The sequence below is a fragment of the Corynebacterium sp. UMB9976 genome, assembly GCF_030212265.1.
GTDB lineage: Bacteria > Actinomycetota > Actinomycetes > Mycobacteriales > Mycobacteriaceae > Corynebacterium.
This window is the reverse complement of sequence record NZ_JASODY010000005.1, coordinates 57,539-114,473: the sequence shown is the minus strand read 5'-3', so window position 1 is coordinate 114,473 and position 56,935 is coordinate 57,539. Positions and strand designations below refer to the sequence as shown.

The 56,935-nt window shown below is 64.4% G+C and carries 43 protein-coding genes, 4 tRNA genes and 1 pseudogene (1 of these 48 only partly in view); 14 read left to right on the top strand and 34 right to left on the bottom strand.

The features are described from left to right. Nucleotides 1–196: 196 nt before the first annotated feature. From tuf to QP140_RS04400, 5 genes are all read right to left on the bottom strand, one after another. A complete protein-coding gene (tuf, locus tag QP140_RS04420) occupies nucleotides 197–1,387 on the bottom strand; it encodes an elongation factor Tu (protein WP_284758413.1) in 1,191 nt (396 codons plus the stop codon). 430 nt (nucleotides 1,388–1,817) lie between these two features. Next, the gene (gene fusA / locus QP140_RS04415) at nucleotides 1,818–3,926 is read right to left on the bottom strand and encodes an elongation factor G (RefSeq protein WP_070761044.1); all 2,109 of its coding nucleotides are present in this window, start codon (nucleotides 3,924–3,926) and stop codon (nucleotides 1,818–1,820) included. 198 nt (nucleotides 3,927–4,124) lie between these two features. Then, nucleotides 4,125–4,595: a 30S ribosomal protein S7 gene (gene rpsG / locus QP140_RS04410; RefSeq protein ID WP_070758475.1), complete on the bottom strand. Its 471-nt coding sequence runs from the start codon at nucleotides 4,593–4,595 to the stop codon at nucleotides 4,125–4,127. 3 nt (nucleotides 4,596–4,598) lie between these two features. Further along, nucleotides 4,599–4,970 (bottom strand): 30S ribosomal protein S12, encoded by a 372-nt coding sequence (gene rpsL, locus QP140_RS04405; protein WP_070758476.1) that lies wholly within the window; start codon nucleotides 4,968–4,970, stop codon nucleotides 4,599–4,601. A 413-nt stretch (nucleotides 4,971–5,383) separates the two neighbouring features. Further along, nucleotides 5,384–7,249, bottom strand: a complete 1,866-nt coding sequence (locus QP140_RS04400; protein ID WP_284758411.1) for an acyltransferase family protein — start codon at nucleotides 7,247–7,249, stop codon at nucleotides 5,384–5,386. A 396-nt stretch (nucleotides 7,250–7,645) separates the two neighbouring features. Here QP140_RS04400 and QP140_RS04395 point away from each other — a divergent pair, with 396 nt between their 5' ends. Continuing rightward, nucleotides 7,646–9,598, top strand: a complete 1,953-nt coding sequence (locus QP140_RS04395) for a ribonucleoside triphosphate reductase (protein WP_284758410.1) — start codon at nucleotides 7,646–7,648, stop codon at nucleotides 9,596–9,598. Continuing rightward, on the top strand, nucleotides 9,591–10,322 hold the full coding sequence (locus QP140_RS04390; RefSeq protein ID WP_015381225.1) for a radical SAM protein: 732 nt from the start codon (nucleotides 9,591–9,593) through the stop codon (nucleotides 10,320–10,322). The genes QP140_RS04395 and QP140_RS04390 overlap by 8 nt, the downstream gene beginning before the upstream one ends. On the opposite strand, the gene QP140_RS04385 is transcribed toward QP140_RS04390, so the two are convergent. Next, complete coding sequence (locus tag QP140_RS04385) at nucleotides 10,319–10,516, bottom strand: DUF4236 domain-containing protein (RefSeq protein WP_070758480.1); 198 nt, start codon at nucleotides 10,514–10,516, stop codon at nucleotides 10,319–10,321. The two genes, QP140_RS04390 and QP140_RS04385, sit on opposite strands and share 4 nt — an antisense overlap. Nucleotides 10,517–11,078: 562 nt before the next feature. Between QP140_RS04385 and QP140_RS04380 the strand changes: the two genes are divergently transcribed. Further along, nucleotides 11,079–11,315: a hypothetical protein gene (locus QP140_RS04380; RefSeq protein ID WP_284758407.1), complete on the top strand. Its 237-nt coding sequence runs from the start codon at nucleotides 11,079–11,081 to the stop codon at nucleotides 11,313–11,315. 148 nt (nucleotides 11,316–11,463) lie between these two features. Continuing rightward, on the top strand, nucleotides 11,464–12,201 hold the full coding sequence (locus QP140_RS04375; RefSeq protein ID WP_284758405.1) for a DUF1707 SHOCT-like domain-containing protein: 738 nt from the start codon (nucleotides 11,464–11,466) through the stop codon (nucleotides 12,199–12,201). A 171-nt stretch (nucleotides 12,202–12,372) separates the two neighbouring features. Here QP140_RS04375 and QP140_RS04370 read toward each other — a convergent pair whose 3' ends face one another. The 6 genes from QP140_RS04370 to QP140_RS04345 form a co-directional block, all read right to left on the bottom strand. Next, the gene (locus tag QP140_RS04370; protein WP_284758402.1) at nucleotides 12,373–16,344 is read right to left on the bottom strand and encodes a DNA-directed RNA polymerase subunit beta'; all 3,972 of its coding nucleotides are present in this window, start codon (nucleotides 16,342–16,344) and stop codon (nucleotides 12,373–12,375) included. 86 nt (nucleotides 16,345–16,430) lie between these two features. Continuing rightward, complete coding sequence (gene rpoB / locus QP140_RS04365; RefSeq protein ID WP_148811618.1) at nucleotides 16,431–19,943, bottom strand: DNA-directed RNA polymerase subunit beta; 3,513 nt, start codon at nucleotides 19,941–19,943, stop codon at nucleotides 16,431–16,433. Between the two features lie 343 nt (nucleotides 19,944–20,286). Continuing rightward, the gene (locus tag QP140_RS04360; RefSeq protein WP_284758400.1) at nucleotides 20,287–21,261 is read right to left on the bottom strand and encodes a DUF3068 domain-containing protein; all 975 of its coding nucleotides are present in this window, start codon (nucleotides 21,259–21,261) and stop codon (nucleotides 20,287–20,289) included. A gap of 147 nt (nucleotides 21,262–21,408) precedes the next feature. Continuing rightward, on the bottom strand, nucleotides 21,409–21,795 hold the full coding sequence (gene rplL, locus QP140_RS04355; protein WP_070759791.1) for a 50S ribosomal protein L7/L12: 387 nt from the start codon (nucleotides 21,793–21,795) through the stop codon (nucleotides 21,409–21,411). A 136-nt stretch (nucleotides 21,796–21,931) separates the two neighbouring features. Then, nucleotides 21,932–22,444 (bottom strand): 50S ribosomal protein L10, encoded by a 513-nt coding sequence (gene rplJ, locus QP140_RS04350; protein ID WP_070759792.1) that lies wholly within the window; start codon nucleotides 22,442–22,444, stop codon nucleotides 21,932–21,934. 361 nt (nucleotides 22,445–22,805) lie between these two features. Next, complete coding sequence (locus QP140_RS04345) at nucleotides 22,806–23,960, bottom strand: hypothetical protein (protein WP_070761060.1); 1,155 nt, start codon at nucleotides 23,958–23,960, stop codon at nucleotides 22,806–22,808. 162 nt (nucleotides 23,961–24,122) lie between these two features. Here QP140_RS04345 and QP140_RS04340 point away from each other — a divergent pair, with 162 nt between their 5' ends. Then, nucleotides 24,123–24,842 carry a DedA family protein gene (locus QP140_RS04340; protein WP_284758398.1) on the top strand — a complete coding sequence of 240 codons (720 nt, stop codon included), beginning with the start codon at nucleotides 24,123–24,125 and terminating at the stop codon, nucleotides 24,840–24,842. 105 nt (nucleotides 24,843–24,947) lie between these two features. On the opposite strand, the gene QP140_RS04335 is transcribed toward QP140_RS04340, so the two are convergent. The 8 genes from QP140_RS04335 to QP140_RS04300 form a co-directional block, all read right to left on the bottom strand. Then, nucleotides 24,948–26,384: a hypothetical protein gene (locus QP140_RS04335; protein WP_284758396.1), complete on the bottom strand. Its 1,437-nt coding sequence runs from the start codon at nucleotides 26,382–26,384 to the stop codon at nucleotides 24,948–24,950. Between the two features lie 197 nt (nucleotides 26,385–26,581). Next, a complete protein-coding gene (rplA, locus tag QP140_RS04330) occupies nucleotides 26,582–27,298 on the bottom strand; it encodes a 50S ribosomal protein L1 (protein WP_284758394.1) in 717 nt (238 codons plus the stop codon). Between the two features lie 106 nt (nucleotides 27,299–27,404). Then, a complete protein-coding gene (gene rplK, locus QP140_RS04325) occupies nucleotides 27,405–27,845 on the bottom strand; it encodes a 50S ribosomal protein L11 (RefSeq protein ID WP_070759796.1) in 441 nt (146 codons plus the stop codon). 143 nt (nucleotides 27,846–27,988) lie between these two features. Next, on the bottom strand, nucleotides 27,989–28,873 hold the full coding sequence (gene nusG, locus QP140_RS04320; protein WP_070761064.1) for a transcription termination/antitermination protein NusG: 885 nt from the start codon (nucleotides 28,871–28,873) through the stop codon (nucleotides 27,989–27,991). A 225-nt stretch (nucleotides 28,874–29,098) separates the two neighbouring features. Further along, nucleotides 29,099–29,443 (bottom strand): preprotein translocase subunit SecE, encoded by a 345-nt coding sequence (gene secE / locus QP140_RS04315; RefSeq protein WP_284758392.1) that lies wholly within the window; start codon nucleotides 29,441–29,443, stop codon nucleotides 29,099–29,101. 42 nt (nucleotides 29,444–29,485) lie between these two features. Then, nucleotides 29,486–29,558: transfer RNA gene (locus QP140_RS04310), tRNA-Trp, on the bottom strand. A gap of 351 nt (nucleotides 29,559–29,909) precedes the next feature. After that, nucleotides 29,910–29,983 (bottom strand) — tRNA-Met (locus tag QP140_RS04305). A gap of 67 nt (nucleotides 29,984–30,050) precedes the next feature. After that, a tRNA-Thr gene (locus QP140_RS04300) sits at nucleotides 30,051–30,123 on the bottom strand. A gap of 505 nt (nucleotides 30,124–30,628) precedes the next feature. Between QP140_RS04300 and QP140_RS04295 the strand changes: the two genes are divergently transcribed. Continuing rightward, nucleotides 30,629–31,405 (top strand): SPFH domain-containing protein, encoded by a 777-nt coding sequence (locus tag QP140_RS04295; protein WP_284758391.1) that lies wholly within the window; start codon nucleotides 30,629–30,631, stop codon nucleotides 31,403–31,405. A 118-nt stretch (nucleotides 31,406–31,523) separates the two neighbouring features. Here QP140_RS04295 and QP140_RS04290 read toward each other — a convergent pair whose 3' ends face one another. From QP140_RS04290 to QP140_RS04280, 3 genes are all read right to left on the bottom strand, one after another. Next, a complete protein-coding gene (locus tag QP140_RS04290; protein WP_284758388.1) occupies nucleotides 31,524–32,057 on the bottom strand; it encodes a type 1 glutamine amidotransferase domain-containing protein in 534 nt (177 codons plus the stop codon). 152 nt (nucleotides 32,058–32,209) lie between these two features. Further along, nucleotides 32,210–32,292 (bottom strand) — tRNA-Tyr (locus QP140_RS04285). 140 nt (nucleotides 32,293–32,432) lie between these two features. After that, nucleotides 32,433–33,443 carry a polyprenyl synthetase family protein gene (locus tag QP140_RS04280; RefSeq protein ID WP_070759802.1) on the bottom strand — a complete coding sequence of 337 codons (1,011 nt, stop codon included), beginning with the start codon at nucleotides 33,441–33,443 and terminating at the stop codon, nucleotides 32,433–32,435. A gap of 211 nt (nucleotides 33,444–33,654) precedes the next feature. Here QP140_RS04280 and QP140_RS04275 point away from each other — a divergent pair, with 211 nt between their 5' ends. After that, nucleotides 33,655–35,091, top strand: a complete 1,437-nt coding sequence (locus QP140_RS04275) for a geranylgeranyl reductase family protein (RefSeq protein WP_284758386.1) — start codon at nucleotides 33,655–33,657, stop codon at nucleotides 35,089–35,091. Between the two features lie 134 nt (nucleotides 35,092–35,225). Here the strand turns inward: QP140_RS04275 and QP140_RS04270 are convergent, their stop codons facing one another. The 6 genes from QP140_RS04270 to QP140_RS10410 all read right to left on the bottom strand — a co-directional run bounded on the left by QP140_RS04270 (nucleotide 35,226) and on the right by QP140_RS10410 (nucleotide 41,256). Beyond that, a complete protein-coding gene (locus QP140_RS04270) occupies nucleotides 35,226–35,918 on the bottom strand; it encodes a demethylmenaquinone methyltransferase (protein WP_012359529.1) in 693 nt (230 codons plus the stop codon). A gap of 36 nt (nucleotides 35,919–35,954) precedes the next feature. Next, entirely contained in the window at nucleotides 35,955–37,160 is a 1,206-nt protein-coding gene (locus tag QP140_RS04265) for a glycosyltransferase family 4 protein (RefSeq protein ID WP_284758384.1), read from the bottom strand. Next, on the bottom strand, nucleotides 37,157–37,741 hold the full coding sequence (locus QP140_RS04260) for a hypothetical protein (RefSeq protein WP_284758382.1): 585 nt from the start codon (nucleotides 37,739–37,741) through the stop codon (nucleotides 37,157–37,159). Before QP140_RS04260 ends, QP140_RS04265 begins: the two co-directional genes overlap by 4 nt. Further along, nucleotides 37,734–39,713, bottom strand: coding sequence for a 2-succinyl-5-enolpyruvyl-6-hydroxy-3-cyclohexene-1-carboxylate synthase (menD, locus tag QP140_RS04255; protein WP_284758381.1), 1,980 nt, complete (start codon nucleotides 39,711–39,713; stop codon nucleotides 37,734–37,736). The genes QP140_RS04260 and menD overlap by 8 nt, the downstream gene beginning before the upstream one ends. Nucleotides 39,714–39,875: 162 nt before the next feature. Further along, entirely contained in the window at nucleotides 39,876–40,424 is a 549-nt protein-coding gene (locus QP140_RS04250; RefSeq protein ID WP_284758379.1) for a hypothetical protein, read from the bottom strand. Between the two features lie 19 nt (nucleotides 40,425–40,443). Beyond that, nucleotides 40,444–41,256, bottom strand: coding sequence for a type IV toxin-antitoxin system AbiEi family antitoxin (locus QP140_RS10410; RefSeq protein WP_442874999.1), 813 nt, complete (start codon nucleotides 41,254–41,256; stop codon nucleotides 40,444–40,446). A 545-nt stretch (nucleotides 41,257–41,801) separates the two neighbouring features. Between QP140_RS10410 and QP140_RS04245 the strand changes: the two are divergent. Continuing rightward, a pseudogene (locus QP140_RS04245) lies at nucleotides 41,802–42,265 on the top strand (NAD(P)/FAD-dependent oxidoreductase); the annotation flags it as partial. Nucleotides 42,266–42,504: 239 nt separating this feature from the next. Here QP140_RS04245 and QP140_RS04240 read toward each other — a convergent pair. Together QP140_RS04240 and QP140_RS04235 are read right to left on the bottom strand one after the other, a co-directional pair. Next, entirely contained in the window at nucleotides 42,505–44,259 is a 1,755-nt protein-coding gene (locus QP140_RS04240) for an ATP-binding protein (RefSeq protein WP_284758377.1), read from the bottom strand. A gap of 206 nt (nucleotides 44,260–44,465) precedes the next feature. After that, on the bottom strand, nucleotides 44,466–45,638 hold the full coding sequence (locus QP140_RS04235; RefSeq protein WP_284758375.1) for an o-succinylbenzoate synthase: 1,173 nt from the start codon (nucleotides 45,636–45,638) through the stop codon (nucleotides 44,466–44,468). A gap of 45 nt (nucleotides 45,639–45,683) precedes the next feature. Here QP140_RS04235 and QP140_RS04230 point away from each other — a divergent pair, with 45 nt between their 5' ends. Beyond that, nucleotides 45,684–46,640, top strand: coding sequence for a 1,4-dihydroxy-2-naphthoyl-CoA synthase (locus QP140_RS04230; RefSeq protein WP_148811600.1), 957 nt, complete (start codon nucleotides 45,684–45,686; stop codon nucleotides 46,638–46,640). Nucleotides 46,641–46,659: 19 nt separating this feature from the next. Here QP140_RS04230 and QP140_RS04225 read toward each other — a convergent pair whose 3' ends face one another. Together QP140_RS04225 and QP140_RS04220 are read right to left on the bottom strand one after the other, a co-directional pair. Continuing rightward, on the bottom strand, nucleotides 46,660–47,601 hold the full coding sequence (locus tag QP140_RS04225; protein WP_284758373.1) for an RluA family pseudouridine synthase: 942 nt from the start codon (nucleotides 47,599–47,601) through the stop codon (nucleotides 46,660–46,662). Between the two features lie 86 nt (nucleotides 47,602–47,687). Next, the gene (locus QP140_RS04220) at nucleotides 47,688–49,052 is read right to left on the bottom strand and encodes a cutinase family protein (protein ID WP_284758372.1); all 1,365 of its coding nucleotides are present in this window, start codon (nucleotides 49,050–49,052) and stop codon (nucleotides 47,688–47,690) included. Between the two features lie 126 nt (nucleotides 49,053–49,178). Here QP140_RS04220 and QP140_RS04215 point away from each other — a divergent pair, with 126 nt between their 5' ends. Beyond that, entirely contained in the window at nucleotides 49,179–50,525 is a 1,347-nt protein-coding gene (locus QP140_RS04215) for an AMP-binding protein (RefSeq protein WP_284758371.1), read from the top strand. Here the strand turns inward: QP140_RS04215 and QP140_RS04210 are convergent. Beyond that, nucleotides 50,522–52,678 (bottom strand): FAD/NAD(P)-binding protein, encoded by a 2,157-nt coding sequence (locus QP140_RS04210; RefSeq protein ID WP_284758369.1) that lies wholly within the window; start codon nucleotides 52,676–52,678, stop codon nucleotides 50,522–50,524. The two genes, QP140_RS04215 and QP140_RS04210, sit on opposite strands and share 4 nt — an antisense overlap. Before the next feature lie 113 nt (nucleotides 52,679–52,791). Between QP140_RS04210 and QP140_RS04205 the strand changes: the two genes are divergently transcribed. The 4 genes in view from QP140_RS04205 to QP140_RS04190 are tightly spaced (at most 3 nt apart) and all read left to right on the top strand, a layout consistent with a single transcriptional unit that may run on beyond the window. Beyond that, nucleotides 52,792–54,486: a TIGR04028 family ABC transporter substrate-binding protein gene (locus QP140_RS04205; protein ID WP_284758368.1), complete on the top strand. Its 1,695-nt coding sequence runs from the start codon at nucleotides 52,792–52,794 to the stop codon at nucleotides 54,484–54,486. Beyond that, nucleotides 54,483–55,460, top strand: a complete 978-nt coding sequence (locus tag QP140_RS04200; RefSeq protein ID WP_284758367.1) for an ABC transporter permease — start codon at nucleotides 54,483–54,485, stop codon at nucleotides 55,458–55,460. The genes QP140_RS04205 and QP140_RS04200 overlap by 4 nt, the downstream gene beginning before the upstream one ends. Nucleotides 55,461–55,463: 3 nt before the next feature. Beyond that, nucleotides 55,464–56,363, top strand: a complete 900-nt coding sequence (locus tag QP140_RS04195) for an ABC transporter permease (protein WP_284758366.1) — start codon at nucleotides 55,464–55,466, stop codon at nucleotides 56,361–56,363. After that, nucleotides 56,360–56,935, top strand: partial view of a dipeptide ABC transporter ATP-binding protein gene (locus tag QP140_RS04190; RefSeq protein WP_284758364.1) — the beginning only. 1,206 nt of this gene lie beyond the right edge of the window; only the first 576 of its 1,782 coding nucleotides appear in the window; it begins with the start codon at nucleotides 56,360–56,362; its stop codon lies beyond the right edge, outside the window. Before QP140_RS04195 ends, QP140_RS04190 begins: the two co-directional genes overlap by 4 nt.

The window sequence follows — 56,935 nt, the reverse complement described above, 5'->3', positions numbered from 1 at the left end:
GGTGGATCCCACCGTGACACCGTCATCACCAACACCAACCCTTCAGATCAGTGTTGCAACGACCACTAGAACTTAAGCCGCCCCCTATAGACGCAACAAACCCCCGGTAGCTCGCTGAGAAGCGAAGCTCCGGGGGTTCAAGCTTTCCGCCGGCCCCTAGGGGCTAGCGGCAAGCCAACCGCTTAAAGAAGCAGTATTACTTGTTGATCTTGGTCACACGACCAGCACCAACGGTGCGGCCACCCTCACGGATAGCGAAGCGCAGGCCCTCGTCCATTGCGACCGGCTGGATCAGCTTGACGCTCATCTCAACGTTGTCGCCCGGCATGACCATGTCGGTGCCCTCTGGCAGGGAAACGACACCGGTGACGTCGGTGGTACGGAAGTAGAACTGCGGACGGTAGTTGTCGAAGAACGGGGTGTGACGGCCGCCCTCGTCCTTGGACAGGACGTAGACGGAGCCCTCGAACTCGCTGTGCGGGGTGTAAGCGCCCGGCTTAGCGATGACCTGGCCACGCTCGACGTCCTCACGCTTCAGACCACGCAGCAGCAGTGCAGCGTTGTCGCCAGCCTCTGCGGTGTCCAGCAGCTTGTTGAACATCTCGATGGAGGTGACGGTGGTCTTGGTGGACTTCTCGCGGATGCCCAGGATCTCGACCTCGTCGTTCAGGTTCAGGACGCCACGCTCAACACGGCCGGTAACGACGGTACCGCGACCGGTAATGGTGAAGATGTCCTCAACCGGCATCAGGAACGGCTTGTCGGTCTCGCGCTCCGGGTCCGGGATGGACTCGTCGCAAGCCTTCATCAGCTCGAGGATGGAGTCGACCCACTTCTGCTCGCCCTCCAGGGCGCCCAGTGCGGAGATCGGGACGACCGGAGCCTCCTCGTCGAAGCCCTGCTCGCCCAGCAGCTCGCGGACCTCCATCTCGACGAGCTCGAGGAGCTCCTCATCGTCAACCATGTCGCACTTGTTCAGTGCAACGAGGATGTACGGAACGCCGACCTGGCGAGCCAGCAGAACGTGCTCACGGGTCTGCGGCATCGGGCCATCGGTTGCAGCAACAACCAGGATGGCGCCGTCCATCTGAGCAGCACCGGTGATCATGTTCTTGACGTAGTCAGCGTGACCCGGGGCATCGACGTGTGCGTAGTGACGCTTCTCAGTCTCGTACTCGACGTGAGAAATGTTAATCGTGATGCCGCGCTCCTTCTCCTCCGGCGCCTTGTCGATGGCGTCGTAGGCGAAGGCCTTGTTCTGCTCTGGGTAGGTCTCGTGCAGAACCTTGGTGATCGCAGCAGTCGTGGTGGTCTTACCGTGGTCAACGTGACCGATGGTACCGATGTTTACGTGCGGCTTTGTGCGCTCGAACTTTGCCTTCGCCACTTAGTGTCCTCCTGGACTTCTCGGTGGCTACGACTCTCGCAGCCACATTGATTTACTTCTCCGGTTCACCATTTTACCTCTTAACGGCAGGTAGCTGACAAACCGAAATTTATTATGCCGATTACATACTGTCCTGAAATCAGCAACCAGACGCGCTGGCGCTTGATCTCAGCCACCCTGAAGAACTCTTAAGGCTCTCCAAGTGGGTAACGGCCAGCACACCGCATCATACTCAAATGTGAAGTACTTTAAAAACTTCGATGGTGCGACGTGCAAGCCCCTACCCCACCCCGCAGGTGCGGGGTTGGTGTTTGCCCAGGTTTCGCGCGGTTCCACTCGCGTGATCCGCACCCGGGCGGGCTTAAAGGTGTAGAACCTCGACGTCGGGAGGCTAGCTAGCACTAGCAGCTAGCCCACCCCGCATCGGGAACTACTTGCCGGTGCGCTCGGCGATGATCTCCTCGGCCACGTTCTGAGGAACCTCAGCGTAGGAGTCGAAGATCATGGAGTAGTTGGCGCGGCCCTGGGTCTTGGAACGCAGGTCGCCAACGTAGCCGAACATCTGGGACAGCGGGACGCGGGCCTTAACGACCTTCGCACCGGAGCGGTCCTCCATGGAGGACACGGAGCCACGGCGGGAGTTGACGTCGCCGATGACCTCACCCATGTACTCCTCAGGGGTGATGATCTCCACGGCCATCATCGGCTCCAGCAGAACCGGCTTAGCCTTCGCCACGGCCTCCTTGAGAGCCATGGAACCAGCCAGCTTGAAGGCCATCTCGGAGGAGTCAACCTCGTGGTAAGCACCGTCCAGCAGGGTGGCCTTGATGTTCACCAGCGGGAAGCCAGCGAGGTAACCGTACTGCATGGCGTCCTGGATACCCTGGTCGACCGACGGGATGTACTCCTTCGGAATACGGCCACCGGTGACCTCGTCGATGAACTCGTAGGTCTCCTCGGAGCCCTCCTCCGGCTCCAGCGGCTCCAGAGCGATGATGACGCGAGCGAACTGACCGGAACCGCCGGTCTGCTTCTTGTGCGTGTACTCGAGCTTCTCGACCGGCTTCTTGATGGTCTCGCGGTAAGCAACCTGCGGAGCACCAACGTTTGCCTCGACCTTGAACTCGCGCTTCATGCGGTCCACCAGCACGTCGAGGTGCAGCTCGCCCATACCGCCGATGACGGTCTGGCCGGTCTCCTCGTCCAGCTTCACGGTGAAGGTCGGGTCCTCCTCCGCCAGCTTCTGGATAGCGGTGCCCAGCTTCTCCTGGTCGGACTTGGTCTTCGGCTCGATAGCCACCTCGATGACCGGGTCCGGGAAGTCCATGTCCTCGAGAACGACCGGGTTAGCGGCGTCGGACAGGGTGTCACCGGTGGAGGTGTCCTTCAGGCCGATGAAGGCGTAGATGTGACCAGCGGATGCGCGGTCAACCGGCTGCTCCTTGTTGGAGTGCATCTGGAACAGCTTGCCGACGCGCTCCGGCTTTTCCTTGGTGGAGTTGACGATCTTGTCGCCGGTCTCCACGGAGCCGGAGTAGACGCGGACGTAGGTCAGCTTGCCGAAGAACGGGTGAACAGCGACCTTGAACGCCAGCGCGGAGAATGGCTCGTCGCGGGACGGCTTGCGGTTGCGCTCAACCTCGCGGTCCTTCGGGTCGAAGCCCTTGATCGAGCCGACGTCCATCGGGTTCGGCAGGTAGTCGATGATGGCGTCCAGGATCGGCTGGATGCCCTTGTTCTTGTAGGCGGTACCACAGAAGACCGGGTATGCCTCGCCGTTGATGGTGAGCTGACGGATCTGCTTCTTGATCTCGTCGACGGTGATCTCCTCGCCGGCGAAGTAGCGCTCCATGAGCTCTTCGTCGGACTCCGCGACAGCCTCGATCAGCTTCTCGCGGTACTCCTCAGCCTTCTCCTGCAGGTCGGCCGGGATCTCCTCGATGGTCGGCTCGGTACCTGCGGCAACGACGCCTGGCCACATCAGGGCCTTCATCTGCAGCAGGTCGACAACACCCTCGAAGTTGTCCTCAGCGCCGATCGGCAGCTCCATGACCAGCGGCTTCGCGCCGAGGCGGTCGATGATGGTCTGCACGGTGTGGTAGAAGTCCGCACCCAGCTTGTCCATCTTGTTGACGAAGCAGATGCGCGGGACGTCGTACTTATCAGCCTGGCGCCAGACCTGCTCAGACTGCGGCTCAACGCCTTCCTTCGCGTCGAAGACAGCAACAGCGCCGTCCAGGACACGCAGGGAACGCTCGACCTCAACGGTGAAGTCGACGTGACCCGGGGTATCGATCAGGTTGATCTGGTTGTCGTTCCAGAAGCAGGTCGTCGCGGCGGACGTAATCGTGATGCCGCGCTCCTTCTCCTGGTCCATCCAGTCCATCGTGGATGCACCGTCGTGGGTCTCGCCCACCTTACGGTTGATACCGGTGTAGAAGAGGATGCGTTCGGTGGTGGTGGTCTTACCGGCATCGATGTGGGCCATGATGCCGATGTTGCGGACCTTCTTCAGGTCGGTCAGTGCTTCGAGTGCCACTGGTTAAAAACTCCGCTCAATCGTTGTCGAGCGGCCCGGACCTTAAGGTTGTTGGTCGCATAAGGCCTAGCGAGCCGCATTGGTCTGTTCAGGTTCTATTTTGCCATTTTTATGGCCGTCTGGAGTAGGGGAAGTTTTCCCTCCCCCACTACTCCCGCCTGGGCTAGCCGCAGCGACCGCGGCCAGCCGGTCAAGCGACTACCAGCGGTAGTGAGCGAAGGCGCGGTTAGCCTCAGCCATCTTGTGGATGTCCTCGCGACGCTTCACGGAAGCGCCCAGGCCGTTGGAGGCATCGAGGATCTCGTTGGCGAGACGCTCAACCATGGAGTTCTCGCGACGCTGGCGGCTGAAGGTGACGAGCCAACGCAGCGCCAGGGTGGTGGAACGGCCCGGACGGACGTCGACCGGGACCTGGTAGGTTGCGCCACCGACGCGGCGGGAACGAACCTCGAGGGCCGGCTTGACGTTGTCGAGTGCCTTCTTCAGGGTCAGGACCGGGTCGGTGCCGGTCTTCTCGCGGCACTGCTCGAGGGCACCGTAGACGATGCGCTCAGCGGTGGACTTCTTGCCGTCGATCAGGATCTTGTTGACCAGCTGGGAGACGAGGACGTCGCCGTACACCGGGTCCTTGACGAGTGGGCGCTGTGCTACTGGACCTTTACGTGGCATGGCTTACTTCTCCTTCTTGACGCCGTAGCGGGAACGTGCCTGCTTACGGTCCTTGACACCCTGGGTATCCAGAGCGCCACGGACGATCTTGTAGCGAACACCCGGGAGGTCCTTCACACGACCACCGCGGACGAGCACCATGGAGTGCTCCTGGAGGTTGTGGCCCTCACCTGGGATGTAAGCGGAGACCTCGATGCCGGAGGTCAGGCGGACACGGGCGACCTTACGCAGAGCCGAGTTCGGCTTCTTCGGGGTGGTGGTGTACACGCGGGTGCACACGCCACGACGCTGCGGGGAGCCCTTCAGGCCGGCGGTCGCAACCTTGCCCGGCTTATCGTGGCGACCCTTGCGGATCAGCTGCTGAATAGTTGGCATAGATAGACTTTCTTCTTTGGGTTTTAAACTTGCAGAAGCCTCGGTATGTCGTGAACCCCCTGGCGGGGCACCCACTTGCCGAACTGAGCGAAAACACCCTTGAACAGCAAAAAATGGGGGCTCTTTCCGGGGCCACTACCGTTTTGTATCACTCCGCGCACTCGGCACGAAGATCCCTGTATTAAGCACCCTCTGCCGTTTACCATTCGGTACGCGCCATCGGAGCAATACAATCTACGCGGGTCAGATTACTCCAGTGGCTACCGAAAACCAAATGCACCCGGAGGTACTTTCGGGCGTAACTCCAGACGCACGTACCGGCAGGCGGCCGCGAGTGGCCCTAGCTGGCGCTAACAGTCCCCAGCCCAGCCTCACTCCCCCGCCGTGTTGCCGCCTTTCCCCCTAACCGTGAGCTAGTTACTGCAGCTCTGTGGAATATCCTTCTTGCCGCTCTTCCACTGCTTGAGCGCATCCTTCACCGCGCCGGCGTAGAGCTTCGCACCCTTTTCGCCCGGGTGGATGCCATCGACGAAGTCGTCGTTCTCCTTCGCTGCCTCGCACCAGTTCGCGAGGTAAACGTTCGGGGTCTTCTTCGCCTCCGCGATGAGCTCCTCGTTGGCGTGCGCCATCCAGTCACGGTCACCGTAGGGCATCACGTAGATAATGACGCGATCCTTGCCCACGGCCTCCCGGATCTTCTTCAGCATCTCCGGGTCCCCCGCGCCGTCGGAGGGGCCATTGGTGCCCAGGCCGAGCACCACGAACTCGCGCAGCGTTCCGGCGTCCGCCATCTGCTGCAGGATCGGCAGGGCTGCGATGTAGTGCCTGCTCTGTGCTGCGTCCACGGTCGTGCCAGGGAACTTCTCCTGCAGCGCATCCACGGAGGCCAGCATCACGGAGTCACCGACCATGCTGATCTTGTTGCCGGAAGGCATCTTGCGATCCTCGACCGGGATCTTGCTGCCATCCTTCGGGACGGGCGGGGTGGTCTTAGCTGCTTCCTCGTTGGCCTTCTGCAGGCGCTCGGACTTTTCCTTCAGGTCCTTTTCCAGGCTCGACTCCGAAGGAGCGGTGGCCAGCCCGCAGGCGGTCAGCGCCCCCACGAGGACGACGGCGAATCCGACACTCAGTTTGCGCATCACTCCACCACTAAACCAGCCCTTGATCGTCTTGCGGTAACCGTGGCGCCGGAACGGCGTTTCGATGTGATTAAAGCTCCACTCGGAGATCAGGGCGGTAAGAATCACAGCCACGAGGCCGATGAGCCACTCGGGGGCCTTGGGCATCAGAACCGGCAGAATCATCACGATCGGCCAGTGCCACAGGTAGATGGAGAAGGAGCGGTGCCCCAGCCAGCGGAGCACGCGGATGTTCATCCACTCGTCGATGGCGTTATCTCCGCGCGCCAGCCCCATCACGACCAGAGAAGTCAACAGGCTGGAGATGACCAGCCCGCCACGGTAGGTGAACGCACTTTCCGCGTGCACGGTCATCATCATCGCCACGAGCCCCACGAAGGCCAGGGCAGGGACCCAGTCCGCGAGCAGCTGATGCTTGAACCAGTTGAGGCGGCGCGGATGCGAGTCCGCGACCCGGGAACGCACCGGGGAGGTCAGCAGGAGCGCGACCAGCGAACCGAGCAGCAGACCAAAAGCGTGAGTATCCGTGCCGTAGTAGACCCGCGACGGGTCCTGCTGCGGATCGAAGATCACCGCCATCGCGACCATGGAGGCGACGGCCAACACCGCCGTCAGCACCGCCATGCGCGGGCGGAAGCGGATCGCGTTGCGCCGCACGGCGAGCAGCACCAGCCAAACCAGAATCGGCCAGATCAGGTAGTACTGCTCCTCGATCGCCAGCGACCAATAGTGTGCAGTGACCTGGATATCCGACTTCGCGAAATAGGACTCAGCGTTCGCGATCTGCACCCAGTTATTAACGAAGAACGCGGTACCGAAAAACTGGGCGCGCAGCTTCACCGCAAGATCGCCGCCGATCGTCCCCACCACGGCCGTCGTCATGATGAGAACGAACAGGGCCAACGGGGCGATGCGCCGCAGGCGTCGCCTCCAGAAGACCCGGAAGCTCACGCCCTGAGTGAGGGCAACTTCGCGCAGCAGAATCGACGTGATGAGGAAGCCGGAGAGCACGAAGAAGACGTCCACGCCCATGAACCCGCCGGGCAGAAGGTCGCCGAAGAAGTGGTACAGCACCACAGCTGCCACCGCGACCCCTCGCAGCCCGTCGAGACCCGCGATCTGACGAATTCGGACGTGCACTTCTACTCCCTCCGGCTCGAATTGCCACCACGTGAGATTAGCACCACAGGCGGGCAACATTGCAGCCGAAGAGGGGGCTTTAGGGCCATGCTCAGTTAACGCCCAGCTCACCTTCCCGTCGCAGGCAGGCGAGAGGGGTGGCGAGCCATGACGGGAGCACTGCGGAACCACTTCGACACCCCAATGAGGCCAAGATCACGCTCTCACTACACGTGCGCATCAAACACACCACACGCACAAGTAGGCACTACATATGGGCATTATAGACGCGTCACCATCTATATATTGCGCTTCCATTGCTTGCGGGGCCCGGAATTCCACGTATGTTATTTGGCACCAGCCGGGGTGGAACCCCACCCGCCACGGCTCATCCCCACCCCGACGAGAGGAGCCTCCATGTCCGCACCCAGCATTCGATCCTCAGCCCACCGCACAGACCACACCCGCAACGCGCAGCGGCGAGTCGCCGTCGACCCCACCGAAACAGTCGAGGAGTACCTGCACCGCCAAGACTGGCGCATCAACGCCAACGCAAACCAGGACTACTCAATCGGCGGGCTCATCCTCAACGCCTCCGGCAAGGTCGCCGCAAACTACTGGCTGGACGAGATCTTCGCCCCCGAGGCTGGCGCCGCCCACCGCTCCGGCGATATCCACATCCACGACCTCGACAGCCTCACCGGCTACTGCGCCGGCTGGTCCCTGCGCCAACTCCTCGAAGAAGGCTTCGGCGGCGTCCCGGGCGCGATCTCTTCCCATCCGCCCCGCCACCTCTCCAGCGCCTGCGGCCAGGCAGTCAACTTCCTCGGCACCCTACAAAACGAGTGGGCCGGCGCCCAGGCGTTCTCCAGCTTCGACACCTACATGGCCCCCTTCGTCCGCCTGGATAGCCTCAGCTTCGAGGAAGTCAAGCAGTGCCTGCAGGAATTCATCTATAACCTCAACGTGCCCTCCCGCTGGGGCACCCAAACCCCCTTCACCAACCTCACCTTCGACTGGACCTGCCCCGCCGACCTCGCAGAACAGAACCCACTCATCGGGGGCGAGCCCGTGGACTTCACCTACGGCGAACTCCAAGCAGAGATGGACATAATTAACCGGGCCTTCCTGGAGGTCATGAGCGCCGGGGATGCCGATGGCCGCCCGTTCACCTTTCCCATCCCCACCTACAACATCACCCCGGACTTCGACTGGTACAGCACCAACGCCGCGTTGCTTTTCGACATGACCGCCAAGTACGGACTGCCGTACTTCCAGAACTTCCTCAACTCGGACCTCGACCCGGGCATGGTTCGCTCCATGTGCTGCCGCCTGCAGCTGGATCTCCGCGAGCTTATGAAGCGTGGCAATGGCCTTTTCGGCTCTTCCGAGCTGACCGGCTCGATTGGCGTCGTCACGATCAACTGCGCGCGGCTCGGCTACCTGCACCGCGGCGACGAAGCAGCACTCTTCGCGGCAGTCGACGAACTCGTGGACCTCGCGGTCGACACGCTGGAGCGGCGACGGCAGTTCGTCGCCGAGAACATGGAACGGGGACTCTACCCCTACACCAGCCGCTGGCTGCCCAGCCTGAACAACCACTTCTCGACCATCGGCGTGAACGGCTGCAACGAGATGGTTCGCAACTTCACCGGCGGGGCCCGCGACATCACCGACCACGAGGGCCACGCGCTCGTCGCCCGGCTACTCGACCACCTCAACGAGCGGCTCCTCGAAGCACAGGAAGCTACCGGCAACCTCTACAACCTGGAAGCCACCCCGGCTGAAGGTGCGACCTACCGCTTCGCCCGCGAGGACCGCGCACGCTACCCGGAAATCCTGCAGGCCGGCACCGCAGAGCAGCCGTACTACACCAATTCCTCGCAGCTGCCCGTGGCGCACACCCCGGACCCCTTCGAGGCACTGGTCGAGCAGGAGGAACTGCAGAAGAAGTACACCGGCGGCACCGTGCTGCACCTCTACATGGGAGCCGCGATGAGCTCCGGGGAGGCCTGCGCGACCTTGGTACGCCGGGCGCTGGAGAGCTTCGAGCTGCCGTACCTGACGGTCACCCCGACGTTCTCGGTATGCCCACAGCATGGCTACCTTGCCGGCGAACACCCGCAGTGTCCCAACTGCGGCACCGATACCGAGGTGTGGACGCGCGTGATGGGCTACTTCCGGCCGACGAGCAGCTTCAACACCGGCAAGCGCGGCGAGTTCAGCGAGCGGGAGTACTTCCGCGAGGCTGAGGCCGGGCTGGGCGGTGCTGAGATTGACGGTGCGGGGTCGCAGAATACTGGACTAGTCAGCACTGGGCAGGTTGGCGAGTTCTCGCCGTCCGCGGTCGGGGCTCGACCAGATGCGTAATTCCGCTGTTTTTGAGGACGCCAACAGCTTGGCCTTGGCAGGGCTCATCCCCTTTTCTGCCACTGACTGGCCGGGAAAATTGACAGCGACGGTGTTCACCCAGGGCTGCCCGCTGCGCTGCGTGTACTGCCACAATGCACAGCTGCAGGATTTCCCAGTGATAGCTGGTAGCGAGCCAGCCTCCGGTGTGGAGGGGGCCACCAGAGGCGTAGGATCTGCCACAGCTGAAGGCCGACCGCTCTTCTCGGATGCTCTGGAGCTCATGGAGCGGCGCCGGGGGATGCTTGACGGTTTGGTGATCTCTGGTGGGGAGCCACTAGCGGCCGCCGGGCTACCCGCAGCGATTGCGGACACGAAGGCTGCTGGCTTCCCGGTGGGATTGCACACCAGCGGGTACGCGCCGGCGCGGTTGCGCGCCTTGCTGTCCAAGGAGGCCACGCGACCCGACTGGATCGGGCTGGATGTTAAGGCACTCCCCCGTCATGCTGCTGCAGTCACGGGGCTGGCGCCGCGGGCCGCGGAGCGAATGTGGGATTCACTACGCGTAGCCGCCGCCGCGGCGGAACAGTACGGCGTGGAACTGCAGATGCGCACCACGCTCTGGCCGGGCTCGGTGATCGAGCAGCACCTTGAGGAGCTCCAGGGCGAGGTCGCAAAGCTCGGGCACGAGCTACACCTGCAGTGGGCCCGGAACGTCGATGGCGCCGGGCGCTATGTGGCTTAGCGGCGCTTCTTGCCGAAGGTCTTGGTGAAGTTCAGGCCCGGGATGCCGGTCTGGATGCGGATCATCTGCTGCCCATTGGCCTTTTGGGTGATGCGGGCCGGACCCAGCTTGTAGGAGCCACCCACCCCGCCGCTGGAGACGTTGATGCGACCGTTGCGGCCGACCTTCTTGGACTCACGAAAAAAGATTCCCATGGGGCAAGATTCTAGCGTCTACATCTTCGTCCGACTCAACGGTGAATAATCTACGGCCCCCTCACCTTCCTGTGAGGGAAAACCGGCACCCGTGTCCGCACTGCGCGCTACAGTCTCCCCCATGATGACCACAACCCGTATTGGAAACGCCCAGCCAACCTCAGGACGCACAACTTTGCACCGTTCGCCGCGTGCCGTCGCGATCGTCGCACCGTTGCTCGCAGCCGGCCTACTCTCCGGCTGCAGTTCCGAGGACACCCCCAACGCCTCACAGCCCTCGACTCCAACCAGCACCACTGCATCCGAATCCTCGACCACGGCAAACACCGCTCCCGAAACCTCGAGTAGCTCGAGGAAGCCACAGCCGACCGACGCCGAAAAACCTCCCGTTCAGGACAGAAGCACTGCTTCGGCACGACCTCAGAGCGCGGGAGAATCGGAGGGTGAGGCGTCCCCGGTAGCAGGAAAGCCGACCCCGAACGCCGCACCCGCGGATACGCAGCCTGGGGATTATTGCGGGCAGGTAAAAACTCGTGATTTCTCGCAGCCCAGCGAGCCGGTGGTGAACCAGAAGGTATACGCAGTCACCGCCGGCACGGATTGCCCTGCGGGGTTGGAAGCAATGCAGGGGTACGCGAACGGCATGCCTTATGACGCTTATAACCACGGCAACGCCCAGATCGTGAAGATTCCCGGTGGCAATTGCTCAGCTCCGACGGCTGCGAGAGCTCAAGAAACTAATACGTCGATGAGCTGCGCGGGCGACTTCGGTGAGGTGAAGGTGCCACAGCACGGTTAGGGATCGGACAAGGCTTGCAGCCACGCCCAGTACCCCACAGAGGGCCCTTTTCTGCAGCTAAAGCCGAATATTGCAGACGGAGTCCACAGCTCGCTGCGCAAGATCCATGGGTATCCGCGAAGCGCGCGACTCAACTATCCTCTTAGCCATGAACGACGATGCCCTCCGTTGCGATGACAATGACCGCAACCGCGCCCAAGCTCTCCTCCACGATGCCCTCGGCCGCGGCCAGATCAGCATCGCGGAGTTCGACGAGCGAGTGCAGCAGTGCATGGTCGCCCAGACCCGAGGCGAGCTGCTCGTGCCGCTGACAGATCTTTTCCTCGACCCGCGCGCGGCACTCTACGGCCACCCGTCGGCCCCTACTGCCCCGACGAGCCCGAGCCCTGCCACGCAGCGGCCTGCGCCCAAAAATAATGGGCAAAGCTTCTGGGAAAAGCTCACTAATTTCAACCGTCCGGCGGTACCCGCACGATCCCCGGAAGAGGTCACCTACTTCACCAACCAGCTGGTCACCGGGGAGAACCTACCCAACAACAGGGTGCAGGCTCTGTTCTCTGACCGTCGGCTCCACCACTGGACCGTGCCCGCCTATCAAGAAATCCGAGCCCATGGGGGCAACGTGACCGTAGATCTTATGTCCGCACGTCTCGCATCCCACCACACCACCTTCGATGTCGCCGGTGCTCTCGGGACGATCGAGGTTCTTGTTCCGGAGGGAATCCGGGTCACCGTCGACGCCGACGGGGCACTCGGGAACACGATTTTCAAGGTCGCCCGTGGGGCTGTGCCACCGGAGCGGCTCCCCGAGAACGCTCCCACACTGCGCATCACGGGCTCGCACAACCTCGGCTCCGTCACCGTGCGCGTCTTGCGCCTGGACTAAGCGGGGCCGGCACTGCCGCACCCCTTCGCTCGTATCGGCGCTCATTTCCGCTGCGCCCGCTCCCCCATCCCCGAAGCCCCGTCCCCCCTCCCCGCGCACAGCAAAAGGCCTCAGGGTTTTAAAAACCCTGAGGCCTTAAACCTCTAGGCCCAAGCCTAGAAACCCTAAGCCTTAGTGCAGGCCGAGGTCATCCAGCGGGACGGACGCGCCGGTGAACTCACCGTAGCCCTCGTCACCGTAGAAACCGTCACCGAAGGTCGACGGCAGCGTGAACGCCGCAGCACGAGCCTCCTCGGTCGGCTGAACCTGGATGTTGCGGTAGCGGGCGATACCCGTACCAGCCGGGATCAGCTTACCGATGATCACGTTCTCCTTGAGACCGATGAGCTTATCGGAACGCTTGTTGATCGCAGCGTCCGTCAGCACGCGAGTGGTCTCCTGGAAGGAGGCGGCGGACAGCCAGGACTCGGTTGCCAGGGAAGCCTTGGTGATACCCATGATCTCGGCGCGAACCTCGACCGGGCGGCCACCCGTCTTCACGGCCTCCTTCGACGCAGCCACCGCGTCGGAGTGATCCACCAGGGAGCCCGGCAGGTACTCCGTGGAGCCGGAGTCGATGACCGTCACACGGCGCAGCATCTGGCGCACGATGATCTCGATGTGCTTGTCGTGGATGGCCACACCCTGATCGCGGTACACCTTCTGCACCTCGTTGATCAGATGCTGCTGCACGCCACGGCGACCCATCACGCGGAGCACCTCGTGCGGATCCGCAGCGCCCTTCAGCAGCTGCTGGCCCATCTTCACGTGGTCGCCGTCGCGGAGCGGACGCTCCACGCCACCGGTGCCCAGCGTTGCCAGACCCTGACGCTTCGACAGCTTCTCGTACACAACCTCCTCGGAACCATCGTCCGGGATGATCGTGAGGGTGAAGAACGCGTCGTCGTCCTCGATCTTGATCTTGCCGTCCACGGAAGCGATCGGGGACTTCGCCTTCGGAACACGAGCCTCGAACAGCTCCTGAACACGCGGCAGACCACCCGTAATATCGCCACCAACACCACCGAGGTGGAAGGTACGCATCGTCAGCTGGGTACCCGGCTCACCAATGGACTGGGCAGCCACGATACCGACAGCCTCGCCGATCTCGACCTTCTTACCCGTCGCCATGGACTTGCCGTAGCAGGTAGAGCACACGCCGGTGGCGGTGCCACAGGTCATGACGGAGCGGGCCTTGATGGTCTCCACACCAGCCTTGACCAGCTCGGCCAGCTCCAGCTCGCCGATGATCGCACCGGCCTCGCACACAACCTCGCCGTTCGCGCCGATGGCGTCGGCGGCCAGGAAGCGGCCCAGCACGGAGGTCTCGACGAAGTCCGCGCGAGCGAACTCGCCGGTCTTCTCGCCGTTGGCGTCCAGCACCGGGGTGCAGACGTCCAGAACAACGCCCTGCTTGGTGCCACAGTCGTCCTCGCGGACGATGACGTCCTGCGCGACGTCCACCAGACGACGAGTGAGGTAACCGGAGTCAGCGGTACGCAGTGCCGTATCCGCCAGACCCTTACGGGAACCGTGGGAGTTGTTGAAGTACTCGAGCACAGACAGGCCCTCACGGAAGGAGGTCTTCACCGGGCGGGTGATGTAGTCACCGCGGGAGTTCGTGACCATGCCCTTCATGCCGGCCAGGGTCCAGATCTGGCGCATGTTACCGGCAGCACCGGACTTCACGATCATCGGGATCGGGTTGTCATCCGGGTAGAGCTTCTCCACCGACTCACCGACGAAGTCCGTTGCTTCCTTCCACAGGTCAACCAGGGACTGGTAGCGCTCGGACTCGTTGATCTTGCCTCGGGCCAGTTTCTTCTCGATGCGCTGTGCCTTGGCCTCGTACTCGTCGAGGATCTCCTGCTTATTCGGCAGGACCAGCACGTCGTGCATGGTGATGGTCACACCGGAGCGGGTTGCCCAGTAGAAGCCAGCGTCCTTCAGCTTGTCCACCGTCTGCGCGACGGTGATCATCGGGTACTTCGCTGCCAGGTCGTTAATGACGACGGCCTGGTTCTTCTTGTCCATCACGCCTTCGACGTACGGGTAGTTCCACGGCAGCAGCTCGTTGAACTGCACGCGGCCCAGGGTGGTCTCGGCGGTCCAGGTCTGGCCCTTCTGCCAACCATCCGGGAACTGCTCCGCCTCAACCTCTGCCGGCGGGCGGAGGTGGTCGATGCGGACGTGGATCGGCGCCTGCAGGCCAAGCACACCACGGTCGTAGGCCATGATGGCCTCCGCCAGGGAGGTGTACACGCCGGTTGCTGGGCCCTGGTCGGTGGCCTCGGTGAAGGCACCCTGGCCGCCGAACTCCTCCTTGCCCTTGGTCAGGGTCAGGTAGTACAGGCCGGTGACCATGTCCAGACGCGGCATAGCCAGTGGCTTACCGGACGCCGGGGACAGGATGTTGTTGGAAGCCAGCATCAGGATGCGGGCCTCAGCCTGAGCCTCGTCGGACAGCGGCAGGTGGACTGCCATCTGGTCACCATCGAAGTCCGCGTTGAAGGCCTCACAGGCCAGCGGGTGCAGCTGAATAGCCTTACCCTCAATCAGCACGGGCTCGAAGGCCTGGATACCCAGGCGGTGCAGCGTTGGTGCACGGTTCAGCATGACCGGGTGCTCGGCGATGGCCTCTTCCAGAACGTCCCAGACCTCTGGGCGCTGGCGCTCAACCATGCGCTTCGCGGACTTGATGTTCTGCGCGTAGGACTTCTCCACCAGGCGCTTCATCACGAAAGGCTTGAACAGCTCGAGGGCCATCAGCTTCGGCAGACCACACTGGTGCAGCTTGAGCTGCGGACCAACGATAATCACCGAACGGCCGGAGTAGTCCACGCGCTTACCCAGCAGGTTCTGGCGGAAGCGGCCCTGCTTACCCTTCAGCAGGTCGGAGAGGGACTTCAGCGGACGGTTGCCCGGGCCGGTGACCGGACGGCCGCGGCGGCCGTTGTCGAACAGCGCGTCCACGGACTCCTGCAGCATGCGCTTCTCGTTGTTCACGATGATCTCAGGGGCGCCGAGATCCAGCATGCGCTTCAGGCGGTTGTTGCGGTTGATGACGCGGCGGTACAGGTCGTTCAGGTCGGAGGTCGCGAAGCGGCCACCGTCCAGCTGAACCATCGGGCGCAGCTCCGGCGGGATGACCGGGATGCAGTCCAGGACCATGCCGGCCGGGTCGTTGCCGGAGCGCAGGAACGCAGCGACAACCTTCAGGCGCTTCAGGGCGCGCAGCTTGCGCTGCCCCTTGCCGTCGCGGATGACCTCACGCAGGGACTCGGCCTCGGCCTCGAGGTCGAAGTTGCGGATCAGGGTCTGGATAGCCTCCGCGCCCATGCCGCCGGTGAAGTAATCCTCGTAGCGGTCGAGCAGCTCCTCGTAGAGGGTCTCGTCCGCGATCATCTGCTTCGGGGCGAGCTTGACGAAGGTGTTCCAGATCTCGTCGAGGCGCTCCACCTCTCGCTCAGCGCGCTCACGGATGTGGCGCATCTCGCGGTCAGCGGCGTTCTGTACCTTCTTCTTGGCGTCGGCCTTCGCGCCGGCAGCCTCGAGCTCCGCGAGGTCCTCCTCGAGAGTCTTGGCACGGTCGGCCAGCTCCGCGTCGCGGTCCTGCTCGACCTCCTTCTTCTCGAGCAGCATCTCTGCCTCGAGGGTCGTCTGGTCGTTGTGACGAGCCTCCTCATCGACAGAGGTGATGATGTTGGCCGCGAAGTAGATGATCTTCTCAAGATCCTTCGGGGCCAGATCCAGCAGGTAGCCGAGGCGGGACGGAACGCCCTTGAAGTACCAAATGTGGGTCACCGGAGCGGCCAGCTCGATGTGGCCCATGCGCTCACGGCGAACCTTGGACTTGGTCACCTCGACGCCACAGCGCTCACAGATGATGCCCTTGTAGCGGACACGCTTGTACTTACCGCAGGAGCACTCCCAGTCGCGGGTCGGCCCGAAAATGCGCTCGCAGAACAGACCGTCCTTCTCTGGCTTGAGGGTGCGGTAGTTGATCGTCTCGGGCTTCTTTACCTCGCCGCGCGACCAGCGACGGATGTCATCGGCCGTGGCCAGGCCAATGCGTAGTTCGTCGAAGAAGTTGACGTCCAGCACGTGGACTTCCTTTCCCCTCCAAGAATGTGGAGGGCCATTGTGGGTGAACCTAGGTCAGAATCTGAAAGTGTGCGAAGCCTTGAGCGTTAGCCAACGTCGATGTCGGCGTCTGGACGCTCATCGCGCTGCAGGTTAATACCCAGCGCTGCGTTTGCGGACTCAAGCTCGTCGTCATCATCGGAGGACAGCTCCATCGGGGTGCCGTCCGCGGCCAGAACCTCAACGTTCAGGCACAGGGACTGCAGCTCCTTGAGGAGGACCTTGAAGGACTCTGGGATACCCGGATCCGGGATGTTCTCGCCCTTCACGATCGCCTCGTAGACCTTCACGCGGCCCACCACGTCATCGGACTTGATGGTCAGGAGCTCCTGCAGGGTGTAGGCGGCACCGTATGCCTGCATTGCCCACACCTCCATCTCGCCGAAGCGCTGGCCACCGAACTGGGCCTTACCACCCAGCGGCTGCTGGGTAATCATGGAGTAAGGACCGGTGGAACGGGCGTGAATCTTCTCGTCGACCAGGTGGTGCAGCTTCAGCATGTACATGTAGCCCACGGAGATCGGGTGCTCGTATGGCTCACCAGTACGGCCGTCGATCAGCTGCGCCTTACCGAAGTCATCCACCAGGCGGATACCGTCGCGGTTCGGGCGCGAGGAGCGCAGCAGACCGGACAGCTCGGCGTTGGACGCACCGTCGAACACCGGGGTGGAGGTCAGGGAGTCGGCCGGAACGTCGTAGAGCTCCTCCGGCAGCGTCTCCAGCATCGCCTTGATCTTCGGGTCGTCGGAGTTGGTGTCGACCTGCCAACCGGCCTTCGCCAGCCAGCCCAGGTGCACCTCCAGGACCTGACCAATGTTCATACGACGCGGCACACCGTGGGTGTTCAGGATGATGTCCACCGGGGTACCGTCCGGCAGGAACGGCATGTCCTCCTGCGGCAGGATCTTGCCGACGACACCCTTGTTGCCGTGGCGGCCGGCGAGCTTATCGCCGTCCTGGATCTTGCGCTTCTGGGCGACGTAGACGCGGACCATCTCGTTGACGCCAGCGGCGAGGTCGTCGTCGTCCTCACGGGAGAAGACGCGCACGCCGATGACCTTGCCGGTCTCACCGTGCGGGACCTTCATGGAGGTATCGCGAACCTCGCGGGCCTTCTCACCGAAGATGGCGCGCAGCAGGCGCTCCTCCGGGGTCAGCTCCGTCTCACCCTTCGGGGTGACCTTACCGACGAGGATGTCACCGTCGCGGACGTCCGCACCGATGCGGACGATACCGCGCTCGTCGAGGTCAGCAAGGACGTCCTCGCCGACGTTCGGGATGTCGCGGGTGATCTCCTCCGGGCCCAGCTTGGTGTCGCGGGCGTCGATCTCGTACTCCTCGATGTGGATCGAGGTCAGCACGTCCTCCTCAACCATGCGCTGGGAGAGGATGATCGCATCCTCGTAGTTGTGGCCCTCCCACGGCATGAAGGCGACGAGCAGGTTCTTGCCCAGCGCCATCTCACCGTTATCGGTGCCCGGGCCGTCGGCGATGACCTGGCCGGCCTCGACGCGGTCGCCCTGGTTAACCAGCGGCTTCTGGTTGTAGCTGGTGCCCTGGTTGGTGCGCTCGAACTTGCGCAGCATGAAGGTATCGCGGATGCCCTCATCGTCCATGATGGTGATGTAGTCAGCGGAGACGTACTCCACCACACCAGCCTTCGGGGCGATGATCAGGTCACCGGCGTCGTAGGCAGCGCGCTGCTCGATACCGGTACCGACGTACGGGGCCTCGGCGCGCAGCAGCGGCACAGCCTGACGCTGCATGTTCGCACCCATGAGGGCACGGTTGGCGTCGTCGTGCTCCAGGAACGGAATCATCGCGGTTGCGACGGAGACCATCTGGCGCGGGGAGACGTCCATGTAATCCACCTGGCTTGCCGGGACGACCTCCACGTCGCCGCCGCGCAGACGGACCTCAATCTGGTCCTCAGTGAACTTCATGTCCGCATCGAACGGCGTATTCGCCTGAGCGATGACGTGACGGTCCTCTTCATCCGCGGTGAAGTACTCGACCTCGTCGGTGATCTGGCCATCGACGACGCGACGGTACGGCGTCTCGATGAAACCGAACGGGTTCACGCGGGCGTAGGAGGACAGGGAACCGATCAGACCAATGTTCGGACCCTCTGGGGTCTCAATCGGGCACATGCGGCCGTAGTGAGACGGGTGAACGTCGCGGACCTCGAGGCCAGCACGCTCACGGGACAGACCACCCGGACCCAGCGCGGACAGACGGCGCTTGTGGGTCAGGCCGGACAGGGAGTTGTTCTGGTCCATGAACTGGGACAGCTGCGAGGTACCGAAGAACTCGCGGATCGCTGCCGAGACCGGACGCACGTTGATCAGGGAGGTCGGGGTGATGGACTCGGCGTCCTGCGTGGTCATGCGCTCGCGGACGACGCGCTCCATGCGGGACAGGCCAACCCGGACCTGGTTCTGAATCAGCTCGCCGACCGTACGCAGGCGGCGGTTACCGAAGTGGTCAATGTCGTCGACCTCGATCGGGATCTCCACGCCCTCCGGGGAGGTCATGGTGCGCTCGCCCGCGTGCAGGCGGACGAGGTACTCGATCGTGGTGAGGATGTCTTCCTCGGTGAGGGTCATGGTGCCGTCGGTGTCGCCACCGAGGCCGAGCTTGCGGTTGACCTTGTAGCGGCCGACCTTCGCCAGGTCGTAGCGCTTCGGGCGGAAGAAGGAGTTCTCCAGCAGGGCCTGTGCGGAGTCGCGGGTCGGGGACTCGCCCGGACGCTGCTTGCGGTAGATCTCCAGCAGTGCCTCGTCCGTGTTCTCGACGCCATCCTTCTCGAGGGTGGACATCATGATCTCGGAGAAGCCGAAGCGGTCGGTGATCTCCTGGGTGGTCAGGCCGAGGGCCTTCAGCAGGACAGTCACCGGCTGGCGGCGCTTACGGTCGATGCGGACGCCGACGGTGTCGCGCTTATCGACGTCGAACTCCAGCCACGCACCGCGGGACGGGATGACCTTCACACCGTGCAGCGGGCGCTCGGTGGAGGTGTCGATCGACTCGTCGAAGTAGACACCCGGGGAACGGACCAGCTGGGAGACGACGACACGCTCGGTGCCGTTGATAATGAAGGTGCCCTTGTCGGTCATCATCGGGAAGTCGCCGATGAAGACGGTCTGGGACTTAATTTCGCCGGACTGGGCGTTGGTGAACTCCGCGGTCACGTACAGCGGTGCCGCGTAGTTGATGTCCTTTTCCTTGGCCTCGTCGATGGAGGTCTTCACGTCGTCGAAGCGTGGCTCCGAGAGCGTGAGGGACATGTTTTCCGAATAATCCTCAATGGGGGACAGCTCTTCGAGGATGTCCTCCAGTCCGCTCGTGACGCGGACTCCCTCCCCAGCCTCGGCCTGCCTGCGGGCGCGCCACTCCGGGGCGCCGACGAGCCAGGCGAAGGACTCTCGTTGGAGGTCAAGAAGGCCTGGAACCTCGATCGGCGCGTCGATCTTCGCGAAAGAGTAGCGAGTCGAAGCTCCGGGGATTCCGGCCACTGAACTTGTCTGGCGGGAGACTGCCAAGATGGGTCCTTCCAGCACTAAGCGTTTCTCCTTGCCTGGGTGGAGCCAGGCTGGGAAACGGTTGCGTGAGCGTACGATTTTTCGTGGTGGTCTATATCGGTGGTGTTACTCTGAACGCCGGATAAGCAGGAATGCCTAAAGGACCTTGTCAAATCCGCTTTCCCGCAGTCTGTGACTGCTGGAGGGAAGCTCATTGCCAAGGCCGATTGTTGGTGAGAACATCATCTCTCAACTCGCCTGCCCACAAGGGTTCAGAATTTAACCAGCGCAACGAACTACCATATAGTAGTAGCCCCCAAATGTCCACCCCCGTGGATACTGATCAGGCCGATAGTATCCGTCCGCTTCGACGGGCGCAAAATTACACGCTTGTAGCCCGGCGCTTGCGCTCACGACGCAGCGCCACCACCAGTGCGGCGAGCAGCAGGATCACGCCAGCCCAGAACACCCCGCGGCCCCACTTCTCCGTGGAACGCTTGCCACCGAGCTCGTCTGCCTGGTCCAACATCTGGCGCTCATTGGCCTCGGTCGTGCGCCCCTCAAACTTCAGCAGCGGCTCCACCACCTCGCCTTCAGCGTTGCGGTACTCGTCCCGAATGTGCTCCTCGATGCCGACGATCATGCCAGACTCCGGCTCCACCGCCAGCTCGCGCCAGCCGCCGTGGTACAGCTCCGCACGGTCGCCGTCCTTGACGATGGCATTGCGGATGCCGCTGTAGCGGGAGCTGACCTTTTCCGACGGAATCTCCTGGCGGAAGAGGTAGATCTCCTTCTCGTCACCGCTAGAGGTTTCCCGGCGCTCCGTGCCCCGGAACTCCGCCGGGTAGGCGTGACGGGCGGTCCAGTCGAAGTACTCGTAGCTCTGCTGCTGGGTATCCACCGGGAACTTCGCCCAGGAGCCCTCCATCTCCACGGCCTTCGGCGGGGTCGCCGGGGAATCCGCGACCTTGGCCTCCCCCACGGCTTCACCGTTCATCCGGTTCAGCCGGTAGCTATAGACCTGCGCATCCAGCAGGGACTCCAGATCGTCCTTCACATTGGTGCGGGCGTTGGAGACGCCGACGCGCACCGTCGCCTCCTCCTCCGTGGCCGGCTGGCCCAGTTGCATGTTGAACTGGCGAGCCACCGGCGCCTGGATGGGATCCTCCTCCCCCACGCCCAGGTAACCCGGCCCCACGGTTGCGTCCTCGTCCTCCAAGGTGAAGGTGGTGTGCTGCAGGCTCAGTGGCACCGGCCGCTCCTCGGGGAAGAGCCGTGGCAGGAGCACGCCCGCCACGATCATGGCGCTGGCCAGGCCGAGCACAAACACAGCAACGATACGGGACTTCGAGTTCATGCTGAACATGCTACAACAGCCCGCAGACACGCTGTTCCCTTTGAAAGCGGGTCGCAAGGCAGGTCGGCGCAGCAATAGAAAAACCGCCCCGGCAAGGCGAACCTTGCGGGGCGGTGAATCACGCGGCCGCTGTGCGCGGCAACTGGATTACTTGAGGGAGACCTTTGCGCCGGCCTCTTCCAGCTTAGCCTTAGCTGCCTCAGCGTCCTCCTTGGAAGCGCCCTCGAGCAGAGCCTTCGGAGCAGCCTCAACGAGCTCCTTAGCCTCCTTCAGACCCAGGCCGGAGACGACCTCGCGGACGACCTTAATGACGCCGATCTTCTTAGCGCCTGCGTCCTCCAGGACGACGTCGAACTCGTCCTTCTCCTCAGCAGCAGCGCCGCCCTCAGCGCCACCAGCAGCTGCAACAGCAGCAACCGGAGCAGCAGCGGTGACGTCGAAGGTCTCCTCGAACAGCTTGACGAACTCAGAGAGCTCGATCAGGGTCATCTCCTTGAAGGCATCCAGCAGCTCTTCGTTGGTGAACTTAGCCATAATAGGCATCCTTTCGTGTTGTGCCGCCTGGGCAATCGGCCCTGCGGCGAAGTGTTTTTAAAAGTTTTTACTGTGGTGGACCGGCTTGTGGTCCAGCGCGGTGGCACACCGTGCCCTCGCACCCAGCGTGGCGGAACTAGTCCTTCTTCTCCTGCAGGGCAGCCGCGAGGCGTGCAACCTGGGACGCAGGAGCATTGAACAGTCCAGCAGCCTTTGCCAAGGAACCCTGGAGAGCACCGGCCAGCTTGGCCAGGGTGGTCTCGCGGTTGTCCAGGTCGGCGATAGCCATGACCTGCTCAGCGGACAGCGCAGCGCCGTCCATGTTCCCGCCCTTGACGACGAAAGCCTCGTGATCCTTGCCGAAATCCTTCATGGCCTTAGCTGCGTCAACAGCCTCGCCCTTGATGAAAGCAACAGCGGTAGGACCAGTCAGCAGGGATTCGTCAATCTCAACGCCGGCTTCCTTAGCAGCCAGCTTGAGCAGGGTGTTCTTGGCGACGGAGTAGGTGACATCCTGACCCAGCGCGCGACGCAGCTCGGTGGTCTCAACCACGGACAGACCGCGGTATTCGGTCAGCACGGTGGCGTCTGCTTCCTCGAAGCGTGCCTTGAGCTCCTGCAGCGCTGCAGTGTTCTTTGGATTAGCCATACTCTCGCCTCCTTCCTGATGTTCTGGTGTACGTGTGTACGTGCACCGGCGATCGAAACGAAGGAAACACTTTCACAACGACAAAGCGCCCCGTACCCGCAGGGGGCAACGGGGCGCTTCTGGAATCGCAGCTCGCTAGCGTGAAGCTAGCGGCGCGATACAAAACGTCTCGTGTTACCTGCGTGGGCCGTCATCATGACGATGATCCTTCAACCCGGGAGCGCTCGCACGAGCTTGCTGATCAGATCAGCACGGCCGGAAAGCGTTTTCCCAAGTGACCGACGGTCTTCGGTGAAACTTTGAAACATATCAAAACTTCGCCTGACAGCTTAACGCCCAGCAGCCGAAAGACCAAATCGGCCTAGGCGGCATCGCGGTACTGCTCAGGTTCTTCCCCACGGCGTTTCATCTGGTGCCAATGCTGGCGTGCTGCCTCCTGGGACCGCTGGCTCCACGCACCATCCCAGTCGTGCTCCCCGGTCCCATCGGCGTTCTCGTCGTAATCCTCATTGCGCGAGTACAGCCGCTGCCGTTCGCGCGCCCCGTGGGTCAACCGCCGGACCGCGGAGTCCGAATTGAAACTCGAACCCAGGGCCCCGGCGGTCACGCCCATGGATGCAGCGAGCCAGGAAATCCTGGCATAAGTGCCCACGGTGACCGGCTCACCCAGCACCTTCGTCATGAAGTCTGGGGCAATGATCGCACCGGCGCCGGCGAAAATGATGAGGAAAAGGATGGCATACATCCCCAGAACAGCGAACGCGAGCGTGAGAAGCGTCGAACCGTTGTACAGCGCAATGACCCGCTTGAAAGATTTTGCGCTGGGCTTATCCCAGAGGCTGTTATCCAGCAGTAGCCACAGAATCATGGCTAGCACCGCAACGATATTGACCACGGCCAGGCGGGTGATGGTGAGGTAGTCCGCCATTTCCCAAATAGAGCTGTAGAAGATGCCGAAGGCGCCGACCCCGATGCCCGCAGCCAGCGCACCGGACAGCGCCCCGAGGGAGTGGCGCGGCTGATTTGTGGAGATCATGCCGAGCATCGTCTTGAACTTGTTCTTTTCCTCCCTCGTCGACTGCTCCCTTTCGCCCTGGGAGGACGCCAGGTAGTCGCGGTATTCCCCAATCACGCGCGCTATTTCCTGGGCCAGTCCGTCGCGGGCGCCGAGCATCCCGAGCGTGGGGTAGCTGATCACCGCCACATCCTGATTCGGATAAAGCTCACTTCTCAACACGGTGGCACCACTAAAGCGCGGCAGCTCGGTGACGAGCAGCTGCAAATCCGCGGGGCTCCTGCCGCTCGGAACATCCGGCGCGATCAGGGAGCGGTTGGGATCCATGAGCAGCAGTTCGGTGTCGAGGTTAAAGCTGCAATCCTCTGGCAAGTCCGCGCTATCAAGAACCTTCGACACTTGGGCAGACACCAGCCCAGGGTCCGCGACGATGCGCACTGAAAGCTGGGAAGTTTTATCGCTTGGGGTGGACTCTGAGATCTGGTGGCCTTCCATAGTCATTACTCCCCAGGCTAGGTCAGAATCGACGCGCCAGCGATGTGGAGCTCGCGGCCAGGGGCAGCTGATACGCTCAAGTCCTTAACCCCTGGCGTCGCGGCTATCACCTTGCTCTCCGCACTCACCCAGAATGTCGCCGCTCGGGGATAACAACGAAGGAAAAGCATGGCACCATTCGACACCGCCGATACGTCCCCAGAGGGCGACGCTGAAAAGCAGACCGGGAGCCAGGAAGAACAGATCCCGGCCTTCATCTCCCAGCCCGACCGGCTGGACAAGTGGATTTGGGCCTACCTGGTTGCCGCAACCCTCTTCAGCTTCGCGATGATCCCGCTGCGCGTGTGGCTGCTCAACAACCCCGTGCCCTACGCGCTCATGGTGGGTGGCTATACCTCCTCAATCGTGGGCGGGGCAGAGTCCACCACCGGCGGAATCTCGGCGGTCGCCATCGTGCTGATGACCCTGGTCGGCGCGCTGAAGACCGTCCCCCTGTGGTGGCTGGTCGGCAACAAGTGGGGTCTGGAGTATCTGCGCATGTCGGTCGCCCACTCCCCCAGGCTGCAGCGCTGGACCGCGCGACTAGAAAACGCGCGCCCCGGCGTGCTGGGCGCGGCGATCGTGCTCTCCTATATCCCCTTCGTGCCCACCATCGTCATCGCCAACCTGCTGGCCGGCATCCGCCGCATGAGTTTCTGGACGGTCCTTGGGCTCAACGCCTTCGGCGTGCTGGTCACCAACGCCTTCTTCGCCTACCTGGGTGTGACCTACGGCGAGCAGGTGATCTCCATCGTGGAGCAGGTCAACCGCTACGCCATGTGGATCACGATCGCGCTGCTGGTGTTCATGTTCTGGAGCATCTCGAAACAGAACAAGAAAGCCACCTAAGCCCAACACTTGCGCGGCGGGGGCCATACCCCAGCCGCTGCCGCGCCTGCGCAACGCAAGGAACCCCGGACCCATTCAGGGTCCGGGGTTCCTCATGGCCTCAAGCTACTGCTCCAGCTTGCCGATGGGGGTGCTACCACCGGTCTGGATCTCGATGAGACGCACCGCGATCGCCTTCAGGTCTTCGGGCAGGCTCCGGTTGGCAACGAAGGGCTCCAACTCGATCCAGTCGAAGCGCGACGGCGGGCGCCGCACCTCGTTTTCGATCAGCGAGGTGAGTTGCTCCTTGCGCGTGCGGTCCGCGGTGGATGCCCAGCGGTCGCCCAGGTCCCCGTTCATGGAGATCCCCATCGCCGATTCGATATACGAGCGCGCGGCATTGAAGGCTTGCTTGTTTCGCCGCTGGTAGTCAGACAGCTGGGCTTCGAAATGCTGATTCCAGCCGTCGACGCGAGCCTGGTTCTCCGCCACCTGCTTATTGACGGCCGCGACGTACGCATCGTCCACGGCTTCGGCCTTGCCTTCCCGCCGGTAGGCCCAGAAGACAATCGCGCCTGCGCCGAGAACTCCACTGAGCAGGCTCCCGGCGATCACGATTTTGGGGCCGGTGTTCATAGTCTTGTTGATCTTTTCCAGGGACTGGCAGAAGCCATCGAAGTCGAGGTCCCCGACGTTCACTCCCTCTGCCTGTGCACGCAGTTCGCCAGGGTTGCAGGAATAGTTCTTGCCGCCCGACGCGGCGAGTTCTTCGTCCAGGAACCGGAAGTCCTTTTCCTCTGCTTGCTCGATCGCCTCGGGGCCAATCTGCTCGAACATGTTCTGCTTCAGCGTTTGACCTTCGGACTCCGCACGCCAGGACATCGCACCGAGGAGGATCGCGCCGACCCCGATGATGCCAACGAAGAACATGATCCCGGCGAGGATCCACACCAGAAAGCTCGGCGGCACGAAGGGCGTCTTCGGCTTCGGCGGCAGATCCTGGATCTCTGGTGGCTGCTCCACCACAGGGGGAGCCACGAAGACCCCGGTGCGCAACGCATCGTCCGCCCAATCCGACTTCTTCCACCGCGGGTAGTCCGCGATGATGCCCGCGAAACGATCGGCTAGCACCTGAAGCCACATGCGGCTGATATTGGAGTAATCGTCCAGGTGCTTCATCGCCTGCGGGCGGTACTTGTAGAAGTAATCGGCACCCACGCCATCGCGCCAGTTCGCGAACGTCCCGTGCTTGATGTCGTCGAGGTCGGTGTGCAGCTGGTCCCCGATGCTGGTGATCGTCTGATCCAGCTGGTAGAAGCCCTGAACCACTTCCCGGTGCTGCGCAGCGCTCTGCCGAATGGCCTCCTGCTGCAGCGCGATGGATTCCCTCTGGTTGGCCAGCGACTTTCCGAGCAGGCCGTGGGTCTTCTTCGCATCCGCGTGGGCGACGATCGCGGCGGTCGCGTTGATCATGTTGCCCAGCCGCTGCTGGGACACCATCTCGCGCTGCATCGCGGTGGACTGGTTCACCGCACTCGTCATGTCGGCATAACGGCGCGACATTTCTTCTCTCGTTGTGATGGCTCGCTCCTTAAAAACTTTCCTCGACCAGCGATGCGGTGGAAACCAGTTTTAATCAGGAGCATTTTAACAAGCACTCAGGGTCCCCTCCCCCACGTGCTCGCAAATCCCAACCCCCACAACGCAAAGATGCCCCGACCCTCACGGGATCGGGGCAGCTACGTCAGTGACGCTAGGGCTTAAGCCTCAGCCTCGTCTGCGTAGTTCTTCTGGACGGTCTCGTCGACCGGGACACCCGGGCCATTGGTGGAGGACAGGGTGACCTTCTTGATGTACTTACCCTTCGAAGAGGACGGCTTGATACGCAGCAGCTCGTCGATCAGGGCACCGTAGTTCTCGGCCAGCTTCTTCTCGTCGAAGGACGCCTTACCGATCAGGGCGTGCAGGTTGGACGCCTTGTCCACGCGGAAGGAGATCTTGCCGCCCTTGATCTCGGAGACAGCCTTAGCAACGTCGGTGGTGACGGTGCCGGTCTTCGGGTTCGGCATCAGACCACGCGGGCCGAGCACGCGAGCAACGCGGCCGACCTTAGCCATCTGGTCCGGGGTAGCGATCGCAGCGTCGAAGTCGGTCCAGCCGCCCTGGATCTTCTCGATCAGCTCAGCGGAGCCGACGAAGTCTGCGCCTGCCTCCTCGGCAGCGGTAGCGTTCGGGCCCTCGGCGAAGACGACCACGCGGACGTCCTTACCGGTGCCGTTCGGCAGCGCGACGGTGCCGCGGACCAGCTGGTCAGCCTTGCGCGGGTCGACGCCCAGGCGGATCGCAACGTCGATGGTTGCGTCGTAGTTCTTGGAGGACGTCGCCTTGGCCAGCTTCGCAGCCTGCAGCGGGGTGTACTTGTTATCGCGGTCGACCTTAGCGGCCGCCTCGCGGTAAGCCTTAGAAACCTTGCTCATGAAAATTCCAATCTGGGTTTAGGTGTTGGAGTTGTGGTCTAGTGGGTCAGCAAGCGACCCTGCCACGCGATGAAACCCCGGCGGCGAACCCACCGGGGTGGCGCACTTAAGCGGACGGGCGACCCTCGACGTCGATACCCATCGAGCGAGCGGTACCGGCGATGATGGCCGCACCAGCCTCGATGTCGTTCGCGTTCAGGTCCGGCTCCTTGGTCTTTGCAATTTCCTTGCACTGATCCCAGGTGACCTTACCGACCTTGTCGGTGTGCGGGACGCCGGAGCCCTTCTGCAGGCCAGCGGCCTTCAGCAGCAGCTTGGAAGCCGGCGGGGTCTTCAGCTTGAAGTCGAAGGAGCGGTCCTCGTAGACCGTGATCTCGACCGGCACGATGTTGCCGCGCTGGGACTCGGTTGCAGCGTTGTAAGCCTTGGTGAACTCAACGATGTTCACGCCGTGAGCACCCAGTGCCGGACCAACCGGCGGAGCTGGGGTTGCTGCACCAGCCTGGATCTGCAGCTTGATGAGCGCCTGGACCTTCTTCTTGGCCATCGCTATACCTCTTTCTGTTATCAGGAAGCGGGCGTACCGCTCCCCGACCGGATGCCGGTTCTTAGCCAGCCACCGGAGATGAATAGTTCCACTGCCACCCGGGCACGCCGAAGGCGCGCCACTAAATAGCAGACAGAGTTACATTAATCGAGCTTCGCAACCTGATCAAATTCCAGCTCAACCGGGGTCTCACGGCCGAAGATGGAGACCATCGCCTTGAGTCGGTTCTGAACGGTATCGATCTCGGAGATGGTCGCTGCAACAGATGCGAACGGGCCGGAGAGGATGGTGACGGACTCGCCCACCTCGTAGTCCACCTCGACGGTCTCGGATGCCGGCTTCGGCGGGACGGCCACGCCGGTCGCGGAGACGTCGACGTCGGCGGCGTCCTGGCCCTGGTCCTCCGCCGCGGCGGTTGCGGTCTCCGGTGGCAGCAGGAACTTCGCGACCTCGCGGATCTTCACCGGGGTCGGTTTGCCCTCGTTGCCCACGAAGGAGGTGACACCCGGGGTGTCACGGACGACGGACCAGGAGGCGTCGTCGAGTTCGATGCGGACAAGGACGTAGCCCGGCAGCAGCTTGCGCTTGACCTGCTTGCGCTTGCCGTCCTTCAGCTCGGTGACTTCCTCGATCGGGACGACGACCTCGTGGATCTGCTCGTCCACACCCAGGGTCTGGGCGCGCATCTCGAGGTTGGTCTTCACCTTGTTCTCGTAGCCGGAGTAGCACTGGATGATGTACCACTCGCCCGGCAGCTTCTTCAGGGCGCGCATGAACTCGCGCAGGCGGGTCTTGTAGGCCTCCATCGCGGCCTCTTCGGCGGTCTTCTCCGGCTGTTCAGCCTCGGAAGCCTCCGGGGTGGTCTCGGTACCCTCCGCCGGCTCTGCGGCGGTGTCCTCTGCCGCGTCGCCCAGGGCTGCCGCGGCCTGGTCGGCCTCGGACTCCTTGTGGGCTGCGACTTCCTGGTGGATGTCCTCCTGTGCCGCGGCAGCGAGGTCCGCTGCGCTGAGGTTCTTATCTGCGCTCATGTGATGCTCCTTGTCGGGTGAGCCTGGGTCGTTTTAGGCACGATCGGCAATAAAAATCCGCCCCTACCGTTGGTCGGCGAGGCGGGATGTTTTCTGTTGACGAGTTTAGCACGCGGGCAGGATTTATGGCCATGAGCAGGCCGGTGTGGCGAGAGGAGACGCAAAAAAGCCCTCCACGAGGGAGGGCTTGGAGCATATCGCTGCGCTTGGGGGAACCAGCTAAAGCTAGACGCCGAAGACCCAGCGAACACCGAGGCCAGTGACGTAGTCCACGCCAGCAACCAGAGCGGTCATCAGGACGAGGAAGACCAGCACGACGATGGAGTAGGTCACCATCTCGCGGCCGGTCGGCCAGATGACCTTGCGCATCTCGGAGATCACGCCACGGATGTAGTCCGCGATGGCGGTGAAGGGGTTGCTCCTGGTTTCGACAACCTCGGGGGTGGTCGAAGCGCTGGTCGCGCGAGCCGTGGTGGCCTGGCCAGCGACCTGACGCTTACCGCTGGGGCGCATGGAGCCTCCGGAAGCGTTCGCTCCGGAGCCTCCGGCCCTGTTGCTATCTTCGCTCACGTGGTTACTCCTTCGGGCGCCCGCGGGGGCGGGCGTACTTTGCAGGGGTGACAGGACTTGAACCCGCAACCTACGGTTTTGGAGACCGTTGCTCTACCAATTGAGCTACACCCCTAAAACTGTGGCAACGCCGGGTTGATGGCCGCGATTTTACCCGCAGACAACGCACCATGCGTGCAACACGGGAGTAGCCTAGCAACTTTCCATTCAGTTAGACAACTTGCCACGTTTTCCGCAGCACTCCACCACTCGAAGTGGGGTGAACCCGGGAGGTCGGGCACGCAATAGCCCCACCCGGTGGCCTCGCTCCCCGGTGGGACACGCTCAGGGCTGGCATGACTTGCGGCAGGACCACCCGGTGACCCCACTCCCCTACAGAACGCGGCGAGCCAAGGCGGCGGTGAGGGCGGTGGCGTCGTCAATAAAAAAATGGACCCCGCGGAAAAACCACGGGGTCCGAAATTAGTAGCGGTGCCGGGACTCGATCCCGGGACCTCACGATTATGAGTCGTGCGCTCTAACCAGCTGAGCTACACCGCCACAGCCACTTACACGACCAGCCACGGCCAGCGTAAACAGGTCACGTGACGGCCATATAAAATGACAGAGCCCCCTGACGGAATCGAACCGTCGACCTTTTCCTTACCATGGAAACGCTCTGCCGACTGAGCTAAGGGGGCGCAACTTAAATCGACCGAACCTCGCGGTAATCCGCTGTGGCCCGTTGATCGAAGCCTGAAGTAGCATAACCAGTTTCCAATGAGAAGCACAAATCTGCACGTCGTAGCCGGTTTCCGAGGTCGGTATGGGTGCGTCTTGGGTGGCATTAGGCGGTGGATCGCGCGATTGCCTCTTCCGCTGGGCGGGCCAGCTGTTTTATAGTTTCTAGTTGCGCCGTTATCGGGTGTTAAGGGGTGTCCTGGGGTTTTAATTCAGGCGCTTTCCGGATGATGCACCGGCGGCGCATGGCACACCCCTCACGGGGCAAGGAGGTTCGAGTCCTCTCAATCTTTTATTCCGCGCCGCCCGGGAGCCCTTCGCTTGCGGCCTGCGGCCCGGCCCCGACGAGCGCCTGCGAGCGTTCCGACGCGCCGACGCCCCGCCGTCTGCGAATCCCACGCGGCGCGGAATTTTCAACTTCACGTTCGCCTGCACCTTGCATGCTGGCGATTCAGGTGGTGACACATGTTTTTCAACCGCAACAGCGACTTTGGCTCCTGGATGGAGTACATCGAGACCGACACGCCGCTGTCGTGGTGCCCATCCTTCCCGCGCAGCCCGATCCCGCTGCCCGGGCACGTTGTGCTGCGCTCCCGCGACGGCGAGGTGACCGCGCTGTCCCGTCCGGGGTTTGCGCTGCCCACCGACCGTTTCGTGCAGGTCGACCAGCGCCGCCGCCAGCTTTCCTTCGCCCCGCAGCGGATCCCCACCGCCGAGGGGCAGGACGTCACCCTGACCTTCGTGCTGACCGTGCGGGTCAGTGATCCGGTCGCTTTCCTCACCGCCGCTGACGAACCGGATCGGGAGGTCTACCTGGCCGCCCAAATCGCCCTGCGAGAACTGGTGGCGACGAAGCCGCTAGCCGAGTTCATCGGGCAGCGCATCGACCTCTCCCCCGTCGCGGAGGCTGCGCGGGAGGCCGGCGAGGCGGTCGGCGTCGAGGTGCTGGGAAATGTTCACCTCAAGGATCTCTCCCTGCCGCACGGGGTGGCCGAGGCACTGAGCCAGGCCGAGGTGGATAAACTCACCGCTGCTAGCGAGCTGGAGCGGGCGCGCACCGAGGTGAAGATCACCCGCGCTCGCATGGGCACGGCGAAGGTGCTGGAGCAGAACCCGCTGCTGGCGAAGATCCGCCTGCTGGAGGCCCTGCCGCCGGGCACCACCCTGGAGCTGCGCGACCGGTCACTGGAGTCGCCCGATCAGCCCCGGGAACCACGGGACCGGGGCGAGCTCGACAGCTAGCTGCCCCTAGCTGCTCGCGGGGACCGCCCCGCTATCCCATATCCCGGTGAATTCTTCTCGCCCCAAAAGAAAAAGGAGCCGAGCCCCATGTGGGACCCGGCTGCCGATTCAGCAGGTTTTAGTGCTGCCCCTCGGCGAACTCCTCCACCAGCTTCGCGTTGAAGGCCTCAAGGTCGGCCGGAGTGCGGGAAGAGACCAGGCCGTTGTCCACGTGGACCTCCTCATCGACCCACGTTGCCCCAGCGTTCTGGAGGTCAGTCTTCAACGACGGGTACGAGGTCAGGGTACGGCCGCGGAGAACGTCCGCGTCGGTAAGGATCCACGCACCGTGGCAGATCACCGCGAGCGGCTTTCCAGCCTCGACGTGCTTCTTCACGATCTCGACCGCTGCCTCATCCATGCGCAGCTGGTCGGCGTTTCCGGTACCGCCCGGAAGGATAATCCCGTCGAACTCAGCGTCGCGGGAGCTTTCGGTAGAGGCATCCGCCTCAGAGGTAGAACCGTTCTTGCCCTCAATCTTCTCGCCACCAGGGCTGAGGACAGTCACTGCGCCGCCTGCCTGGCGGACAGCCTCAATCGGGGAGCTGAACTCACTGTCCTCGAACCCATTCGTCGCGAGAACACCAATGCGCTTGCCATCTAGCTTTGCCATGTCTGCTCCTTTCTCAAGAACGTATGCCCCCATGGTGCCAGCGAAACCCGGCGAGCGACACCCTCACTTTTTTTAAGCCCCCGGTGTGACGCATCGCCTCGCCCCAGCAACGCAAAAACTCCGCCAGGGTTTTCCCTGACGGAGTTCGTCTGTGCCAGATGTTGGATTTGAACCAACGAAGGCATAAGCCGGCGGATTTACAGTCCGCTTCCTTTGGCCGCTCGGACAATCTGGCGTACACCATCTGGTGCGCTCAATACCCTACTACGCACCTCAAAGATTGCCTAAACGTGCTGCTCGGGCCAGGTATTGACGTCCTTAAAAGGAAGGCGGAACAACCGGGAGACGGTGGGCAACCGCCCAACCGCAGCCGAACTAGCCCAGGCGGTCCAAAGAGAAGGCGAGCAAGTGGCGCAGCGCCTCAGTGACCTCATTATCCGGTAGCTTCGCCAGCTCAGCCTCAGCCAAGCCGCGGTAGTGCTCCACGTCCCGCTCCGCGAGCTCACGGCCGTTGGAACGCTGGATAAGCTCCAGGCACTCCTCAACCACCGCGTCGTCGGTCACCGGACCGGTCAGCAGCTCGCGCAGGCGCGCGCCGACCTCGTCCTCCTGGCGCATCGCGTGCAACACCGGCAGGGTGAACACGCCCTCACGCAGGTCCGTGCCCGGCGTCTTGCCGGACTCCTCCGGATCGGCCCAGATGTCGATGATGTCGTCCACGATCTGGAAGATCTGCCCCATGTGGCGGCCGAACTGCGCCAGCGCGTCCACGTGCTCCTGCTCCGCGCCGGAGTGCAGCGCGCCCAGGTAACCAGCGGAGGCGATCAGCACGCCGGTCTTCTCCTGGATGACCTTCATGTAGTGCTCGATCGCATCCTCGCCATCGGCAGCACCCACGGTTTCGCGCATCTGGCCGGTGACCAGCTCGCCGAAGGTGTCCGCGAAGTGGCGAACCGTCTGGGAACCCAGCCCGGAGAGGATCTCCGAGGCCACCGCGAACAGGTAATCGCCGGCGAGGATCGCCATCGAGTTGCCCCAACGCGCGTTCGCGGACTCCGCACCGCGGCGGCGGTCGGCCTCGTCCATGACGTCGTCGTGGTAGAGCGTCGCGAGATGCGTCAGCTCCACGACCACGGCGGCGTCACGCACCTCGCGGGCCGTCGGGTTCTTGCCGTACTGCGCGGCGAGCAGCGCAAACACCACGCGAAAGCGCTTGCCGCCAGCCAGCGCGAGGTGGCTGATCTTATCGGTGATGAAGCTCTCGCCCTGGCTGAGGCGCCAGCGCAGGAAGTCCTCCGCCTCCTGCAGCCCCGCCGTGATGCGGTCGTTGAGCTCGGCATTCCCCAAGTCCGGAGCTACCGGCCTGGCGTTGTCGCGTACTGCCATGTCCCTGCGTCTGCCTCGATCTAGATTGTGATTGTGCGTGAGCTATAGCTAGCCATTCGATAGGTTAGCCGATCTACTCGGGCGCGTAGTAATGGATTCACCCCTCGCCGCGCGGGATTGCTTCCGCGGTGCAGGTTTTCCGGTCGCCGCGTTGTTCGCGGTGGGTCCTCCGGTTCTTTTTAGGACGTCACCCCGGCTAGCCTTGAGCCTCATGAGCCCCTCTTCTTCCACCACGCATGATTCGGCGACGCGAGGCGAGTCCGCCGCCCCGCAACGGGTACCGCAAGATCAGCTGCGCGCCGAGGTGCTGATCATCGGCGGCGGCCCGGCGGGTGCTGCGGCGGCGTACCACGCCGCCCGAGCGGGGTGGGACACCCTGGTGATCGATATGGCGGACCACGCCACCAAGCCGCGCGATAAGACCTGTGGGGACGGCCTGACCCCACGCGCCGTCGGCGCCCTGGAGGCGATGGGGGCAGGCCACCTGCTGGATGGCCACCCGCGGATCAAGGGGCTGAAGCTGCACGGCTTCGGCGGATCGATCACCGCGCCGTGGCCGGAGCACGAGAAGTTCCCCGCTCGTGGGTCCGCGATCCCGCGTAGTGATTTCGACGCCGCCCTGCTGCGCCACGCCATCGACGCCGGTGCTCGCTTCCACGGCGGGCTGAAGGCCGTGGGGGTCTCGGAAGACGGGCAGACCGTGACCTGCCAGGCCGTCGGTTCGCGGGCTGGGAAGGCGGCGGGGACTAACCGCGAGGTACAGACCACGGAGATCCGCACGGAGTTCCTCGTCCTCGCCGAGGGCGTGCGCTCCACCATTGCCCGGCAGCTGGGCGTGCAGTGGGAACGCGGCATCGTCCATGGCATCGCAGCCCGCAGCTACGTGGAAACCCCGCACGCCGATGAGCCGTGGATCCACTCCCACCTGGAGCTTCGGGACCACGAGGGCACCGCGCAGCCCGGCTACGGCTGGATCTTCCCCCTCGGCACCCCCACGACTGGCGGGCAGGCGGGCAACGGGGCGGATGCCGACCCGACCCCGCAGGTAAACCTGGGCTGCGGGGCGCTGACCACCACGCAGCGGCCAGCGAAGGTCAATACCAAGAAGCTGCTCACCCACTACGCCGACCAGGTGCGCGAGGAGTGGGAGCTCGGCACCCCGCAGCGCATCACCAGCGCCCTGTTGCCGATGGGTGGGGCCGTCACGCGGGTGGCGGGCCGGAACTGGGCTGTGATCGGCGACTCCGCCGCCCTGGTCAACCCGCTGAACGGCGAGGGCATCGACTATGGGCTGGAGTCCGCCCGCTTCCTCGTCGAACTGCTGGGCGACGCCCGCCGCAACCCCGACGGTCTGCGTTATTCCTGGCCCGCCCGGCTGCGCCAGGAGTACGGTGACGCCTTCGCTCTGGCCCGCCGCCTGGGCATGCTGCTCACCATGCCGGGCCTGCTGGCCGCGATCGGCCCGGTGGGCATGCGCGGACCTTTGGCCCACACGGTGATGAACTCCGCGGCCCGCCTGATGGGCAACCTCGTCACCCCGCAGGACCGGGACCTCACGGCGAAGCTGTGGCTCGGCGCCGGCAAGCTCTCCCGCGGCGTGGATAAGCTCCTCGCCGCGGACTCCCGCCCCCTCTTCGGGCGCCAATAAACCCGGAGAGCACGAAAGCCCACGGTTTCCCGTGGGCTTTCGTTGTCTCCGGCGCACCCGAGCGACGTGGCCAAGCGACATGGCCGAGCAACGTGGCAGAGCAGGGAACCGTGCCCCGAAACTACGCCAGCGAGCTAGTCCAGCGGCTTGGTCCCGCTGTGCAGCGCAACGATGCCGCCGGTGAGATTCTGCCAGCCGACGTTCTCCCAACCATTGGCGCGGATCTCGCGGGCCAGCTCCTCCTGATCCGGCCACGCGCGGATGGATTCCGCGAGGTAGACATAAGACTCCGGATTGGAGCTGACCACCTTCGCCACCGCGGGCAGCGCGCGCATCAGGTACTCCTTGTACACGGTCGCGAAACCGGGGATGACCGGCGTCGAAAACTCCGCGATCGCGAGCTTGCCACCCGGCTTCGTCACCCGGGCCATCTCCCGCAACCCGGCGCGGAAGTCCACCAGATTACGCAGACCGTAACTGATCGTCACGGCGTCGAAAGTATTATCCGCGAACGGCAGATTCAGGCCATCGGCGCAGATCATCGGCACGTCCCGGTGGGAACCCGCCCGCAGCATCCCCAGCGAGAAGTCCGCGGCCACGCAGTACGCGCCGGACTCCGCCAGCTCCTCGGTGGACACGCCCGTGCCCGCGGCAAGGTCCAGCACCTTATCCCCCGGCGCGAGATCCAGGCGGCGGCGCGTGCGCTTACGCCACAGCCGGTCCTGGCCGAAGCTCAGCACCGTATTCGTGATGTCGTAGTTCTTCCCCACGGCATCGAACATCGTGGCCACTTCGCGCGGATCTTTTTCCAGACTTGCCCTAGACATAAATTCTCATGCTACCCGGCGCACCGGCCAGCACCATCACGCAGTAATGGCCTGCTGGTAGTAGCCCATCAGCTGCTCGCACAGCGCGGGCCAGGTCTTGCCCTGCACGCGGGTCAGCGCTGCGGCGGCGAACTGTTCGAGCGCGCCGTCCGCGATGATCTTCCCCACGGCCCCGGGCAGCTGCTCGGCGAAGCGTTCCGGGTCGAGCAGGAAGCCACTCACCCCGTCCTCGACGAGGTCCACCGGCCCGCCGGCCCGTGGCGCGACCACCGGCAGGCCCGAGGCCTGCGCCTCCTGGATCGCCTGGCAGAAGGTCTCGAAGCGCCCCGGGTGGACGAACACGTCCAGGGACGCGAAGGCCACGGCCAGCTCCTCCCCATAGAGCGCGCCGGTGAACACCGCGGTCGGCATGAGCTTTTCCAGCTCCTCGCGTTCCGGCCCGTCGCCGACGATCACCAGCTGCACGTCTTCACGGTCGTTTAAGGACGTCAGGTTCGCCACATCCTTCTCCGCGGCCAGGCGGCCCACGAAACCCACCAGCTTGCGTGGCTCGGCCGGGGCGGCGGTGCTGCGCTTGGCCTGGCCTTCCTCCCACCACTGGCCGCGCAGCTCCGCGCTGCGCTTGGCGGGATGGAAGCGCTGCGTATCCACGCCCCGGCCCCAGTGGTGCACCCGCTGCACGCCGTGCTCCCGCAGCTGCTCGATCGTCGGCGAGCTCGGCGCGAGGGTCAGGCAAGAGTTGTTGTGCATCGCGCACACCCAGCGCCAGGACATGTTCAGCAGGAAAGTGAGCTTGTAGTGCTCCGTGAAGCCAGGCACGTCCGTCTGATAGACCGCCACCTGTGGCACCTTCAGCGCCTTCGCGGCGAATACGCCCGCCCCGCCGAGGACGAATGGGCTGGCCAGGTGCACCACGTCCGGCTGGAACTGCTTCAGCAGCTTATAGACCCTCGGCAGGGGCACGCCGATGGGCAGGGAGTTGATGGGCGGGAGGTTGACCGCGGGCACCCGGTGGATCGGGAAGCCCGCATAGGTATCGCCGGGGCCCGGTTCGCTGGTGCTGGTTACGGACGCATCCCCGGCGGGAGCATCACCGGCCGGTGGTTGCCAGCCCGGCGGGCGCGGCGCGATGACCATCGCATCGTGCCCTTCCCGCCGCAGGTGCTCCAGCACCCGCAACACCGAATTGGAAACCCCATTGACGATGGGGATGAAGCTCTCCGCGATAATCGCAACCCTCATTGTTCTCCCTGCTGCGCCTTCCATGAGTTTTCTCGCCACCGAACCAGCAGCCACAGACCCCCGCTCAGCACCATCGCCACGACGAGCGAGGAGAGCGCGGGTATCCAGGCCAAGGTCCAGCCACGGCCTTGCACCTTCACATTGCGGGGCTCGGACTTCTGATACTCCACCCGCACCCGCTGGCCCGCCTCCAGGCCGATCGGGTACAGCAAGCCCCGGTCCGGCTGGTGGTAGACCCCGTACTCATCCGGGAAGCGCACGGTGGTCCGCAGTACCCCGACGTTGACGACGTCCGCCGTGGCGAACGCCTGGTCCCTACCGATGCGGTAGTCGTTCAGCGCGGCGGTCGCCACCATCCCCAGGCAGACGGCCGCGGCGAAGGCCGTAAAGGCCGCGACGAGTTGCTTGCCGCGCCGGAAGCGGGTCGGGGTCGGCTGCTCAACGGCCGACTCCTTCCCCACCGCTGACTGTTCCGTGGCCTGCTCGGTGGCCTGCTCGGCGGCCACGGGCTGCTCTACGTTCGCCGGACCCGCCGCGCCCGTTGGCGCGGCCCCCTGCTCGCGGTCCACCGGCTTACTCACCCGGGGTCACCTTGCCCCGGATCAACTTCTCCAGCGCCACGCGCGCACCCCGGTCCACGAAGGCCTCCACAACCAGCACCCCGCCGCCCCGGCGACCCGGCACCAGGCCCAGCTTCTCGCCGGCTTCGCCCTCCAGGTCGCTGTGTTCCAGCGCATCCAACACCTCGGCGAGCTCCGCCGGGTTGTGCACCCCCACCCAGTCCACGCCAGCGGACTCGCACAGCCCAGCCAGCTTCGCGCCCGTGCCGGTGCCGAAGACCCTCTCGAAGGCCGGGGTGCCGTCGTCGAAGCTCCGCAGGCTATCCCCACCCGGCTCGAGGGTCTCGAAGATCGCGCCGCCGTCGTCGTTGGCGACCACAATCACCAGGTTTTCCGGGCTGGGCTCGTCCGGACCAAAGTGCAGCCCGTTGACGTCATGAAGAAAGGAAAGGTCCCCCAGCAGGGCAAACGTCCGCGGGGCGCGGATCGCCGTCGGATCGGCGGAGGCATGCGCCAGGGCCGTACCCACCGCGGTGGACACCAGGCCGTCGATGCCCGCGGCACCACGGTTCGCGACCGTGCGCACCCCGTCGAAGGGCAGGCCCACCCGGGCAATGTCGCGGATCGGCGAAGAAGCGCCGACGAACAGCGCGTCCCCATCGCGCAGGGAATCCGCCAGCACCGCAGCCACGTGCAGCCCGGTGAACGCCCCGTCCTCGGTGGCCTGAGCGATGCCGTCGCGCACCGCCTCTGCACCCAGCTCGGACACACCGCGGCAGACCTGCAGCCAGGACTGCGGCGACTCCCCGGTCAGGCGCACCGTGCTCGCAACCCGGTCGGCGGTCAGCGCCACGTCGGTGGGTTGTTCGACCTCGGTGAGCACCGTGATGGGAATGTCCTCGCTGGCCAGCAGCTGGGTCACCGGGCGGTGCAGGGTCGGCCGACCAAGCACGATGACCTGCTCCGGTCGCGTGGCCGCGGAATACTCCCCGTGGGAAACCAGGCCGGTGGTGAACATCGCGGCCGCCGCCGGGTGCACCGGGAAGTCCGGGGCGGGGCTGGTGGGCTCGGCCAGAACGGGCAGGTCACCGAGCTCCTCCAGCTGCTCGCGGGCCCACGCCCGATCGCTGACCGAACCCGCGATGACGAGGGTCCGCTTGGACGCGTCCACCGTCACCTCACCGTAGGGCAGGCGCGCGGCCTGCTTCGGTAGGACGTAGGTTCGGGCCGGCGCGGTCGGCTGCTCGGCCGCCGTTGCGCGGGCGGGCCCCTCGGCGAGCTGGCGGGCCAGGAGGCTCAGCTGGGTGATGGACTCCGGCACCAGTGGTTCTCGCAGCGGGATGTCGAGGTGCGCCCCACCGCCCCGGGTGGGGTGGGTGGCTGCGCGGAGCAGCTCGTCGACCTTGACCCGGACGCGGCGGACCAGCGGGTTTGTGGTGTCCAGGGCGGCGGCGGGGGCTGCCTCGTCGGCACCGGCCACGGTGTTGGCGCTCGCGGACGGCGCAGCGGCGCTGGCAGTCACGGCGTCGATCGCGGCGTCCAACTCCAGGGTGGCGACCGCGTGGGCGCCGAAGATCTCGCGCTGCTGGATGGTCTGATTAGCCCCCGTCCCCACCATCGACCACGGCCGGTTGGCAGAAAGGATCAGCAACGGGACGTTCGTGGCCGTGGCCTCCACCATGGCGGGCAGGCAGTTAGCCACCGCCGTGCCGGAGGTCATCACGACCGGCACCGGAGTGTCCGAGTACTTCGCCAGGCCCAGGGCCAGGAAGGCCGCGGAGCGCTCGTCGGTGCGCACGTGCAGCCGCAGCCGCCCGGCGCGGCTGGCCTCCGCAAACGCCAAGGCCAGCGGAGCCGAGCGCGAGCCCGGGCACACCACGGCCTCCCGAACCCCGTTGCGAATCAGCTCGTCAACCAGTACCGCGCCAAGCAGTACGGCGGGTGAGGGCTGATCAAGGGTCTCGGGCGTGCTCTGGGGATTGCTGTTTTTCACACCCCATAACCTACGTGACCATGCCCCTGCGGGGCGACGAGCCTGGCTCGGCCTAATCATTGTTCATTAATGCTGAACGTTCATTTTTAGTGAACACGTGTTTCCAACCCCTTTAGCCTCAGAAGGGCCCACGTCCATCCAAAAACATGGAGAACACGCGACTTAACCATCGAAGGCCTCGCGTATTCCCTTCAAGAGGGCTTCGACCTGCTCCTTTCGCGCTTCAAACGGAGTCGGGTGCTCCCCCTCGGCAATAAGATGCTCTGCAAGACCAATCCCCTTATCACCCTCTTCAGCGAAACGATTAACCAATACGCTCGCTTCTCTCATCCCGAGCACCTGAGCGACATCGCTGCCGAGTAGCTGGGCAGCCATGCTAAGAATTAAACCTTCGCGCTCAACTTCATCTGGCGGGTTTTCAACTGCCCCAAACGGCACCAAGTCAATGTCAAAGCCGCTGACCTTGATCGCTTGCCAAGCTCTCCCCGGATAAGCGAAATGCTCCTTGAGGCGATCGAAATCCGCCCAGCTGCGAAGCGCTACCGCAAAATCGATATCCCGCGTCGCCCGGGCTGGCGGGCCTGGCCGGTATTTTTCTTGATGAATATCCCTACACCGCGCCCCCACCAGCATGATCTGATCTAGGTCGATATACCGTCCAAGCGCAGCAAGAACCTCAGCAATATCCTCATTGCTCTCCGACCATTTCATTACCCCACCCCCAGAAGTTCTAGAAATTGATTGTCGATCTTAGCTCTTGCGCGACTTCCAGCAGGCGGGGTTCGTGAGTGCCCACGAGATCCGCATAGATTACTGGCCACGGCGCACATGGCCATTCGCCAAGCACGGTCGCATGATCACTCTGATCCGTCTGATTCGCATCACGGCTTCCTTGGCCAGCGCCCCAAAACGCCGTGCGCACGATGACATTGCCATTGTCTGATCGGCGAATCCGACTGCTCCTCAACAACTCTCTAAGTTCAGCCGAGTCGCGCAAATAAAGATGAACGGTAGTTCCACCTCGGACCAAGTGCGGCACAGCCTGCTCGCCGCTTACCCAGCCCATGGGGTCCATGGCCCCAAATCTGCCCAGATCAGCCTCTCCTCGGAAGATTTCCAGATCAGCACCAAGCCCAGTGGCATAGGACTGCGCCCACGCATCCAGGAGCGCCTTCGGTCGCTCGAAGTAATACCTTCCCCCGAAGCCCGACTTATTGAGGTACCCAGCTTGCGTCAGCAGTTCTAGCGTCTGCGCAGCGCTACCAACGGAGACCCCCGCCTGTCTCGCAACCTCTCGGACAGGAGAGTCAAGCAGTTCCGGGCGATCCAAAATAACCGCGCTCACCTGCGCTCGGCGTGGCGTAAACAAGGAACCGGTAGGCGCCTTAACTTGCGATGCAGCACTCCTTGCTGGCCTTCGCAATCGCCGAGCAGCTTTATCCTGCGGACTTGCCGAAGTTACTTGCGTCCCCCTTTTCAACGGACCCCTATCCCCTTGGTCAACCGGAGGACCCTTCACCCTGCCACGGATATCGAGGTACATCCCGGGGATGGAGATAAAACAATTTCCTCGCTCGTCTGCGAACATAACCCCCGCCCCCCGTAGGAAATCAGCCACCTTAGGCGTAACCCTTGGGGCGAGAAGCAGCATTGGGAGGTCGCTTTCGTCGGCAGTTTTTTCCGCCACCAAAGCCCGTAACCCTTGTGGATCATTCGTCTCAACTTGGCGGGCCATACACTTCGCGGAGGCGTCACCGTGACGCACGAACAGTCCCCCATCCCCGACGCCCTCCTGACCTAGCTCCACGAACTCGAGAGGCACCTCTACAAGGTTGAATATGTCGTTCCAGCGACTGATTTCTTCCCCGTTCATACCGCCACTCTAGCTGATGTTCAGCAATAATGAACGTTCATTTTTAGTGAACACACTTGTCGGCCTCCGGCCGAAAACATCAGCATCGTTAGGGTGAGGTTATGGAGCTATCTTCCCTGGATCGGGGCCACTTCCGCGCGCTCATTATCGGTGCAGGCCAGGCCGGGCTCGCCGTCACCGCCACCGGGCCGGACGCCACGAGCACCACGATCACCACGGACGTCCTCCTCAACGCCACCGGCACCTGGAACAACCCGCACGTGCCACACATCCCTGGCATCGAAACCTTCCGCGGCCGCCAGCTGCACACGAAGGATTACACCCGCAAGGAGGACTTCGCGGGCCTGCGCACCCTCGTCGTCGGTGGCGGACTGTCGGCCGTTCAGTTCCTCCTGGAGCTCCAGGAAGTGAGCGAAACCATCTGGGCCAACCCCCGGGCACCGAGGTGGATGCCGACGTCATCTTCTGGAACACCGGATTCCGTCACTCCCTGCGCCACCTCGCCCCACTGAAGCTGCGGGGACCGGGCGGAGGAATCCTCATGGACGGCGAAGTGCGCGTAGCCAAGGACCCGCGGGTGCTGCTGGTCGGCTATGGCTCCACCGCCTCGACGGTGGGCGCGACTCGCGCCGGCAGGCGCGCCGGTCAGGCCGCCGTCCGCTATCTCGAGTCCCGGTAGCCCGGCGTTCGCTTCAGGACGTCAACCTGATGCTGCGATTGGCATTGCTGCGAGGTGTTGCCGGGTTGTTACTAGTTGTTCCGGAGTTGTTTTCCGGCACGCCGAAACAACTTTGAAACAACTTACGAACAACTATTGTGGCCAGCCCGACCCTTCATCTCATTATTCCCCCAGGTCACGAAGCCTACGGAAGTTGTTTCAAAGTTGTTTTTATTGTTCCAGGATTGTTGCCAAGCTATTTACTCCGACGCCCCAATCCAGCGTGTGTTTGACCCACGCTGCGGGCCGGCCGGGTCAATACGCGCCACCCCGCGCTCCCGCAGTTTCCGCAAGATCTTCGTCACTTCGGAGCGCTCTATACCCAAAATCTCGGCGGCTTCTGCTGCGCGTACCGTGCCAGTTCGCAGCTGCTCTTCCAACCACTCTTCTGTAGGCATCGTCGCAGCACTAGCAAACTGGGGCTGGGCACCACCCGAAGAAGCTGTCCCCTGCTGAACCGCCCTTCCCAAAACCCATTCATCCGCCCCCTGGAGCCGCGCTACCACCCCAATGTCTTGGAGCGACTCCATCAGTTCGGCGGCTTCCATTGAAGAAATTTGCGCAAGCCGTTCAACCTGATTCTTCGTGATCCGAGGCGCGCTCCACAGCTGCTTTAAGACAATGAGAGTGCCCACGCTCCTCACGGCCTCGCCATCAGGTAGCTTCTCCAGTTCATGAAGCATCTTGATAAAACCCACATCGGGCTTACCTGCTGAAAGAATCACCTCAACGAAGGTTTCCTCAGCACGCACTTCCGGAACTTCCCGACCTGTTCCAATCATTGCAGACCACATGCGGTCAAAACCGCGCGACGATTCCTCAGCCAGGCCGAGCCCACGCATTACCGCCATAAGGCGACTATTCCGCGGCACCGATTGAGTCGTCAGCAAGTGATCCCGATCAACCCCCGGCGGCAGAGGACCCGGGGACCAAATCTTCAGAGTACGAGGCGTCTGGTCAACAACCACGGGGCGACTGATTTGCCAGTCCCTATGAATGAAGGCATTCGTGACGGCCTCGTCAATCGCCTGGGCAGGGAAGCGTGGGATCGCGGTTTCCTGCCCATCATCAAACTGCACTCTTTCAATTTCTTGACTTGCGCGCTCCCTGATTAGGCGGCGCAGCCGGGGAAGTGCAGTCAACAGCGGTTCACTGATCTCGCTCACTTCAGGATCGGCCCCCACGATGGGTCTCCAGAAATACTGAACCGTCAGGGCAGGCTTGTCCGGTGGCAGCATGAGGATCTCTGCCGCCCTCTTGAGCGAACCATCATGGCCCACGAGCCCCAGTTCACGAAGGAGCCCGCTGGCACCTTTCGGCACATAATCCGACCCGTCTTCCCTGGACCGTTTCCCCCTCAACAGTCGGCGAGCCTCTTCCAGGACTGGCAGCTCGATGTCCTGAACCTGGAGCCTCGAGCTCCCGTTTGAATAATCGGGGTTCGCCCTTTCCCGAACCAACGCTTGCCGTTCTGCCTCCAGCAGCGGCTCACAACTCGTGCCCCGCCGCCGCTTCACCTGGCCTTGGGTGCGGGTATACATGGTCAATGCTTCTGGGATACGGATCACAACAAGGCGACTACCGTGATACTCAAGTTCAGATGCTTCAACCCTCAGTTGCTGCTGAGTACCATGAAGAATCTTTCTCTCAATGGTTAAGGTATCCAAGTCCGTCCCCGTAAACGCTTCAGGTCCGGTCAGCTTGTCACTGATACCCACGATGATGTGCCCCATAGCGGACTCCCCATTAGCCAGGCACACCGCCTCATCAATGAGCTTTTCTACAAGTTGTGCCCGATGCTTATCGGCCTTCGAAGGCGCATACTGAACCCGGGCAGGGTCCTCTTTGATCTCTAGGGTCTCCGATTCGACATTGCCAGCCGAATCTCCGTTCCAAATAGCTTCTAGAGCCTCTGCAACATCCTCAGGCAGCCACGGTGTCGCATCGTCAATCATGGGGGATTCCATATGTGAAGTATACATTTCCCCAGGAAGTTGTTTTAGAGACGCCACCCACCCCAGCGAAACAACTTTGAAACAACTTACGAACAACTATTGTGGCCAGCCCGACCCTTCATCTCATTATTCCCCCAGGTCAAGAAGCCTCCGGCGGTTGTTTCAAAGTTGTTTCTAGTTGTTTTGGGATGCTCCCCTAGCGGGCGTCACGATCCCAGTTGAACGGCTGCAGCCTCCATCCTGCGGATCCACCACTGCCGACGCTCCGCGTCCACCGCGTAGCGCTCCAGCACCGCTGAGTCCGGCTGGGTCGCGCCCGTGAGCATCGCGCCATCCCTGATCTCCCGCACCCCCACGTCCGCAGTGAACAGCGAGCCCGTCGCCAAGCCCGCCGCATTCGGCCCAGCCTGGCCGAACACCCCGGCGCCCTTCCCCACCTGCGCCACCAGGGCAGCAGCCTGCAGGCCCGCACCAATGCCCACGGCGGTATCCAGCGCGGAGCTAAGCGTCAGACTCACCCCGTGGGCCGCCACCTGGCGCGCGACCGCCACGACCTGGTCGATGCCGCCCAGCGGGGCGACCTTCACCACGGCCACATCGCACGCCCCGGCCTCCACCACGGCCAGCGGGTCCGATGCCTTGCGGATCAGCTCGTCGGCGGCGATCCGCACCGGGGAACCACCCGGCGCGATCCCCTCATCGGCCAACCGCTGCCGAAGTTCCGCGAGCTCCGCCACCGTCGCGCAGGGCTGCTCCACGTAATCCAGGTCCTCCCCCGCCACATCTTCGGCCGCCAACTGCGAGATCACCGCCAGCGCCTGTTCCACCGACCAGCCCGCGTTCGCATCCACTCTGATCCGGGGCCGGGCGACCCCGTGCTCGGCGAACCAGGCCCGCACGGCTCGCACGCGCGCCACATCCTGAGCCAGAGCAACATCAAAGCCCTGCTCCCGCAGCACGGCCGGCTCAGCGACCTTCACCTTCACCGTCGTGCACCCCGGGTAACGGGCCATCAGCTCCCCCACCTGCTGCGGATTCGCCTGCGCATCCACCGCGGGCATCGTGGCGTTCACCGGCACCGCGACCCCCGCCGGGACCTGCAACGCGGCATGATCCGCTAAGGCACCCTGCGGCCGGGCGGTGGCGTCGTTGTCCAAAAGAAGGGAATGGACCACCGCACTGCGCAACCAGCGGGAAGACTCCGCGGGGCCGTATTCCAGGAAGGGCGCGAACTCCACCCACCCGCCGGCGGTGGGCACGAGCATCGCCTCGCGGGTATCGATGCCGCGGAAGCGCGTGCGCATCGGCAGGGCCACCACGTGCGCGTGCTCGCGGGCGTGACGAAGGAACTGGTCGAGCTGCTGCTGAGTGATATTCACGCCACCCACCCTAGGCGAGCGACCAGACACCTAATATGGGCAGGCATGAGCGAAAACAAGGTTTCCGAGATCTTCGACCCCACCGCCTGGCGCGAGGTTGAGGGATTCAACTTCACCGACATCACCTACCACCGCCACACCGGCGAGGGCCGCGCCAACGGCATCGTCCGCATCGCCTTCGACCGGCCGGAGGTGCGCAACGCCTTCCGCCCGCACACCGTCGACGAGCTGTACCGCGCACTCGACCACGCGCGCCGCACCCCGGACGTCGGCACCATCCTGCTGACCGGCAACGGCCCGTCCCCGAAAGACGGCGGCTGGGCGTTCTGCTCCGGCGGTGACCAGCGCATCCGCGGCCGTTCCGGTTATCAGTACGCCACCAGCCACGATTCGGACGTCGCCGCCGCTGGTGCCGAGGGCGTGGACGAGGCCCGTGCGAAGGTCGAGGGCGGTCGCCTGCACATCCTGGAGGTCCAGCGGCTGATCCGCACCATGCCGAAGGTCGTGATCTGCCTAGTCAACGGCTGGGCCGCCGGTGGCGGGCACAGCCTGCACGTGGTCTGCGACCTGACCCTGGCGTCCCGCGAGCACGCGAAGTTCAAGCAGACGGACGCGGACGTCGGCTCCTTCGACGCCGGCTATGGTTCCGCGTACCTGGCCAAGCAGGTGGGCCAGAAGTTCGCCCGCGAGATCTTCTTCCTCGGCGAGGCCATCGACGCCGAGACGATGCACCAGATGGGTGCCGTGAACCGCGTGGTGGACCACGCCGACCTGGAGACCACCGCGATCGAGTGGGCGCGGAAGATCAACACGAAGTCCCCGACAGCGCAGCGCATGCTGAAGTTCGCCTTCAACCTGACCGACGATGGCCTGATGGGCCAGCAAGTTTTCGCTGGCGAGGCCACCCGCCTGGCCTACATGACCGACGAGGCCGTGGAGGGCCGCGACTCCTTCCTGGAGAAGCGCGAGCCGAACTGGGACGAGTTCCCGTACTACTACTAGGTCTTGTGGCCGGTCGGCGCTAGCCGCGCAGCTTATTCCACGCCGGGGGCATCGGGGCCTGTACGTCCAGCTCCTCGCCACTCGGCAGGGGGACCACCAGTCGGGAGGCGTGCAGCATCAGCATCCGCATGCCTTTCTCCGCGGCCGCCTGGTTCACTGCCTTATCCCCGTAGCGGGAATCCCCGATGATCGGGTGGCCCAAGTGCTGCAGGTGCACGCGGATCTGGTGCTTCCGGCCGGTCAGTAGTTGAGCCTCCACGAGCGTTCCCGCACGCCCCCAGGGCTTCTTCACCCACAGCTTCGTCTCCGCCTGCTGCCCGGCGCGGCGATCCACCACCGTGGCCGACCCCGTCTTCCGCAGCGGGGCATCAATCCGTCGCGGCTGCTTGCCCGACTTTTTCACGGCGCCACTGACCACCGCCAGGTAATAGCGCTGGATGTCCTCCCCGCCCTCACGCAGGAGGGACTGCAGGTGGCGCAACATCTTCGAATTCTTCGCCACGATCAGCAGGCCAGAGGTCTCCTTATCCAGCCGGTGCGCCAGCTCCAGCTCCTTATCCTCCGGCCGCAACACGCGCAGCGCCTCGATCACCCCAGCCTTGACTCCACTGCCCACGTGCACGGCGATGTTGGCGGGTTTATTCACGATGAGCAGATCATCGTCCTCAAAAACAATGTGCCGGGACAGCCTGCGGGCCAGCTGCTCCGCGGCCTTACGATCCCCCGCGGGCTTCGGCTTCGCCTCAGCGACCTCGAGGGTGGGCAGGTGGACCTTATCGCCGGCGACAGTGCGCTGGTCGGGCTTGCACTTCGCGCCGTTGACCGTGATCTGCTTGGTGCGCATCATGCGGAACAGCACCGTGGCGGGCACGCCCTTGACCTGCGAACGGATGTATTTGTCCAGGCGGCGATCCGCCTGGGAGTCGCTCACGATCAGGGTCTGAGGTTCGGAATGCTTCATGGTGGCTCTGGGCTCTATCTGTAGCAGATCGGGCGGGCGTCCCCACCCGCCTGCTCATAGTCGCAGCGCCGGCCCGCGGCCCGCGGCTAGAGCTCGAAGCGCTCCCACACCCGCTGCGAGGCCGGATCGCGGTTCCCCAGGACCTTGTCGAGCAGCTTCCACAGGCCGTGCCCGAAGAGCTTAACTAGGCCCCGGCGCTCGCTGGCAGGAACCGGGCGCACCGCCTGCTCTGGCTGGCCCAGGTAATTGCCGATCTCGCGGGTCAGGTCTGCGGTGATCCAGTCATCCACCCGCACCCCGTCGATCGTGGTGAACGCCCGGGATTCACCGCGGTAGACGAAGTGGCGGTCGAACATCCCGAGCGCCTGAGGGACGGCCGCCGCGACCGCGGGGTCTAAGGCCAGGCGCACCAGCCCGATCGTCGTGTCCACGGCGGTGCTGCCCGTCGCCCCCGGCTCGTGGGTGGCGAAGCCCTTCGCCTTCAGGTAGCTCAGCATGTCCTGCACCTCGTGGGCGGCGAGGTTCATCGTGTTGCGCTGTGCCTGGTTCAGCCGGGGGTTCCCCGCCGCTGCCCGCAGCGCATCGCCGACGCCACGTGGGTCGCTGTGACCCAGGGCGACCGCCAGCCGCGGGGCCACCGGTGCCACCGCGATCAGGAAGCTGCCGTCGGTGAGCATGGAATCCATCGCCACCACCGGGGTGACCTCGTAGGGCTCCGGGTCGGCCTGCTGCGCCCACTGCCCGACCGTGGCAAGCAGCCCGCCCGGCGGGATGTCACAGGCCGGATCCCCCTGGCTGCAGATGCTGCGCACCTTGCCCTCGTAGCGGTCAAAGGTCCCCGCCGGGCGGGAGCCCAACAGGCCCGTGTGCTGCTCCGAGATCGGCCCGTGGTTCGTGGTGATGAGGGTGGCGCCATCGTTGTTGCCCCGGCGCGGATCCGCCAGCAGGTACGCCGCGATCACCTTCTCCGCCTGCTCCGGGGAAAGATGCATCAACACATCACCAGTGACGTGCGCGCCCTGGGAGAATCCCGCGAGCGCGAACGCGGTATCCGGGCACGCGGCCGAGACGTCATCGATCCGCGCCCGCACTTTCTCGACGCCATCCGCCGCAGAAGCCGCGTAGTTCGGGAACCTCGGCAGGCCGATCTTTTCGTTGCTGCCCACGATGCCTGCGCTGCCGTAATAGGGCAGCTGCCAGCTCCGCACGCCCTCGAAGCGCTGCTCGGCAAGCTTGCTGAAATTCGTGCCCACCACGAAGCCCCGCGGGACATTCGGGTCATCGCCCGGGTGGGCGTCCCCGGACCCAGCAGCGGTGATGACCTCCACGGCAGGGCAGGACGCGATCGGCGTGGGGGTGACGTCCTGAATAGGGCTCGCACCCGCCTGCGGGACCGCAACAGCAGCGGCGACGAGCGGGAGGGAAACAAGGCAAGACACAAGGCGACGCATGGGCAATAGTGTATTGCGCACGCTCCGGCGCTCAACGGTGAGCCCCGGCAGTACACCGCTGGTCAGCGGGGCGACACCTCGCAGCCGGGAGACACCCCCGCCACGCAGCCAAGTAGAGTCGGACGGGTGAGTACTAATAATGAGACGCAAGAACTAGGCCGCTTCGGCGACCGCGGGGACGGACACTCGAAGTTCATTTACCCCGCGAAGATCGACGACGGCACCGGCATGGCAACGCTCGAGGCCTTTGAGGTCTCTGCGAAGAATCTCAAGGCCGCGCGCGGCATGCTCTCCCAGGTGCTGGACGGTCGCAGCTCGATCCTTCCGGTCCCCGCCGCCGACTCCCCGGACGCGGGTGCCAGCGACGAGCTGAAGAAGGTCATGCGGGCAGGCGAGCCGGTCGAGGCCGGCACACTCGTGGCCACCACCTCCGGGTCCACGGGCACCCCGAAGGGCGCGCTGCTCTCCGCCGCGAACCTGCGCTCCTCCGCCCGCGCCACCGAGCAGGTGCTGCGCAAGAAGGTGAAGGTGGAGCCGGGCCCGTGGCTACTGGCGCTGCCGGCCCACCACATCGCGGGCCTGCAGGTGATTCTGCGTGGCATGATGGCTGGTTTCACCCCGGTCGCGACCACCGCGTTGATCGAGGGCACGGGCTTTAGCGTGTCCGGTTTCGCAGCCGACGCCGCCGCGCTGAAGCAGCGCTTCCCGCACGAGGATCTGCACACCTCCCTGGTCCCACCGCAGGTGCACTCCCTGCTGGAGTCCGAGGAAGGCGTCGAGGCGCTGAAGCTCTTCGGCGCGGTCCTCATCGGCGGTGCGGCGCTGGGCGATAAGGCCCGCCAGCAGCTGGACGAGGCGGGCGTGAACTACGTCCTCACCTACGGTTCCAGCGAGACCAGCGGCGGGATGGTCTACGACGGCCAGGCGCTGCCGGGTGCGTCCGTGCGCATCGAGGACGCGGACGCCAACGGCGCCGGACGCATCGTCCTCGAAGGTCCGATGGTCGCCCGCGGTTACCGCAACAACGACGAGGACTGCTTCCCCGAGCTCGGGGTCTACCGCACCAGCGACATCGGCGCCCTGGACGGGAACACATTACAGGTGCTGGGTCGGGCCGACGGCGCGATCAACACCGGTGGCGTGAAGGTTCTGCCCGAGCAGTCGGAGAACGCCACCCGCTCCCACGCTGTTGTGAACGGCGAGGCGGTCTCCGAGGTCTGTGTCTCTGGTGTTTCCGACGAGCACTGGGGCGAGGCCGTGGTCGCCGTGCTGCGCACCGCTGGTACTGAGGCTTCCGGCGATCCGGTGGAGGTCACCGACGCCGTGCGCTCCTCCATGCGGGAGGCCGGTTGCGCGGATTACCTCATCCCGCGCCGCGCCTTCGCTGTCGCGGAGCTGCCGAAGACCGGCCCGGGCAAGCTGGATCGCATCGCGATCGCGGAGCTCGCCCGCCAGGCCTGCGCCGCGAACTAGCGGTTGTCCGTCACCACCCGCAGCGCGGAGACTGCCGCACCGTCCGTCTCCTGCAGCATCAGCGGGTCGGTGCGCGGCATGGGGGAAATCGTCATATCCGCGCGCATGTCCTGCAGCGGGATGCCGACCATGTGCACCCGCGGATCAACCTGCCCGTCCTCGTGGATCAGCCGGCTCGTCGCCAGCTCGACCTCTGGGGCGCGGGAGGCGGTGCCATCGCCGCGCAGCCAGGTGCGCATCCGGCCGGCGTCCTTGAGCTGCTGGCTCAGCGGATCCGCGGTGCTGCGCACGTCCGGCTTGTGCAGCCACGCATCCACCAGGGTGCGGGACTCCACCGGCTCCTCCCGGGTCACCGGGGAGGTCATGACGAACGCAGGCGTCTCGGGGTCGATCACCATCGTCGGGTGCGCGCCCAGGAAGCGGACGTAGCCGGCGTCCACCAGGCACAGCAGCTCTGCGGTGCGGAAGGCCGGCGGCCCGGAGCCCACCATCTGGCCCACGCGCTTGAGCTCCGCATAGGCACCTCGGCGAGATTCGGTGGTGAACCGGCCGGGCTCGTCCACGACGGCAGCGGGCTTGCGGGCCGAGCCGATGACCTGCAGGCCCATCTTCACCGCCGACTCGCGCGCGGACTGAGCCTCGGAAAGATCCGCGGCCAAACCATCGGCAATGCACGCGGTGAGCTCGTCGATGCTCTGGCCCGCCTCCCCGGCCTGCTCCGCGAAACGCGCGACGGGGTCGGCGTGATACGGCAGGTCGAAGCGGTTTTCTTGCGCCACCAGCCCGTCCAGTCGGGTGTCCTCGTGCAGCCGCCACGGGTCGGTCTCCGGGTCGTCGATGATCTCGCCGACCTTTTTTAGGACGTCAGGTTCGGCTGCCAGCAGAACCCGGTAGTAGGCCTCTTGTGAGTCCCGCAGGATCGCCGGCCACAGGGTCTCACCGAAGTCCAGGCTATTCGCCGGAATCTGTGCGAGATCCAGCTCCGCGACGGCGGCCTTGAAGCGAGGCAGCCAGGCCGCGGGTGGCAAAGAGCCGAAGACCGGCTTCGGCTGGTACGGGTAGCCGTGGTGGGAGGTGACCACGAGCTTCGGCTCCCGGCCAGAGGGCTCGTAGCGCAGCCCCGAGCGGGCGTCGGCGTCCGGAATAAACCGCCCGCCACGGTCGATGGTGAGCATGGCCATGAGGTCGAAGAAGCCCATCCCCAGGCCGCGGACCAGCACCTCCTCCTGGGACTCCTCCCAGCTGGGGATCTGGCTGATCTGCTGGTCGGCGGGGTTGCCGGGGCGAACCCAGGTGAGGGCCGGGTGCATGTCCACGGCGGAAGCGGTGAAGCTCTCCAACGCATCCGGGGTGGTGTCGGCCCAGCCGATGGCGAGCACGGTGGCATCCGCGAGGATCGTGGTGCCGTTGTCCAGCGTGATGCGGTCACGGGTGGGATGGCCTTCGCCGTTGCCCGCTTCGGCGTCGGCCCCGGCTGCGGAGCTTCCCGGCACCTCCTCGATCTTGGTGGCGCGGGCGAGGTGCTGGTGCACCGACATCCCCTCGGGGAGCAGCCCCAACACCACGCTGAAAACCCAACGCAGATACTCGCCGTAGAGGGCTCGGCTGGGGTGTGATTCGGGCCGGGTTTCGGCGATCTCCGTGACGTATTCCGCCAGGGACCACCCAGCACCCACGGTTGAGGCGGATTCTCCGGCCTCCGAGGTTGTCTCCGACAGCGGCTCCGCAGCCTGGGCCCCATCATTATCCGAGGTCAACGGGTTGCGCTCGACCCCAACACTCAGCGGAAGGCTAGTGAACAGATCTGTCTTTTTTCCGCCCGGATCCCGCTCTGAGTCCAGCTCTTCACCGCGGATGAGCATGATCCACTCGTGCATGGTCGGCCCCTCCACCACAGGTGCTGTAACGGTTGCTCCGGGCTCAGTGAAGAGGGTGACCGCATCGGCCAGAGTGTTCATGCACAGGGTCTTGGTCTGGTCTGTGCGCCAGACTTTCCCCTCCCCCGGCCGCACCTCGTCAACCACATGAATGTCCAGGTGATTGAGGGTTTTGCTTGGATCGAGCTGGCGGTATTCGGCGGCGAGGCGCTCCAGGATGGAAATGCCTCGCGGGCCACCTCCGATGATCGCGATGGTGGGCGTTGAATCGGTCATGGTCCTTGGGCTGGTCATGTAGGCCATCTTATCGTGAAGGTTTTCCCGTGATACCCTAGCCCTCACCCCTTATAGACAGATCTGTTCATTTTTATCCACAGGAGGGAATACCTATGTCCCCCGGCTTGCCCCGCACCCAGGGCACGTCCAGGCGCCACACCCGGCGCCCCATCAGATCGGTGATCACCCTGCTCACCGCCGTCGTCCTTGGCCTCGGCGGACTCACCGCCTGCAGCAGCGCCGGTGGTTCCGAGGACAACCCCGCCGAGCTGACCTACCTCGATTCCCTCCCCTTCAACAACCTCTACCCGCCGACCGCGGGCTTCTACCCCAACGGCGGGGTCGTCAACAACATCACCGACCGGCTGCTGTGGCAGGACCCGGACACCCTCGAGCTCCACCCGTGGATCGCCACCGACCTGCCGGAGGTCAACGAGGACGCCACCGAGTTCACCTTCCGCCTGCGCGACGGGGTCACCTACTCCGACGGCACCCCGCTGGACGCGGAGAACGTCGTCAAGAACTTCGACCTCTTCGGCCTCGGGAACACGGAGAACAAGCTCACCGCCTCCGAACAGATCAGCTCCTACGAGCGCGGCGAGGTTATCAACGATTCCACCGTTCGCTTCCACTTCAGCGAGCCCGAGCCCGGCTTCCCCCAGGCCGCCAGCTCCATCAACGCCGGGCTGCTGGCCAACGCCTCCCTGGATATGACGGACGAGGGTTTCGCCCCTGGTTCTGCCCGCAAGGTCATCGGCTCCGGCCCCTTCGTCATCACCGGCGAGAAACGGAACCGCGAACTAACCTTGAGCGCCCGGGAGGACTACGACTGGGCGCCACCGGTCTTCGCCGAGCGCGGCCTGAACACCGGGCGTCCGGAGCTGGACACCGTGCGCGTCGTCGTCGCCAAGGAGGACAGCGTCCGCGTCGGTGGACTCAAGGCCGGGCAGGCGGACATCGCCCGCCAAATCGAGGCCCCGGAGGAAAAGCACCTCGCCAAGGCCGGAATCAACATCCACGCAGCACCGACCAACGGCGTGAACAACGGCCTGGCCTTCCGCTTCCGCCACCCGCTGCTGCAGGACATCCGGGTGCGCCAGGCGATCATCGCCGGCGTGGACCGCGAGAAGATCCTGCGCACCCTGTTCTCCGACTCCTACCCGCTGGCCACCTCCACCCTCGCCCACACCGCGCAGGGCTACGAGGCGCAGAAGGGTGCCTACGAGTTCAACCCGGATAAGGCCCGCACGCTCCTCGACGAGGCTGGCTGGACCGTCGGGCACGACGGTATCCGCACCAAGGACGGCAAGCGCCTGCGCCTCGTCGTCAACGACGCCCCACAGCAACCCCGCACCCGGGAGGTCGTCACGATGCTGCAGCAACAACTGCGTGCCGTCGGCATCGACGCGCAGCTGCACCCCGGCGACGTCGCCGCCCAAAAGGCAGCCCAGACGGACGAGAACCAGGTGCAGCTCAACCTCACGATGGTGGGCCGCGCCGACTACGACGTCATTAAAAGCCAGTACTACTCCGATAACCGCAACGCGCTGCTGAACATGCACCCCGACGAGTCCATCGGCGATGAGAAACTCCAGCAGCTCCTGCTCGACGTCGCCCAGTCCCCCACCGAGGAGGAGCGCGCGCGAGCGTCCAAGGCGGTGCAGAAGCACCTGACCGATAACGCCTACGTCCTGCCCTTCTTCGAGGAACCGCAGGTCTTCGGCGTGCACCCACACGTCCACGGCTTCCGCGCCGAGAGCATCGGCCGGCCCTGGTTCTACCTGACCCGAAAGGAGGCCCAGCCATGACCGGCCGCCAGATCCTCGCCCGCATCGGCCAGGCGATTCTCGTGCTGTGGGCCACCTTCACCCTCGCGTTCATCCTGCTCACCGCACTGCCCGGGGATGCCGTGGCCACCCGCTACGCCGACCCTGAGCTCGGGCTCTCCCCGGCTCAGATCCAGCAGATGCGCGACGTGTACGGCGCCGACGAGCCCATCCTCGTGCGCTACATCAACTCCCTCACCGGCGCGCTGCGCGGGGACTTCGGAAACTCCCTAATGAACGGCGAGTCCGTGACCAGCGCCCTGGGCGCTGCCCTGCCAAACACGCTCGCCCTGGCGTTCGTGGCCTTCGTACTCGCCAGCGTGATCGCCCTGGTCCTGGCCACGCTCGCTGCCCCGGGCCGCAACAACCGTGTCAGCCGCTGGCTGGCCAATGCTCTGGCGAGCGTCCCCTCCCTGCTGATCGCACTGCCCCCGTTCTGGCTGGGCATCATCCTGATCCAGGTGTTCAGCTTCTCGCTGGGGTGGGTCCCCGTCATCGACGCCTCCCCGTCCCAGTCGATCATCCTGCCCGCCATCGCCATCGCCCTGCCGCTCTCCGCACCGATGGCCCAGGTGTTGCTCCGCGGGATTCAGGACGCCTCGGCCCAGCCTTTCGTCACCGTGGTGCGGGCCCGTGGGGCCAGCCACCACTGGGTGCTGTGGCGCAATGTCCTGCGCAACGCGATGCTTCCCGCACTGACCATCGCCGGGCTGACCTTCGGTGAGCTCATCGGCGGCGCCGTGGTCACCGAGGCCGTGTTCAGCCGCGCCGGCATCGGCGCGATGACCGTGGACGCCGTATCTAACCGCGATACCCCGGTGCTCATGGCCGTCGTCGTCATCAGTGCCGCCGCCTACGTGCTGGTCAACCTGGCCGTCGATCTGCTGTACCCGGTGCTCGACCCCCGGCTGCGCAGCCGGAGCGCACAACCCGCCACCGTGAATGGGAGGGGCTAAAACATGACCACCACACTCACCTCTCGGTCCTCGCTGCGCTCCCGGCTGACCGGCCGATCCCGCCCGCGGAAAGCGGGCTGGGGCGCGGTCGTCTCCGGGCTCATCGTTGTCATCGCACTGGCCTGGGCACTCGTGCCGGGGCTGTTCGCCTCGGGAGACCCCGTGAACTCCGGTAGCACCGCCCCGCTGCTGCCGCCGAGCACCGAGCACTGGTTCGGCACCGACGCCGTCGGCCGCGACCTCTACACCCGCGTGGTGTGGGGCACCCGGCAGTCCCTGCTCGGGGCGCTCGTCGCGGTTCTGCTCGGCATGATCATCGGCACCCTGCTGGGTGTCATCGCCGGGTCCTCCCGCGCCCGGCGCGGCTCCAGCACAGGTGGTAAGGGCAGCTGGGTGGACACGCTGATCATGCGCATCGTGGACGTTCTGCTCGCCATCCCGGCCCTGCTGCTTAGCCTCTCGGTGATCATCGTGCTGGGTTACGGCTCGATCAACGCGGCCATCGCCGTGGGTATCACCAACGTCGCGATGTTCGCCCGGCTCGCCCGCTCCGAGGTGCTGGGCGTGGCGTCCTCCGATTATGTCGAGGCCGCCTACGCCTCCGGCGGCACCCGTGCCTCCGTGCTGTGGCGGCACGTCCTGCCGAACTCGCTGACCCCGGTGCTCGCGCTGGCGGCCCTCCAGTTCGGCAGCGCCATCCTGCAGCTGTCCACCCTGAGCTTCCTGGGCTACGGTGCTCCGCCACCGACGCCCGAGTGGGGCCTGATCATCGCCGAGGGCCGGGACTTCATCGCCACGTCCTGGTGGCTGACCGTCCTTCCGGGCCTGGCCATCGTCCTCGTCGTCCTGGCGACCAACCACCTCAGCACCGTCCTCCGCGACCGGGAAGGAGCCCACTCATGACCACCCCATTGCTGAAGGTCACCGACCTCGCGGTCACGTACAACTCCGCCCACGGCCCCGTGCACGCGGTGACGGATGTGTCCTTCTCCGTCGCCCCCGGTCGGGTCACCGCCATCGTGGGAGAATCCGGTTCCGGAAAATCCACCTCCGCCATGGCGACGATGGGGCTGCTGCCTGCCAACGCGTCGGCGTCCGGAAAAATCGAGCTCAATGGGCAGGACCTAAACCGCATCACGCAGCAGCAGTGGCGCGGCGTCCGCGGCCTGAAGATCGGGCTCATCCCGCAGGACCCCGGAACCTCGCTGAACCCCGTGAAGACCATCGGCGACTCGGTGGGCGAGGTGCTGCGCATTCACCGCCAGGTGCTGGGCAATCCCAGCACACAGGAGCGCCGCGCAACCGTCATCGAGCTCCTGGACGCCGTGGGCATCGATCAGCCCGAGCTGCGCTATGACCAGTATCCGCACGAGCTCTCCGGCGGCATGCGGCAGCGCGCCCTCATCGCCGCCGCGCTGGCTACCGAACCGGACCTCATCATCGCCGACGAGCCCACCAGCGCCCTGGACGTGACG

Coding starts and splice junctions, on each gene's coding strand:
- rpsG (WP_070758475.1), bottom strand. CDS start 4,595: ATGCCACGTAAAGGTCCAGTAGCACAGCGCCCACTCGTCAAGGACCCG.
- rpsL (WP_070758476.1), bottom strand. CDS start 4,970: ATGCCAACTATTCAGCAGCTGATCCGCAAGGGTCGCCACGATAAGCCG.
- QP140_RS04395 (WP_284758410.1), top strand. CDS start 7,646: ATGTCCGCACCCAGCATTCGATCCTCAGCCCACCGCACAGACCACACC.
- QP140_RS04390 (WP_015381225.1), top strand. CDS start 9,591: ATGCGTAATTCCGCTGTTTTTGAGGACGCCAACAGCTTGGCCTTGGCA.
- QP140_RS04385 (WP_070758480.1), bottom strand. CDS start 10,516: ATGGGAATCTTTTTTCGTGAGTCCAAGAAGGTCGGCCGCAACGGTCGC.
- QP140_RS04375 (WP_284758405.1), top strand. CDS start 11,464: ATGAACGACGATGCCCTCCGTTGCGATGACAATGACCGCAACCGCGCC.
- QP140_RS04360 (WP_284758400.1), bottom strand. CDS start 21,261: ATGAACTCGAAGTCCCGTATCGTTGCTGTGTTTGTGCTCGGCCTGGCC.
- rplL (WP_070759791.1), bottom strand. CDS start 21,795: ATGGCTAAGTTCACCAACGAAGAGCTGCTGGATGCCTTCAAGGAGATG.
- rplJ (WP_070759792.1), bottom strand. CDS start 22,444: ATGGCTAATCCAAAGAACACTGCAGCGCTGCAGGAGCTCAAGGCACGC.
- QP140_RS04345 (WP_070761060.1), bottom strand. CDS start 23,960: ATGACTATGGAAGGCCACCAGATCTCAGAGTCCACCCCAAGCGATAAA.
- QP140_RS04340 (WP_284758398.1), top strand. CDS start 24,123: ATGGCACCATTCGACACCGCCGATACGTCCCCAGAGGGCGACGCTGAA.
- QP140_RS04335 (WP_284758396.1), bottom strand. CDS start 26,384: ATGTCGCGCCGTTATGCCGACATGACGAGTGCGGTGAACCAGTCCACC.
- rplA (WP_284758394.1), bottom strand. CDS start 27,298: ATGAGCAAGGTTTCTAAGGCTTACCGCGAGGCGGCCGCTAAGGTCGAC.
- rplK (WP_070759796.1), bottom strand. CDS start 27,845: ATGGCCAAGAAGAAGGTCCAGGCGCTCATCAAGCTGCAGATCCAGGCT.
- nusG (WP_070761064.1), bottom strand. CDS start 28,873: ATGAGCGCAGATAAGAACCTCAGCGCAGCGGACCTCGCTGCCGCGGCA.
- QP140_RS04295 (WP_284758391.1), top strand. CDS start 30,629: ATGTTTTTCAACCGCAACAGCGACTTTGGCTCCTGGATGGAGTACATC.
- QP140_RS04290 (WP_284758388.1), bottom strand. CDS start 32,057: ATGGCAAAGCTAGATGGCAAGCGCATTGGTGTTCTCGCGACGAATGGG.
- QP140_RS04280 (WP_070759802.1), bottom strand. CDS start 33,443: ATGGCAGTACGCGACAACGCCAGGCCGGTAGCTCCGGACTTGGGGAAT.
- QP140_RS04275 (WP_284758386.1), top strand. CDS start 33,655: ATGAGCCCCTCTTCTTCCACCACGCATGATTCGGCGACGCGAGGCGAG.
- QP140_RS04270 (WP_012359529.1), bottom strand. CDS start 35,918: ATGTCTAGGGCAAGTCTGGAAAAAGATCCGCGCGAAGTGGCCACGATG.
- QP140_RS04265 (WP_284758384.1), bottom strand. CDS start 37,160: ATGAGGGTTGCGATTATCGCGGAGAGCTTCATCCCCATCGTCAATGGG.
- QP140_RS04250 (WP_284758379.1), bottom strand. CDS start 40,424: ATGAAATGGTCGGAGAGCAATGAGGATATTGCTGAGGTTCTTGCTGCG.
- QP140_RS10410 (WP_442874999.1), bottom strand. CDS start 41,256: ATGTACCTCGATATCCGTGGCAGGGTGAAGGGTCCTCCGGTTGACCAA.
- QP140_RS04240 (WP_284758377.1), bottom strand. CDS start 44,259: ATGATTGACGATGCGACACCGTGGCTGCCTGAGGATGTTGCAGAGGCT.
- QP140_RS04230 (WP_148811600.1), top strand. CDS start 45,684: ATGAGCGAAAACAAGGTTTCCGAGATCTTCGACCCCACCGCCTGGCGC.
- QP140_RS04225 (WP_284758373.1), bottom strand. CDS start 47,601: ATGAAGCATTCCGAACCTCAGACCCTGATCGTGAGCGACTCCCAGGCG.
- QP140_RS04220 (WP_284758372.1), bottom strand. CDS start 49,052: ATGCGTCGCCTTGTGTCTTGCCTTGTTTCCCTCCCGCTCGTCGCCGCT.
- QP140_RS04210 (WP_284758369.1), bottom strand. CDS start 52,678: ATGACCGATTCAACGCCCACCATCGCGATCATCGGAGGTGGCCCGCGA.
- QP140_RS04205 (WP_284758368.1), top strand. CDS start 52,792: ATGTCCCCCGGCTTGCCCCGCACCCAGGGCACGTCCAGGCGCCACACC.
- QP140_RS04200 (WP_284758367.1), top strand. CDS start 54,483: ATGACCGGCCGCCAGATCCTCGCCCGCATCGGCCAGGCGATTCTCGTG.
- QP140_RS04195 (WP_284758366.1), top strand. CDS start 55,464: ATGACCACCACACTCACCTCTCGGTCCTCGCTGCGCTCCCGGCTGACC.